Source organism: Vibrio sp. 1CM2L (assembly GCF_023161695.1).
In the GTDB taxonomy this organism is placed as follows: Bacteria; Pseudomonadota; Gammaproteobacteria; order Enterobacterales; family Vibrionaceae; genus Vibrio; species Vibrio coralliirubri.
In genome coordinates this window covers 943,090-1,000,760 of sequence record NZ_JALNTT010000003.1, presented here as the reverse complement: position 1 = coordinate 1,000,760, position 57,671 = coordinate 943,090, and the positions used below count along the sequence as shown (strand labels likewise).

Annotated in this window: 55 protein-coding genes (2 of these 55 only partly in view); 32 read left to right on the top strand and 23 right to left on the bottom strand. The window is 43.8% G+C overall.

The window, feature by feature from the left end; genetic code table 11:
- A protein-coding gene (locus MSG34_RS14695) for a Lon protease family protein (protein ID WP_048615970.1) crosses the window boundary here: on the bottom strand, positions 1-896 show its 5' portion. Its footprint begins 757 nt before the window's first position; only the first 896 of its 1,653 coding nucleotides appear in the window; its start codon is at positions 894-896; the stop codon falls past the left edge of the window.
- Between the two features lie 189 nt (positions 897-1,085).
- Between MSG34_RS14695 and matP the strand changes: the two genes are divergently transcribed.
- The 4 genes from matP to MSG34_RS14675 all read left to right on the top strand — a co-directional run bounded on the left by matP (position 1,086) and on the right by MSG34_RS14675 (position 3,655).
- Positions 1,086-1,541: a macrodomain Ter protein MatP gene (matP, locus tag MSG34_RS14690; RefSeq protein ID WP_248338124.1), complete on the top strand. Its 456-nt coding sequence runs from the start codon at positions 1,086-1,088 to the stop codon at positions 1,539-1,541.
- Between the two features lie 23 nt (positions 1,542-1,564).
- On the top strand, positions 1,565-1,873 hold the full coding sequence (locus tag MSG34_RS14685; protein WP_048612126.1) for a DUF3634 family protein: 309 nt from the start codon (positions 1,565-1,567) through the stop codon (positions 1,871-1,873).
- Between the two features lie 105 nt (positions 1,874-1,978).
- Positions 1,979-2,290 (top strand): hypothetical protein, encoded by a 312-nt coding sequence (locus tag MSG34_RS14680; protein ID WP_052878452.1) that lies wholly within the window; start codon positions 1,979-1,981, stop codon positions 2,288-2,290.
- Between the two features lie 144 nt (positions 2,291-2,434).
- Positions 2,435-3,655, top strand: coding sequence for a hypothetical protein (locus MSG34_RS14675; RefSeq protein ID WP_050647330.1), 1,221 nt, complete (start codon positions 2,435-2,437; stop codon positions 3,653-3,655).
- 100 nt (positions 3,656-3,755) lie between these two features.
- Here MSG34_RS14675 and MSG34_RS14670 read toward each other — a convergent pair whose 3' ends face one another.
- The 5 genes from MSG34_RS14670 to MSG34_RS14650 form a co-directional block, all read right to left on the bottom strand.
- On the bottom strand, positions 3,756-4,358 hold the full coding sequence (locus MSG34_RS14670; RefSeq protein WP_248338120.1) for a DUF2971 domain-containing protein: 603 nt from the start codon (positions 4,356-4,358) through the stop codon (positions 3,756-3,758).
- A 260-nt stretch (positions 4,359-4,618) separates the two neighbouring features.
- Positions 4,619-5,221 carry a porin family protein gene (locus tag MSG34_RS14665; protein ID WP_248338117.1) on the bottom strand — a complete coding sequence of 201 codons (603 nt, stop codon included), beginning with the start codon at positions 5,219-5,221 and terminating at the stop codon, positions 4,619-4,621.
- 926 nt (positions 5,222-6,147) lie between these two features.
- Positions 6,148-7,869: an ATP-binding protein gene (locus MSG34_RS14660; RefSeq protein WP_248338114.1), complete on the bottom strand. Its 1,722-nt coding sequence runs from the start codon at positions 7,867-7,869 to the stop codon at positions 6,148-6,150.
- Positions 7,869-9,053 (bottom strand): FIST N-terminal domain-containing protein, encoded by a 1,185-nt coding sequence (locus MSG34_RS14655; protein WP_248338112.1) that lies wholly within the window; start codon positions 9,051-9,053, stop codon positions 7,869-7,871. The genes MSG34_RS14660 and MSG34_RS14655 overlap by 1 nt, the downstream gene beginning before the upstream one ends.
- A 115-nt stretch (positions 9,054-9,168) precedes the next feature.
- Complete coding sequence (locus MSG34_RS14650) at positions 9,169-9,534, bottom strand: hypothetical protein (protein WP_048610975.1); 366 nt, start codon at positions 9,532-9,534, stop codon at positions 9,169-9,171.
- 252 nt (positions 9,535-9,786) lie between these two features.
- Between MSG34_RS14650 and ccoN the strand changes: the two genes are divergently transcribed.
- From ccoN to uspE, 10 genes are all read left to right on the top strand, one after another.
- Complete coding sequence (gene ccoN / locus MSG34_RS14645; RefSeq protein WP_009846707.1) at positions 9,787-11,220, top strand: cytochrome-c oxidase, cbb3-type subunit I; 1,434 nt, start codon at positions 9,787-9,789, stop codon at positions 11,218-11,220.
- An 11-nt stretch (positions 11,221-11,231) separates the two neighbouring features.
- Complete coding sequence (gene ccoO, locus MSG34_RS14640) at positions 11,232-11,852, top strand: cytochrome-c oxidase, cbb3-type subunit II (RefSeq protein ID WP_017059643.1); 621 nt, start codon at positions 11,232-11,234, stop codon at positions 11,850-11,852.
- 9 nt (positions 11,853-11,861) lie between these two features.
- The gene (locus tag MSG34_RS14635) at positions 11,862-12,035 is read left to right on the top strand and encodes a CcoQ/FixQ family Cbb3-type cytochrome c oxidase assembly chaperone (protein WP_004733679.1); all 174 of its coding nucleotides are present in this window, start codon (positions 11,862-11,864) and stop codon (positions 12,033-12,035) included.
- Positions 12,035-13,009 (top strand): cytochrome-c oxidase, cbb3-type subunit III, encoded by a 975-nt coding sequence (gene ccoP / locus MSG34_RS14630; RefSeq protein WP_017063857.1) that lies wholly within the window; start codon positions 12,035-12,037, stop codon positions 13,007-13,009. The genes MSG34_RS14635 and ccoP overlap by 1 nt, the downstream gene beginning before the upstream one ends.
- A gap of 108 nt (positions 13,010-13,117) precedes the next feature.
- Positions 13,118-13,597, top strand: a complete 480-nt coding sequence (locus MSG34_RS14625) for a FixH family protein (protein ID WP_017059641.1) — start codon at positions 13,118-13,120, stop codon at positions 13,595-13,597.
- Between the two features lie 5 nt (positions 13,598-13,602).
- Entirely contained in the window at positions 13,603-15,975 is a 2,373-nt protein-coding gene (locus MSG34_RS14620) for a heavy metal translocating P-type ATPase metal-binding domain-containing protein (protein WP_248338110.1), read from the top strand.
- The gene (gene ccoS, locus MSG34_RS14615; protein WP_048615953.1) at positions 15,975-16,211 is read left to right on the top strand and encodes a cbb3-type cytochrome oxidase assembly protein CcoS; all 237 of its coding nucleotides are present in this window, start codon (positions 15,975-15,977) and stop codon (positions 16,209-16,211) included. The genes MSG34_RS14620 and ccoS overlap by 1 nt, the downstream gene beginning before the upstream one ends.
- On the top strand, positions 16,201-16,875 hold the full coding sequence (locus tag MSG34_RS14610; protein ID WP_248338108.1) for a sulfite exporter TauE/SafE family protein: 675 nt from the start codon (positions 16,201-16,203) through the stop codon (positions 16,873-16,875). Before ccoS ends, MSG34_RS14610 begins: the two co-directional genes overlap by 11 nt.
- A gap of 86 nt (positions 16,876-16,961) precedes the next feature.
- Positions 16,962-17,708: an FNR family transcription factor gene (locus MSG34_RS14605; protein WP_017059637.1), complete on the top strand. Its 747-nt coding sequence runs from the start codon at positions 16,962-16,964 to the stop codon at positions 17,706-17,708.
- Positions 17,709-17,840: 132 nt separating this feature from the next.
- Complete coding sequence (uspE, locus tag MSG34_RS14600) at positions 17,841-18,791, top strand: universal stress protein UspE (protein WP_017070547.1); 951 nt, start codon at positions 17,841-17,843, stop codon at positions 18,789-18,791.
- Between the two features lie 122 nt (positions 18,792-18,913).
- On the opposite strand, the gene ttcA is transcribed toward uspE, so the two are convergent.
- From ttcA to MSG34_RS14580, 4 genes are all read right to left on the bottom strand, one after another.
- The gene (ttcA, locus tag MSG34_RS14595) at positions 18,914-19,807 is read right to left on the bottom strand and encodes a tRNA 2-thiocytidine(32) synthetase TtcA (protein WP_017059635.1); all 894 of its coding nucleotides are present in this window, start codon (positions 19,805-19,807) and stop codon (positions 18,914-18,916) included.
- A gap of 319 nt (positions 19,808-20,126) precedes the next feature.
- A complete protein-coding gene (locus MSG34_RS14590; RefSeq protein WP_061038987.1) occupies positions 20,127-20,777 on the bottom strand; it encodes a DUF2987 domain-containing protein in 651 nt (216 codons plus the stop codon).
- Between the two features lie 123 nt (positions 20,778-20,900).
- On the bottom strand, positions 20,901-21,749 hold the full coding sequence (locus MSG34_RS14585; protein ID WP_048615949.1) for a glucosaminidase domain-containing protein: 849 nt from the start codon (positions 21,747-21,749) through the stop codon (positions 20,901-20,903).
- A complete protein-coding gene (locus MSG34_RS14580; protein WP_048612081.1) occupies positions 21,742-22,569 on the bottom strand; it encodes a hypothetical protein in 828 nt (275 codons plus the stop codon). Before MSG34_RS14580 ends, MSG34_RS14585 begins: the two co-directional genes overlap by 8 nt.
- 329 nt (positions 22,570-22,898) lie before the next feature.
- Here MSG34_RS14580 and potA point away from each other — a divergent pair, with 329 nt between their 5' ends.
- From potA to MSG34_RS14550, 6 genes are all read left to right on the top strand, one after another.
- Positions 22,899-24,014, top strand: a complete 1,116-nt coding sequence (gene potA / locus MSG34_RS14575; protein ID WP_048615947.1) for a spermidine/putrescine ABC transporter ATP-binding protein PotA — start codon at positions 22,899-22,901, stop codon at positions 24,012-24,014.
- Positions 23,998-24,855: a spermidine/putrescine ABC transporter permease PotB gene (potB, locus tag MSG34_RS14570; protein WP_017059630.1), complete on the top strand. Its 858-nt coding sequence runs from the start codon at positions 23,998-24,000 to the stop codon at positions 24,853-24,855. The genes potA and potB overlap by 17 nt, the downstream gene beginning before the upstream one ends.
- The gene (potC, locus tag MSG34_RS14565; RefSeq protein ID WP_004733706.1) at positions 24,855-25,625 is read left to right on the top strand and encodes a spermidine/putrescine ABC transporter permease PotC; all 771 of its coding nucleotides are present in this window, start codon (positions 24,855-24,857) and stop codon (positions 25,623-25,625) included. Before potB ends, potC begins: the two co-directional genes overlap by 1 nt.
- A gap of 148 nt (positions 25,626-25,773) precedes the next feature.
- Positions 25,774-26,808: an extracellular solute-binding protein gene (locus MSG34_RS14560; RefSeq protein ID WP_048610987.1), complete on the top strand. Its 1,035-nt coding sequence runs from the start codon at positions 25,774-25,776 to the stop codon at positions 26,806-26,808.
- Between the two features lie 211 nt (positions 26,809-27,019).
- Positions 27,020-28,057: an extracellular solute-binding protein gene (locus tag MSG34_RS14555; RefSeq protein ID WP_017059627.1), complete on the top strand. Its 1,038-nt coding sequence runs from the start codon at positions 27,020-27,022 to the stop codon at positions 28,055-28,057.
- 84 nt (positions 28,058-28,141) lie between these two features.
- Positions 28,142-28,927 (top strand): GGDEF domain-containing protein, encoded by a 786-nt coding sequence (locus tag MSG34_RS14550; RefSeq protein ID WP_248338106.1) that lies wholly within the window; start codon positions 28,142-28,144, stop codon positions 28,925-28,927.
- Positions 28,928-29,060: 133 nt separating this feature from the next.
- Here the strand turns inward: MSG34_RS14550 and cobB are convergent, their stop codons facing one another.
- From cobB to MSG34_RS14495, 11 genes are all read right to left on the bottom strand, one after another.
- On the bottom strand, positions 29,061-29,795 hold the full coding sequence (cobB, locus tag MSG34_RS14545; protein ID WP_050645566.1) for a Sir2 family NAD+-dependent deacetylase: 735 nt from the start codon (positions 29,793-29,795) through the stop codon (positions 29,061-29,063).
- A gap of 257 nt (positions 29,796-30,052) precedes the next feature.
- Entirely contained in the window at positions 30,053-31,273 is a 1,221-nt protein-coding gene (locus tag MSG34_RS14540) for an ammonium transporter (protein WP_048610990.1), read from the bottom strand.
- Positions 31,274-31,650: 377 nt separating this feature from the next.
- Positions 31,651-32,067, bottom strand: coding sequence for a hypothetical protein (locus MSG34_RS14535; RefSeq protein WP_017059624.1), 417 nt, complete (start codon positions 32,065-32,067; stop codon positions 31,651-31,653).
- Positions 32,051-33,124, bottom strand: coding sequence for a formate dehydrogenase subunit gamma (locus MSG34_RS14530; protein WP_248338104.1), 1,074 nt, complete (start codon positions 33,122-33,124; stop codon positions 32,051-32,053). Before MSG34_RS14530 ends, MSG34_RS14535 begins: the two co-directional genes overlap by 17 nt.
- Positions 33,125-33,137: 13 nt before the next feature.
- Positions 33,138-33,746 carry a formate dehydrogenase FDH3 subunit beta gene (fdh3B, locus tag MSG34_RS14525; protein ID WP_004742271.1) on the bottom strand — a complete coding sequence of 203 codons (609 nt, stop codon included), beginning with the start codon at positions 33,744-33,746 and terminating at the stop codon, positions 33,138-33,140.
- An 11-nt stretch (positions 33,747-33,757) separates the two neighbouring features.
- Positions 33,758-36,613, bottom strand: coding sequence for a formate dehydrogenase subunit alpha (locus MSG34_RS14520; protein WP_248338102.1), 2,856 nt, complete (start codon positions 36,611-36,613; stop codon positions 33,758-33,760).
- Between the two features lie 10 nt (positions 36,614-36,623).
- Positions 36,624-36,824 (bottom strand): twin-arginine translocation signal domain-containing protein, encoded by a 201-nt coding sequence (locus MSG34_RS14515; RefSeq protein ID WP_048610996.1) that lies wholly within the window; start codon positions 36,822-36,824, stop codon positions 36,624-36,626.
- 76 nt (positions 36,825-36,900) lie between these two features.
- On the bottom strand, positions 36,901-37,551 hold the full coding sequence (locus tag MSG34_RS14510) for a molecular chaperone TorD family protein (protein WP_050653488.1): 651 nt from the start codon (positions 37,549-37,551) through the stop codon (positions 36,901-36,903).
- Positions 37,552-37,560: 9 nt separating this feature from the next.
- Entirely contained in the window at positions 37,561-39,222 is a 1,662-nt protein-coding gene (locus MSG34_RS14505) for a 4Fe-4S dicluster domain-containing protein (RefSeq protein WP_122081571.1), read from the bottom strand.
- 299 nt (positions 39,223-39,521) lie between these two features.
- On the bottom strand, positions 39,522-40,220 hold the full coding sequence (locus MSG34_RS14500) for a DUF3306 domain-containing protein (RefSeq protein WP_248338099.1): 699 nt from the start codon (positions 40,218-40,220) through the stop codon (positions 39,522-39,524).
- Positions 40,210-40,674, bottom strand: a complete 465-nt coding sequence (locus MSG34_RS14495; protein WP_248338096.1) for a DUF3305 domain-containing protein — start codon at positions 40,672-40,674, stop codon at positions 40,210-40,212. Before MSG34_RS14495 ends, MSG34_RS14500 begins: the two co-directional genes overlap by 11 nt.
- Positions 40,675-41,128: 454 nt before the next feature.
- Between MSG34_RS14495 and fdhD the strand changes: the two genes are divergently transcribed.
- From fdhD to MSG34_RS14445, 10 genes are all read left to right on the top strand, one after another.
- Positions 41,129-41,959: a formate dehydrogenase accessory sulfurtransferase FdhD gene (gene fdhD / locus MSG34_RS14490; RefSeq protein WP_050052541.1), complete on the top strand. Its 831-nt coding sequence runs from the start codon at positions 41,129-41,131 to the stop codon at positions 41,957-41,959.
- Positions 41,960-42,371: 412 nt separating this feature from the next.
- Positions 42,372-43,313 carry an MBL fold metallo-hydrolase gene (locus MSG34_RS14485; protein WP_046225231.1) on the top strand — a complete coding sequence of 314 codons (942 nt, stop codon included), beginning with the start codon at positions 42,372-42,374 and terminating at the stop codon, positions 43,311-43,313.
- Position 43,314: 1 nt separating this feature from the next.
- A complete protein-coding gene (locus MSG34_RS14480; protein WP_004733741.1) occupies positions 43,315-43,629 on the top strand; it encodes a hypothetical protein in 315 nt (104 codons plus the stop codon).
- An 83-nt stretch (positions 43,630-43,712) separates the two neighbouring features.
- Complete coding sequence (locus tag MSG34_RS14475) at positions 43,713-44,597, top strand: DUF692 domain-containing protein (protein ID WP_248338198.1); 885 nt, start codon at positions 43,713-43,715, stop codon at positions 44,595-44,597.
- Positions 44,590-45,375, top strand: coding sequence for a putative DNA-binding domain-containing protein (locus tag MSG34_RS14470; RefSeq protein WP_046225232.1), 786 nt, complete (start codon positions 44,590-44,592; stop codon positions 45,373-45,375). Before MSG34_RS14475 ends, MSG34_RS14470 begins: the two co-directional genes overlap by 8 nt.
- Positions 45,372-45,980 (top strand): DoxX family protein, encoded by a 609-nt coding sequence (locus MSG34_RS14465; RefSeq protein ID WP_248338094.1) that lies wholly within the window; start codon positions 45,372-45,374, stop codon positions 45,978-45,980. Before MSG34_RS14470 ends, MSG34_RS14465 begins: the two co-directional genes overlap by 4 nt.
- A gap of 108 nt (positions 45,981-46,088) precedes the next feature.
- Positions 46,089-47,705 carry a cytochrome ubiquinol oxidase subunit I gene (locus MSG34_RS14460; RefSeq protein WP_048611006.1) on the top strand — a complete coding sequence of 539 codons (1,617 nt, stop codon included), beginning with the start codon at positions 46,089-46,091 and terminating at the stop codon, positions 47,703-47,705.
- Between the two features lie 9 nt (positions 47,706-47,714).
- Positions 47,715-48,851: a cytochrome d ubiquinol oxidase subunit II gene (gene cydB / locus MSG34_RS14455; RefSeq protein WP_050621326.1), complete on the top strand. Its 1,137-nt coding sequence runs from the start codon at positions 47,715-47,717 to the stop codon at positions 48,849-48,851.
- A 26-nt stretch (positions 48,852-48,877) separates the two neighbouring features.
- Positions 48,878-48,991 carry a cytochrome bd-I oxidase subunit CydX gene (gene cydX, locus MSG34_RS14450; RefSeq protein WP_004733754.1) on the top strand — a complete coding sequence of 38 codons (114 nt, stop codon included), beginning with the start codon at positions 48,878-48,880 and terminating at the stop codon, positions 48,989-48,991.
- A gap of 361 nt (positions 48,992-49,352) precedes the next feature.
- On the top strand, positions 49,353-51,242 hold the full coding sequence (locus MSG34_RS14445) for a methyl-accepting chemotaxis protein (protein ID WP_050645119.1): 1,890 nt from the start codon (positions 49,353-49,355) through the stop codon (positions 51,240-51,242).
- A gap of 147 nt (positions 51,243-51,389) precedes the next feature.
- Here MSG34_RS14445 and MSG34_RS14440 read toward each other — a convergent pair whose 3' ends face one another.
- A complete protein-coding gene (locus tag MSG34_RS14440) occupies positions 51,390-52,973 on the bottom strand; it encodes an ABC-F family ATPase (protein ID WP_009846736.1) in 1,584 nt (527 codons plus the stop codon).
- 451 nt (positions 52,974-53,424) lie between these two features.
- On the opposite strand from MSG34_RS14440, the gene MSG34_RS14435 reads away from it, so the two are divergent.
- Both MSG34_RS14435 and MSG34_RS14430 read left to right on the top strand, forming a co-directional pair.
- The gene (locus MSG34_RS14435; protein WP_248338092.1) at positions 53,425-55,770 is read left to right on the top strand and encodes an AAA family ATPase; all 2,346 of its coding nucleotides are present in this window, start codon (positions 53,425-53,427) and stop codon (positions 55,768-55,770) included.
- A gap of 1 nt (position 55,771) precedes the next feature.
- A complete protein-coding gene (locus tag MSG34_RS14430) occupies positions 55,772-56,659 on the top strand; it encodes a mechanosensitive ion channel domain-containing protein (RefSeq protein ID WP_248338090.1) in 888 nt (295 codons plus the stop codon).
- A 130-nt stretch (positions 56,660-56,789) separates the two neighbouring features.
- Here the strand turns inward: MSG34_RS14430 and MSG34_RS14425 are convergent, their stop codons facing one another.
- On the bottom strand, positions 56,790-57,671 hold the 3' portion of the coding sequence (locus tag MSG34_RS14425; RefSeq protein WP_248338088.1) for a methyl-accepting chemotaxis protein. 738 nt of this gene lie beyond the right edge of the window; only the last 882 of its 1,620 coding nucleotides appear in the window; the start codon falls outside the window, past its right edge; the stop codon is at positions 56,790-56,792.

Here is a 57,671-nt window from a genome sequence, read left to right as displayed (position 1 = left end):
GCGCGTTCTGGTAGGTAAGATTCGCGGTTATATTTGTGCTGTTGAGCTTGTTGGATATGGTGAATATCAATCTCACCATTGTCGGCTTCAATCAGAGCTTCGTTCAATAATGCATTGTGCCAAATAGGGCATAATGGAATATAGCTTTGATCTTCCGTTTCTCTTGCTCCGGCAGTAAGAATGCCCGTCAACGCTTGTTGCGTGATGGTTGGCAATTCATAGCGTTGTTGAAGCCACTTAAGGTAACCAAGATATTGAGTCAAAGTCTCTTCAGAGAGCTTGATATCTTGTTCAATTTCGCTAAATAGGCAAAAGCCGGTTTGAATATCGCTGTCCAGGTAATCAAGGTCACCTAGTTGAGCTCTGTCTCCAACAACAATCAATTTAATGTTGTAAGTCAAAGGCAAAGTCGGGGATTGGTTCAAGTGCTCTGGATTGCTGCTGATTGGTTCTACGGCTTCACCAAGCAGTGCTGATTTAAGTAGTAACCAGCTTCCAGGGTTTGCCAAGATCAAGTTTGCTGAAACGATCAGATAGCCGTTGTTTGCTCTAGCCAGTAGGCCGGGCTTTGTCGCTACAACCTTACCGTCTTTTGACTGAACTTGGTCAAACAGAGAGACAGCATTTAAAGACTCAGTTTTTATAACCGGTAGAGTGTGATCATCTAATGCAGTGACTAGAGATTCAACAATCATTTGACGATAGATCGAATTGTCTGGAGCGTTTACAAGTAAAACACGCGAAAGGTTAGACAAACGGACAAAGCGGGTTAGCGCATCTTTGAATCTATGTTGAATATCTGAAAATGGGAAAGGCGAGATGTCAGGGAATTGCTCTAATTGAGCGCTATATTCGTCGTACTGAGGCGTAACATGTCGCCAATCTACTTGAGTCATTTAAGTTTCTGATTATGATAATGAGGTAGGGAGTATATAGAAAAACCGATCTCGCTTGTAGCTCTATGTTGTAGTTACTAATCACTAAGCTAATATAAGTATGATCTTGGTCTATTCTTTCAAGACAATAATTGTTAAATAGCCTATTTTGGGTTACGCTGTCACTAGGATTAACTCTCGAGATTAGACATGAAATATCAGCAACTTGAAAACTTGGAATGTGGTTGGAAATGGAACTATCTGGTCAAAAAATGGAAAGAAGGCGAGTCGATCACCTGCCACATTGATTCAAGTGAAGCTGACGTTGCTGTTAAAGCCTTATTGAAGCTTGAACACCAACCTACAGGTGTCCTTGAGTGGATATCTAACAACATGTCTCCTGAGATCGATAACAAGCTTAAACAAGCGATCAGAGCTAAGCGAAAACGCCACTTCAATGCTGAACAAGTTCATACAAAGAAAAAATCAATCGACCTTGATTACCGAGTATGGGAAAAGCTATCTCAACGCGCGAACGAGCTAGGCTGTACGCTCTCAGATGCTATCGAGTATTTGGTTAGCGAAGCGTCCCGTAGTGAACAGGCGAGCAAAACAGTAACCAGTCTCAAAGAAGACTTAAGCAAGCTTCTTTCTGACGATAAATAATCATCAACAGTAGTGGTGACATTATGATGTACGTGATCTTAATCGGTGCGGCGTTGGTCTTTTGGTTAGTTGCTGTTGATCGACCGGTATTAAAAATCAAATTTAGCGATGGGGCGATCGAACAAGTTAAAGGTCATCTTCCACCGAGCTTTAAGCACAACCTTCAAGAAATTGGTCACAACAACGCCTTTAAAGGTGAGTTAAAAGTGTATGCGAAACGCTCTGGCTACAATCTCAAGTTCACTAAAGATGTGCCTAAAAACGTACAACAACGTATTCGTAACGTGTTCCCGCATAATGGGTTTAAGTCTAAAGGCTCAAAGAAAGCGTAATCGTTTAGAGTTACGCGTGAGCTGGTCAATCCTCATACTAAGTTAATCCTTCATATTCTTTAAATCTCCGCATACTGTTCTCACCTTCAACAAAGAGAGAGCAGTATGAGATATCTAGTATTTCTATTGTGTTTTTTATCCCCAGTTACTTTTGCCGACGATGCATTGGTTAATCCCGTAGCTAAAAAAATCAAAGTCACCGTCATGAAAGGGCTCAACAAGAGCAATGTAGATTTCGATGGTTATTGCGATCTTATGATTGAGATGAAGCACTCTAAAGGTTACGCAAGAATCAAAAAGGTGAGAACGTCTGGTGATAGCAACGTTTGCAAGCAGGCCAAAAAGCACTTGCCGAAGACGAAAAGGTTCAAATACAGTTTTCCAGAAAAGTATATCCGGCTACATATCACGTACTAGCCGCTCCCAATGCACTATAACTAAATAGTCTTAATTTTATTGAAACAATTTCGTGAACCAATCTCTAATTTCTATTAATATTAGTTTTGTTATAAAGGCAGGATATGCCGATACAAGAGCATTTAGGGCAAAGGAAAGTCACGGTTGTTGTTAACAAATAAAAGTTACCCCCCTGAAGTGGTTGAGATCTCTAGGAAGGTCTCAATCAACGTTGAAGCTCGCTTTAATCGATGGTTAATCTCACCTGAATATAAGCTTGCACAATCTACAGTAGACACGTTACTAAGTTTAGAAAATAGGTATTGTGATAGCGTCATATTTGATGAGTCTGACCGTATATCTCATAACCAACGTATTCTACTGCGCTGTGAACAAGATAGAGTTAATGCTCATCGTGAGAAAGTCAACGCGAAGCAACAAACCTTACGATACGTTATTGATGATGTTAGCAATGCAGCTTCGGCTCTAATGCTTGAGAAGCTTCAAGGCACCTTAATCAGTTCGTTGTTTTCAGACTTACCCGATTACAATCAGTTCGCTAGTGTTGCGTATTCGCCATCTTTAAACTTTTCTAAACTCCATGAGATATCCGCGAAAAGCAGGCCATTGAGCTCTAGCCTAATCGAGTTTGTTTCCAATCAAGAGTTTGCAGATAAGTATGGAAAGAAATCTAAGGTAGTTCTTGATCCTAAAGTTGCAGCACGACAAATAGGAATAGAAAATTGTCGTTTATTGTTCCCATTGTTAATGAGTCAGCAGCTGATTAAGTGGAATGATGGCAACATTAAACACATCACACCTAAGGTTTGGCAACACTTGGTCGTGACGTCAAATGCGACTCGAATTCGACTTCAAGAAACGTCGGTTAAAGATCCTAACGTAGGCATTTTACTTGGCGTGTTGAGAGTTCTGCCTTTGTTTTTAATTTGTAACCACTTTTCTTCGACGTTTGAAGATGCATTAGTAAAAACGATGCTTGGTTATCGTGAAGCAAGTGACAAACATGACGAATATTATGCTTGTACTGAGGTGATGCCAAACACACAGTTTCTCGAATCCATGGTCGAGCAGCTAGAGCTTAAGCTACTAAAAAATCTCGTTGAATTTATAGATTGGAGCCCTGGAAACCAGTTCATTAAGAGGGCACTTCTAGAGGAAGTGAATGACATTCCAGTACTTGAGCGAACGGTTTATGGTGCAGCTTTGGCTCAAGGTAGAAAATATTCTGTTTTCGAGGCGTTAGATAATAGTGAACTATTTAACGTTAAGCACCGACCTTATTGGTTTTCAACTGTTCAAATGTCTATCGCGACGATTGAGCAGATGCAAGATAAAGTACTGGGAAAGCTTACGGTGAACATGTAATAAAAAGAGAGAGTCGCATTTATGTGGCTCTCTTTTTTGTTGCGCTGTAACTTTATGTGAATATCTGGTTTTGGCGCTAAACAGTAGGATTAGACTCTACTTAACTGACCACTTCGAAGGTAAACGACTCTTGCTTTGCTATTGCGTGTTTAACAGGAATACCAAGGCGCTGGCAAGTCATCAGAACTTTTAACTTCCTATCGGCAGGAGCATGCTCTGAGAGAATCACCGAGCTTAGGCACTCTCTATTAAGGTAGAGTTTATTTCCGATCATCTCGTCATCAGGTAATACCCAACGATATTCCTTTTCATAACGCCAATTAGAATGCTTAATTTTGAATATCTCAGCTCCCAGTCTTGCTGTTTGTAAACCACTTAGCGATTCCGGGCGGAACTTATTCGGTTCGTCTTCATACTGGACTTCAAAACAGTTGAGATTGGCCTCGCCGTTATAGCAGTTGAGATCATACTCGATACACATGCCTTTAAAGTTGTCACCATACTGCGACCATAGTAATGGGTGGTCGCTCGACTGAGAGAAACACATGATCTTAAAGTTTTGTTGAAGCTCTTTGTTGAATACGTGGTTAGATTCAAAAGGGTTATTAAAAGTTTTAGCGTAATCAAACCACAACGAACACTCGGAAATAGATTGTATGTTTCTGTCGTGGAGCGATCTGAACTTATAAAGTTTAGGCAACATATCAAACACCTAGTTTACAAAATTGCCTGATGTTAACACTTTAATTTATTTTTAAGGATTGAATGCATAGCATTTGATTGCTTAATCGCCAAATTTATTCATATAACTGTTTGATAGATCAAAATTTAAACACGAAATAGTAGCCTGTTAAAGTGGTTTATTTTGCATTAAGGCTAAGCTTTCAGGCTGCAGTTTTAAAGAAAGATACAACGTAACTTTACTTATGGTTGAATTGTCTTGAGTCTACGAGTGAATCAAGTTTAGAAGTGGTACCTTGCACCTAGGTAAGCGGTTTGGGGTGACACATCGATGGATTCAATTTCAACGTTTGCATAGCGGTAACCAATATGGATATCGATGTTGTCTGTTACCATCGCACCAAGCTCAGCACCAACTTGGTAGGCTGCTTCAGACTTAGAGTCTGATACTCCAAAAGCTTTCGCTTCTATATCCATAGAGCCAACGCCGGCTAATAAAGATACATACAGATCTAATACGTCACCTTCAACAATAAACTTTGGTTTAATGTTTACGAAGAAAGCATGGCCTTCAATATCCATTAAGTCGTTATAGCTAACTTTTCCGATTTTTCGGTACTCTGCCTCTAGTCCCAGTTTGACGACGTCATGTGTATTGAATTCGTAGCCTCCAACCAAGTTATAGCTAAAGTCAGATAGATCAGATGAATCTTCAATGGCGCTGCCACGATATTCTAATTCAGTTTCATTATAAAAGCCGATATCAACACCAGCATAAAAATGACCATGCTCTCTAGGTGAGTTTTCGTTTTCATTAGCAAGCGCCTGCGAGCTGATGCCAAAAAAAGCGGTGAATAGCGATAGGGCGATTGTACTGATTTTCATGTAAAGCCTTCTAATATAATAAGTTATTCAGTTCCAGAATATGTTAACAAACAAAAGATACTCTAACTAATTGAGAACTAGCCTAAACATCTGATTTTAAAGACTTGTTGGTAATAGAAGTGTCATTATCGCAGTTATGAGACAAGGTAATACAGTCCAAACAGAGGTAAATAGAATTTATGTTGCACTGTAACTTACTATTAGCCAAGTCGTTTAGAGAAGCTCGTTTTGGATGGCAACGTAGTTTGGTAACAATGACCGTTGGGCATCAGAAAATTCAAAGTTAGTGGTTTGAAAACGAGTACGGATGTTACTGATGACGTTGATAGTTGATTCCATTTGGTGAAGAACAAGCCAACATAGATAAACAAGACTAGATGATTCGGGAGTTCGCTTGGTCTTTTGGGACCGTTAAATCTAGCGAACAAGAGTAACCAAGTCTTTTCAGTCTATTGGTAGTACGGACAATAGACCGAGAGTTAGTGAAAGTGTTAATAATCTAGGTTCTTTCGGGAAACAAAATCAGCGTAATAGTTTTTAATACTCAACCAGCAGAGACTCTGGACTAACTTTGGAGAGGCATCCGTAATTAGAAGTCTTAATTAAGTTTGAGCAGACATGTGATAAAGCCATCACGATTTGATTGAATTAACGCGGAGTCAAAGCCATAAAGTAAATAGATTCATGCGGCACTGTACGTAAAATTCGTGAGTAATAAGGCTCGAAATCCCTCAGATTTCACGTATAACCACTGCGTATTATGTATATTATGTTAAATTGTATTTGGTATTTATAAGGGAGGTATCTTTATGTGATGCCCTGCCTCTTGTTTATCTATCAAATCGACGTTCTATTTAACAGTAAGGCTATTTACCATAAAATACCTAATAAACATATTTCCTAATCTTCGATTAAGAATACGTTTATTAGACTTCAAGCATTAATCGATCAATTGCTTCTGTGATCTCTTTGGTTCTTACTGGCTTGGTCACGAAATCATTCATACCAACATCTAAGCACGAGCATTTGTCTTGTACTGATGTGTGTGCTGTTAGCGCGACAATTGGTGTTTTGATGTTCGCGTCTCTCATGTATTTGGTTGTAGTTAATCCATCCATGACCGGCATCGACACATCCATTAAGATAATGTCTATCGAGTCATTGGCTCTTTCCACAAAGCCAATCGCTTCCTCACCGTTGCTTGCGATGAAAACTTCGTGGCCTTGTCGCGTTAGGATTAATTTGATCACCATTTGATTCGTTGGATTGTCTTCGACAACTAACACTGAATAACGGCTTCTTAACTCTCGTGAAGATTCATCTTCGTTGTTAGCCAGATTATTCGTAACTCGAGTAAGCACTGGTAGCTGTACTTCAAATTTGGAACCTTTTCCTGGTTCGCTCTCTACCGATATCCGCCCACGCATCAGCTCAACCAGTCTTTTAGTGATGGCCAAGCCTAAACCTGTGCCACCAAATCTACGTGTGATTGTGCTATCAGCTTGCACAAATGGACTGAACAGCGACGAAAGTTGTTGCGAGCTGATGCCAATCCCTGTGTCTTCCACCATTATATAGAAAGAGCTCTGCTGGTACTTGATAGAAACATGCACATGCCCATGCTCAGTAAACTTAATAGCATTACCAATCAGATTAAATAGGATCTGTGCTAACCGGCTTGGGTCGATGTAATGCAGTTCACCCTCAGGGATATCGCTGGTTACTGTTAGCGCCAAACCTTTATCGTCTGCTGTCTTCTTTTGCTCAGACAATACAAAAGTTACAGTGTCTCTTACGTTGCTCCATTGAGGAGCCAACGAGAAACATCCAGATTCAATCTTAGAAAAATCCAATACGTCACTGATAATTGCCAACAATAGCTCAGATGATGTGCTCATATTAAGCAGTATAGACTGTTGCTCTTCGTTCAGTGATGTGGATTTTAGGGTGTCTATCAAGCCAATAATGGCATTTAGCGGTGTTCTTAGTTCATGGCTCATCATTGCGAGGAATTCAGACTTGGCCTTGTTGGCTCTTTCTGCGTCTTTTCTTGCTGTGACAAGCTCTGCTGTACGCTCTCGAACGGTTGCTTCAAGCTTTTCTTTGTTCTCAATATCGAAAACAGCACGCTCTATCAACGGTCGGAAACGGTTTAGTGTGGCCTTGGTTTCAATACTAAAGTGCTTGGTATTTGAGTGGATAAAGATGATGACGGATTGTGTTAGTCCGCTATCTATACCTGTAATCAGAACGGAGTTAATTTGGTCGAGAACAATGGGATGCAGGGAGTTAAATTCCCCAAGAGACTTGGGTTCGAAAAGGATGGCGCATTCACCATTGATGACTCGCGATAGCTTGCCACAATCGCTCCAATTCATCTGTTCGAAGACTTTGTTATTGCTTAGCAGGGTTTTGAAACTGCCTTCGTTCCCTACCCTTGATACCACGATAAAGTCATCAAACTTAATGTATTTTTTGAGCACGAACTCAAGACTGGAGAATATCTCAGATATGTTACTCGCCTTACTGATCGCAGAGATGGTTGATAAGATCACCCTGTTCTCTTCAGCCAGTTTTCGCTCACGGGCTTTTAGTTTTTGCAGTTCAATACGTGCTTCTTGCAGCGCTTCTTGACCTTCAGAACCCATTACTTTTTCAACCTATAAAACGTTGCAGACGATACCATTAAATTCCCGTGTGCATTCTCACCACCAGAGAGCCTGCCTTGTTCACCAAACGTAAATGGACATATGTACGGAAGCCCATTAAGTGCTTGATTTATCTGGTCACAAACCTCATCCATATCTTGTTTAAGGTTCAACATTGGGCCTGCACAAAAGATATTGATCGCCCCTAGTTTCTCTTCAAGATCCATGTCGTTGTAGTATGAGGAGTGAATGATATTTGCGGCGCGGCTAATCAACTGCTGCTTAGACCCTTGCATCAAGTAGATGGTGTCACCTTCACTGATGTCTGTGAACAGCTCAATCCCATTACACTCTGTCTCTCTGATCGAATGAGACAATTTGAAATATGGGTAATTGTATGAAGAGCCGACTTTCCTGCCTAGTGGATAGACAGAAGATTTTTCGAATATATAGCCATCATCACTGCCACCTAAGTGGAAATTAGTCCATTCGTTGTAAACGGTGACGGCTGGCCTATGGTTTATCTCCAATAATATTCGGTTTCTTACTTTTGTCACGGTGCCTGAATAGCGCGTAGGTGTATGACCGGCGCTGAAAGAGGAATAGATGGACTGAGACGCAAACACTACCGTTAAAGACACACCATTTATAGACAGCGACTCTTCGGTGAAGATACTCCAGTTTCCTGAAACCTGATTGTCTGCAGCACTGCCACCAATAATTGGCACTTCAGTACCAAATTTCTTATCGATAGCCGCCATCACCTTTTCTTCGTTACCCGGTGTGGAATGCAACAAGATAAGATCAGGGATTTCACCTTCTCGGTTGGCGTTCTTGAGTGCTTTGTCTATCGCGTTGAAGGTACTGCGGCCTATGGAGTCGCTGAAATGTTCGATTCCCGTACCATAGGCGTTGATCCCCGAGTCATAAATAATAAGGACGCCAATGACTGGGCCAGAATGAAAACCAGTTTCGGTCATAATGCCGTGACAAGTAGTACAGCCATGTATGGGAGTGTTCGGGAGAGCATCTACGAAATATCTCTGCACAGCGAGTGTCGAATACTCTTCTGTGCAGTAGCAAATAAGACAAGCAATATCGTTAGGGTTTTCCACCCCGCTGAGCAACTCATCTACTGCGATTTTATCGTCTAAGGAGTAAGAGACTTTTGATAGAAATTTCATAGATTCTGGGTAACTTTATTAATGCTCTCTTTATAACACTTTAATGCATTGTGTTTCACTGATTTGGTACATATTTCTATCAAAAGACCCGAGGCGTGCCCCAGTTTTATCTCTGTTACTCTTTGGACAAGTTTACAGAAAACGTGCTCACCTGTTGTGGAAATGTAACCGTTATTGAGGAGGTCTTATCATTAGTTTGTAACAGCCAATTTGATGGCCCTTTTTCTTCCAGAATTCCGCTTTCATTATAGCTAATGATAAATTTGCCAGTTTTAGATGTTTCGATCGAATACCCTAGGTTATCGCCCGAAATTAAAACATTATGATTATCAATACCAAATTCACAAGGTTTTGAAACTATACAGTTTACTGTTTCGTTATTATCGTATGTTACTGTTCTCCAAGTAAATGCAGCTATTAAAATAACCAACATGACGATAATTTGAACAAGCCTGCCTTTTGTTAGCTTTTGTGCCGCCATTATAATCTTTACTCCTTGTTACAAAGTTCAAAGTTTTTAAATAAAAATCCAATTCCAGACCAAGCGTAAGGTTACTACTCTGTCATTGATTTGTTAATTCAAGTATAGTGTCGCGTTGAAAATGCCACTTTTTTTTAAAATCAGCAAGTGGAAATAAAGCCCTGAATAGGCTGAATTTCCTTTTCTAATTTGGGTGGCATTACGACGTGAGTCGTGTTGGAAGTAAAGTGTAGTAAATAAGAAATTGGAAGCATGCAAATGAGCCAAGAAAAGCAGCTTGAACAAAACTACAACTATACGGTCGTCCGTCAATTTACCCTAGTTACAATTTTGTGGGGTATTGTCGGTATGGGCGTTGGTGTTTTGATTGCCGCTCAATTAGTTTGGCCACAGCTAAACTTTGATACGCCGTGGTTGACGTACAGTCGTTTACGTCCCCTGCATACTAATGCGGTTATTTTTGCGTTCGGTACAAGTGCGCTGTTTGCAACATCATATTATGTTGTACAACGTACCTGTCAGACGCGTCTCTTTGGTGGCCCTCTCGTAGCCTTTACCTTTTGGGGTTGGCAAGCGATTATCCTGTCCGCTGCAATTACTTTACCGTTAGGTTTAACCTCTGGTAAAGAATACGCAGAACTTGAATGGCCAATCGATATTGCTATTACTCTTGTGTGGGTAGCTTATGCGGTCGTGTTCTTCGGAACCATGATTAAACGTAAGACATCGCACATTTACGTAGCAAACTGGTTCTTCGGAGCCTTCATCATCACGGTTGCCGTGTTGCACATCGTTAACAGCCTAGCTGTTCCTGTCTCCGCGTTTAAATCGTACTCGATTTATTCCGGTGCGATCGATGCAATGGTGCAATGGTGGTACGGACATAATGCGGTAGGCTTCCTATTGACAGCTGGTTTCCTAGGTATGATGTACTACTTCGTTCCTAAACAAGCTGGTCGCCCTGTTTACTCTTACCGTTTGTCGATTGTTCACTTCTGGGCTCTCGTGTCTCTGTATATCTGGGCTGGTCCTCACCACCTACACTACACTGCACTTCCTGACTGGACTCAATCTCTAGGTATGGTTATGTCTTTGGTTCTGTTTGCTCCATCTTGGGGTGGCATGATCAACGGTATTATGACTCTATCTGGTGCGTGGCATAAGCTTCGCTACGACCCAATCCTACGTTTCCTAATCGTTTCTCTATCATTCTACGGCATGTCGACTTTCGAAGGCCCAATGATGGCAATCAAAACGGTTAACGCACTATCTCACTACACGGACTGGACTATCGGTCACGTTCACTCTGGTGCGTTAGGTTGGGTTGCAATGGTTTCTATCGGTTCGGTTTACCACTTAGTTCCTAAACTATTTGGTCAAGAGCGTATGTACTCTGTATCTCTAATCAATGTTCACTTCTGGTTGGCAACGATTGGTACGGTTTTCTACATTGTTGCAATGTGGATCTCTGGAGTGATGCAAGGTCTGATGTGGCGTGCTGTTAACTCTGACGGTACATTAACTTACAGCTTCGTTGAATCTGTAGAAGCGTCTTACCCGTTCTACTTTGTACGTTTCTTAGGTGGTTTCATCTTCCTATCTGGTATGTTCTTAATGGCATACAACACGTACAAAACTGTTTCTGCACCTAAAGATAGCCTTAAAGCTATCCCTCAACCGGCTTAAGGAGATTTAGAATGAGCTCAAATTCAAATAATCGCCATGAGTTGGTAGAGAAGAACGTTGGCCTACTAGCGATTCTGATCGTTATTGCTATCAGTTTTGGTGCTTTAGTAGAAATTACCCCACTTATTTTCCAAAAGCAGACTACTGAACCTGTAGAAAATCTACGTGTTTACTCTGCTCTGGAAATGGAAGGTCGTGATATCTACATTCGCGAAGGTTGTAACGTATGTCACAGCCAAATGATTCGTCCTTTCCGCTCTGAAACTGAACGTTACGGTCACTACTCTGTAGCTGGCGAAAGTGTTTGGGAACACCCATTCCTATGGGGTTCTAAGCGTACTGGTCCTGATCTAGCGCGTGTTGGTGATCGTTACTCTGATGAGTGGCACCGTGTTCACCTTATCGACCCTCGTGAACTTGTTCCTGAATCAAACATGCCTGGTTTCCCATGGCTTGCTGAGAATGTACTTGATGGCAAATTGACTAAACAGAAGCTTGAAATCTTCCGTAATCAATTTGGTGTTCCTTACACAGACGAACAAATTGCTAACGCTAAACAAGATGTTGAAGGAAAAACAGAGATGGATGCAATCATCGCTTACCTTCAATCGCTTGGCCACGCAATGAAATAAGGAATAATTATGGACATTATTACATTTCAAAGTGTTTGGACTGTTACTGTTTTTGCTTGTTTCATCGGCATCGTTTGGTGGGCTTTCGGTAAAAATCGTAAGTCGCGCTTCGACGAAGATGCAAACCTAGTGTTCGCTGATGAAGCACCTGCGAAAGATAAAAATCAAGGAGTGACGAAGTAATGAGTACATTCTGGAGTATTTGGGTAACAGTAATCACAATCGGCACGTTGATTGGCTGTGCAGCCTTACTTCGTTGGTGTTCCAACGATAAAACAGGTGTAGAAGAAGGTCAGGATATGGGCCATGAATACGATGGTATTCGTGAGCTTAATAACCCGCTACCTAAATGGTGGACATACCTTTTCGTTAGCACAATTGTGTTTGCAGCTGTTTATCTAGCTCTATACCCAGGCCTTGGCAACTTTAAAGGTCTACTAGGTTGGACGAGTTCAAACCAAACAGTTCGTAGCGTAGAAGAGTCTCGCTCTGCAATCGCTGCTGCGCAAGCAAACAAACAGTTAGACGCATACGCAAAAGAGCTTGATGATGCAGACACCTACTTTGGTGAAGCATTCAGAAAGCTAGCTCACGACGAAAATGGTCTACGTTCTGTCCCTGACATTGCATCAGATGCTGATGCAATCAAAGTGGGCCAACGTTTGTTCCTACAAAACTGTTCTCAGTGTCACGGCTCTGATGCACGTGGTCAGAAAGGTTTCCCGAACCTAACTGATGATGCATGGCTATATGGTGGTGAACCACAAGCTATCGTTACTACCATTATGCATGGTCGTGTCGGTCAAATGCCAGGTTGGAAAGACGCTCTTGGCGAAGAAGGCGTAAAAGAAGTAGTTAGCTACACGCTTAGCCTTTCTGGTCGTAGCGTAAACGCACGTGAAGCTGAGGCTGGTAAAGCTCGCTTTGTAGTGTGTGCAGCGTGTCACGGTACTGATGGTAAGGGTAACCCTGCTGTTGGCGCACCTGACTTGACTGACCGTGACTGGCTATTCGGCGATTCTCGCGCTGATGTGACGGAAACAGTCATGTACGGACGTTCTGGTGTAATGCCGGCTTGGAAGGACATCCTCGGTGAGGATAAGGTTCAGCTCGTCTCTGCCTATGTCTGGAGCCTCAGCAACTCAGATAAAGAGTAACATAATAATAACAGCCCCTTCTTAAGGGGCTGTCTTTCTTTTACAGTTATAACCTTAAGTGTTTGTAAAAATTAGTTTTATTTCATTGTATATATTGAGAATAATAATATGGAACAACCTTGGTATAAGCAGTTTTGGCCGTGGTTTTTGATCTTCCTAACCGTTGGCGTTTCTATGCTAACATTGGTTCGAGTCGCGATACTTACCAACCATTCAGTTAACGTTGTCACTGAAGATTACTATAAAAAAGGTAAAGGTATTAATGTCGACATTTCAAAAGTAAATGTTGCTAAAGAGCTTGGCCTATCAGCTTCAGTTAGCGAGAAAGGTAACTCCGTTATCATTACCCTAGACAAAGGCAAGCTAGACCACTTCCCTGCTATTAGCGCAATGTTCGTGCACCGAACGCTGCCTGACCGTGATTTTACTCAGCTACTGACCGCTGATGCGAGAGGCAACTACACGTTGACTCTGGACCATGAAATGCAAGGTCCATGGTTTATCGAGCTTTCTCCGCATGATTCTGAATGGTTAGTGCAAGGTCGCATGAACTTCCCTATTGATACTCCTACTCAACTAACGAACTAAAGCTTATGTGTGAATCCTGTTATCACTGCGGTGAAGATGTACCAGCGGAAACGGATTTTAAAGTAGAAATCTTAGGATCGGTGCGACCTATGTGTTGTCCGGGTTGCGAAACCGTAGCCCAGACAATCGTTGATAGCGGTTTGGTCTCTTACTACCAATATCGTACCGCTCCAGCTGAAAAAGCGGATCTCGTGCCAGAGCAACTTCTGGCACTCAGTCATTACGACAACGAAGATGTTCAATTGGAGTTCGTCCGTAACTCTGAAAATACCTCTGAAGTGACATTGTCACTAGAAGGTGTCTCTTGTGCTGCTTGTGCATGGCTTATTGAGAAGCAAGTCTCTTCAAAGTTAGGGGTTGTTAGTATTCGTGTTAATACCACGACTAACCGCGCCCTGCTTAGTTGGGACAACACTCAGACTAAACTGAGCGAGCTGTTGTCTGCAATCCATACCCTAGGTTACAAAGCCGCACCATTCGAGGCTGATCAACAAGAAGCCGCCTATCATCGTTCGATGAAGAATTATCTCTATCGTCTTGGTATTGCTGGTTTAGCAACCATGCAGGTCATGATGCTGGCTGTGGCGCTTTATCTTGAAGTCTTTGGTAACCTTGAGCCCGAATTCAAAAGCTACTTCCGTTGGGTGAGCTTAATCTTCGCAACACCAGTTCTGCTCTACTCTGCATTGCCTTTCTATATCAATGCGTGGCGTAGCCTCAAAGGTCGAACATTGGGTATGGATGTACCTGTGTCGATTGCTCTGTTGTTTGCCTATGTTGCAAGTTTGGTCGCAACGGTGACAGAGAAAGGTGAAGTATTCTTCGAATCTATTTCGATGTTTACCTTCTTCCTGCTGCTTGGTCGTTTCTTAGAGATGAGAGCGCGTCGTAAAGCGGCGGCAGCGAGTGGTAATCTGCTTAAGCTCGTTCCTGCAATGGCGACAACGTTAGATGGCGACCAAGTTCCAGTGAAAACCCTTAAAGTAGGCGATCAGATTCGCGTACTACCGGGTGAGCATATTCCTGCGGACGGTAAAGTACTTTCTGGTCGAGTTCACATTGATGAATCCATGCTGACTGGCGAATCTATCCATGTAGTCAAAAACGAAGGTGATACCGTCTTTGCTGGCACATTGAATGGTGATGAATCGTTTGAATTGGAAGTGATGACGTCAAAAGCGGATTCGGTGATTTCCAATATCGTTCGCCTGCAAGACGAAGCACAACTGTCTAAACCTCGCATCGCAGAAATTGCTGATGTTGTGGCTCGATACTTTGTTGCGGTGATCTTAATCATTTCGTTCGGTACTTGGTTCTACTGGCACCAAACACGACCAGAAGACGCTTTCTGGATCATGCTTTCGGTATTGGTAGCAACGTGTCCTTGTGCTCTGTCACTTGCAACACCGACGGCGATTACTTGCTCAACGTCTCGCATGGGTAACTTCGGTATTTTGCTGCGCAAAGGCCATGTATTCGAAACCTTGTGCAAAGTAAATCACTTGATCATCGATAAAACAGGTACATTGACTGAGGGTGATATTCGTATCAGCCAAGTTGAAACCTTCGCTGAACTTGATAAAGACACTTGTCTCAAAGTAGCGGCGAGCCTGGAACAACACGCTAACCACCCTATCGCTAAAGCGTTCAAGACTCATCTTTCTGATGAGATCGAAGTAGAGTCTGTCAATAACGTGATTGGTTCAGGCATCACTGGTGAGTGGAATGGGCAAGAAGTTGCGATTGGTAGTAGTGAATTCATTCTAGGTGAAGCTCAACCATCGGAAAGTAACGGCATTTACTTGTCGATGGCGGGTCGTCATATCGCGACATTTACTTATGAAGATCCAATCCGTAAAGAAAGCATTGAGTTTATTAAGCAATTTAAAGAAGCGGGAATCAAAACGACTCTGCTGACTGGCGACTCTTTGATCAATGCGAAGCCTGTTGCTGAAGAGATCGGTATTACTGATATTGTTGCTAACGCGAAACCTGAAGATAAACTTGCTTACCTGAACTCTCGAGATGCAAGTGATATTACCATGATGGTTGGCGATGGTATTAACGATGCGCCTATTCTTGCAGGGGCTCACCTTTCTGTTGCGATGGGCGGTGGTACAGATGTAGCTAAAGCATCGGCTGATATGGTTTTGTTGGGCGACAAGCTTGATAGATTACTTAAGTCGCGTACATTGGCGCTAAAAACGCGTAAGATAATCCGCGAAAACCTAGCATGGTCATTGGGTTACAACCTACTCATCCTTCCATTGGCTGTTGCGGGTTTGGTTGCTCCATACATTGCCGTTGTGGGCATGTCTGCCAGCTCTATTATTGTTGTGTCTAACTCGTTAAGGCTTTTAAAAGAGCAAGGTAAATAATGGAAAGTTTATACATCCTGATCCCCATTGCGATTGTACTGGTGTGCATCGCTGTTGGTATTTTTCTATGGGCGGTGAAGAGCGAACAGTTTGAAGACCTAGAACGTCAAGGTCACAACATTCTGTTTGATGAAGATGAAAAGGCTCACAACCATTCTGATAGTAAACCTGCCAAGAATGAGAAAGCTAACGGCGAAAGCCAAACTAACGTAGACAAAAAGAACGATGACGCCTGATTGGATCGGAGCCTTTGTTGTTGGATTGATCGGCGCAGGCCACTGCATGGGAATGTGTGGTGGTATTGCGTCGCTTCTTTCGATTGGCAACAGTAAACCTTCCCCTGTTATTCCCCTACTTTATAACCTAGGCCGTTTGCTGAGCTATGCCATGATTGGCGGTGTGATTGGCGGTGCAATTTCTTCTATAGGTCAGCTAAGCGATTTTAACGCTCTGCTGGGTTGGCTGCGATTATTGGCTGCTGGCTTTATGATCGTTTTAGGGTTGTATATCGGTAAATGGTGGTTCGGCTTGTTGTTCTTTGAAAAAGTAGGACAGAAGCTATGGCGCTATATCTCTCCTTTAGGTAAATCATTTCTACCATTGAAGCACCCTAGCCACGCTTTGCCGTTTGGCTTTATTTGGGGTTGGCTACCATGTGGCTTAGTTTACTCAATGCTTACGTGGGCGGCCGTATCAGGAAGTTGGTACAACGGAGCCGGTATCATGCTTGCTTTCGGTTTAGGTACGCTACCAGCAATGCTCACAGTGGGTATGGGCGCTAATTTCCTCAAAAAACTGCAACAAGCTGACTTATTTCGCCAATTAGGCGCAATTTTAATCCTCCTTTACGGTTTCTATACCGGATATATGGCATTGCAGCTCATTATTTATACCGTATAGGTAATCTTTAAATCCGGTTTTTTTACTACCCAACTGGATAAAGGAATGCTAAAATATTGACGTATATCAAATAGTGAAAGATTGTTATGATTTCTGAAAAGCCTGTGACGAAACGTGTTCAGTCTGGTGGCTGTGCGATCCATTGCCAGGATTGTAGTATTAGCCAGCTCTGTATTCCGTTTACTTTGAATGAATCTGAACTCGATCAACTTGATCAGATCATTGAGAGAAAAAAGCCTATTCAAAAAGGCCAAGAGTTATTTAAAGCCGGTGACGAGCTTAAATCTCTATATGCTATTCGCTCTGGAACGATCAAGAGCTACACGATTACCGAGCAAGGTGATGAGCAGATTACTGCATTCCACCTAGCGGGCGATCTTGTTGGCTTCGATGCGATTACTGGTGACCAACACCCTAGTTTCGCACAAGCGCTAGAAACTTCTATGGTATGTGAAATCCCATATGAAATTCTTGATGACCTATCAGGAAAAATGCCTAAATTGCGTCAGCAAATTATGCGCCTGATGAGTAACGAGATTAAAGGTGACCAAGAAATGATTCTGCTTCTTTCTAAGAAGAACGCGGAAGAGCGTCTTGCTGCATTCCTTTACAACCTTTCTACTCGCTTCTCTCAACGTGGCTTCAGCCCGCGTGAGTTCCGCCTAACGATGACTCGTGGCGATATTGGTAACTACCTTGGTTTGACTGTTGAAACAATAAGCCGCCTTCTAGGTCGTTTCCAAAAAGCAGACATCTTGAGCGTTAAAGGCAAATATATCACTATCGAAGATCACGATGCGTTGATGGAACTTGCTGGCGTTTCAAAAGAATAGTCTAGATATCAATGATGTAGTTCAATAATGAGCTACATCATGTTTCTCTCTTAAAACCTCTTATATTTCTCTTAATCTCTCCATAACTACGCTACATTATTTATATGTTCGGTCTGAAAAGTAGGCTTAGTTATGAGTATCTATAACAAAATTTTAGTTGTCGCAGACATTAATCACGATGAGCAACCTGCTCTAGTTCGTGCTATCCAACTTGCTAAGAAAAGCACCTCAACAAGCCACATCACTTTCTTTTTGTCGATATACGACTTCTCGTATGAAATGACATCTATGCTCTCTATCGATGAAAGAGACGCAATGCGCAAAGGCGTCATTCATCAACGCGAAATTTGGATGAATAAAGTCGCAGAACCTTACCTAGATGATTCTATTGAATTTAATGTACAAGTGGTTTGGCATAACCGCCCGTACGAAGCGATCATTGCTGAGGTATATAGTGGCGAGCACGATATCTTAATCAAAGGTACGCGTAAGCACGATACTTTGGAATCGGTCATCTTCACTCCAACCGATTGGCATCTTTTGAGAAAGTGCCCTAGCCCAGTGCTATTGGTTAAAAACGATTTCTGGCCAGATCACGCGAAGATTTTTGCTTCCGTTCACGTTGGCTCTGAAACAGAAGCTCATTTAGAGCTTAACGACACGATGGTCGACAGATTATTAGAGATCACGGGGCGTTTGGATGCTGAACCGTTCTTAGTGAATGCCTACCCTGTGACACCTGCGAATATTACCATTGAACTGCCAGAGTTTGATCCAACGTCTTATACCGATGCAGTTCGTGGTCATCACTTAACAGCAATGAAAGCATTGCGCCAGAAGCATGGTATGTGTGAAGAACAAACTGTGGTTGAGCAAGGCTTGCCTGAAGATGTTATTCCTCGCGTCGCTTCTGAAAATAACGCTGCGATGGTGATTCTGGGTACAACAGGTCGTACTGGCTTGTCTGCTGTGTTTATTGGTAATACCGCGGAACATGTTATCGACAAGATTAACTGTGACGTGTTGGCTCTTAAACCGTCTGGTTACGTGAGCCCACTAGACCCTAACCTTTCGAAAGGTTGAGTCGGCGACAAGTTTAACTTATAAAAAAACGCCTCAAGCATTGCTTGAGGCGTTTCTGTTTGTCTAGAGCAATGCCATTCCAAACACAGAATGGCTAGCTGCATCTTTATCCACTCAAATGGCTAAACGTTCGTCACGTCGATGAACATTGACTCATCAATGTTTGAAGATGAAATTTCAGCTTCTTCGAATTCGTAAGCTTTGCGGTCTTCACTACGGTCTAGTGGAAGGTTCACGAAGTCAAACAGTTCGCGGTCAGCCAGTTGGCTTGGGCTTACGTTCTGGATTGACTTGAAGATCTTCTCAACACGACCTGGCGTTTTCTTATCCCAATCAATTAGCATCGCTTTAATGTTCTGACGCTGTAGATTCTCTTGAGAGCCACATAGGTTACAAGGAATGATTGGGAACTCTTTGTGTTCAGCGTATTTGATTAGGTCCGTTTCACGACAGTAAGTCAGTGGACGAATAACAACGTTACGACCATCATCTGAACGAAGCTTTGGTGGCATAGCCTTTAAGCGCGCACCGTGGAACATGTTTAGGAACATGGTCTCAACGATGTCGTCTAAGTGGTGACCTAGTGCGATCTTAGTTGCACCAATCTTCTCTGCGAATGAGTACAAAGTACCACGACGAAGACGAGAACATAGGCCACACGTTGTTTTGCCTTCTGGCACTTTCTCTTTAACCACTGAATACGTGTCTTTATCTACGATGTAGTAAGGAATGTTCAGCGTTTCAAAGTACTCAGGAAGAATGTGTTCAGGGAACCCTGGTTGTTTTTGATCTAGGTTTACTGCCACAACATCAAATTTGATCGGTGCTGCTTCACGTAAACGTAGCAAAATGTCTAGCATCGCAAATGAATCTTTACCGCCACTAATACATGCCATTACTACGTCATTCTCTTCGATCATGTTGTAGTCGATGATGGCATTTCCAACATTTCTTCTCAGACGTTTCTGAAGTTTGTTGAATTCAAGTGTTTCTTTTCTATTATCGTTTTGGTTCATTGCGACTCTCACACCGTCGTATTACCGACTGTAGATTGCTAGTGGGACTGTTTTAGGGCGTGGATTATACGGATTTTTATTTGATGTTGAAATAGTAACGGCAGGATAAACAAGCTGAGTAATAGAAAGATTCTTCTTTTATTGTTCGATAAGCCCCTAAACGGTTTGAGAGACGCGGCTTCACAAGCTCTCGGTTGGTATCGCAGTTAAAGAAAAGCAGCCTGCTCTAATTCGATGAGGCTGCTTTAAGATATGTCTTAAAAGCTTAGGGGAATGATTCCGCTAACAATTACTTCATTAACAATGATTCCGTTAAAAATTATTGCGCGGGAATGTACGGCAATACGCGAACTGTTGGTTCTGGTAACGTGATGCTGTCACTTCCATTCAGTTCTTCTAAGGTGAATTTCGCTCGCCCTTCTTTGATTGGTAGTTGCTTACCATTTGAAAGCTCGATGTTACCTTCCAGCTTATTAGCGAACTCTAGCGTTAGCCCTTGGATATCTGGCGTGAACCAACCAGAGAACATGCCGCTGACGTCTTCAAGCATCGCCTGCATCTGTGGCAATAGGTTTTCTATCTGTGCAACTTCAACCGTGCCAACTAAAGGCTCTTGAGTCATCACAACTAAAGAATACGCACATTCCTGTTCTTGAGTTTGTACAAAGATAAGAGGGTTTGCTGAGCGTAGGTTTTGATCTACCGGTAGAAGCAGTTCATTGGCCGGAGAGACTTTTAGCTCTTCGTAGTGCTCTTCTTTTTCCATCCAAGCTTTGCTGATGTGACAGGTTTGCTGAGCTTGTTGATCAACAAAGAAGACCGCAACTTTGACATCATCATGCCCTTCTTTGGTGTTGTTTTTCAGCTGAGTATAAAGCTTAGAATACGTGAACATGTATTCTTGCGCTGAAGCAGGAAGAGAAACCCCAAGGCTTAATGAGGCTAATAAAGCGAGTGCTGTCTTTTTCATTATTATAATCTTGTCGAAGTTGAGCGTTTATAAATAGAAAGAGCAGCCAATGAGCTGCTCTTTTTGTGATATTAATTGGTACAAGCCGACTATCGAAGGCAACCAAGTTGGTATCAAAATGAGTTACTTTTTCCAGTATACCTCGTTGTGACGGATCATAGCTTGTAAATCAGTCACATAGTCGGAACCTCGCTCAGAATATTTTAACAAGCCATTGGTGAGCTCTGTCGCCGTTGCGGTTGTTAAAAGATCATCACCTTGCGCAGCAAGTTTTGCACGAATCGCTCTTAGATCGGCGTAAGCACGATTACGATTAAGGTTCATGAAGTAACGATGCACGGATTCTTGGCTTGAAGAGAAAGTTGCGACTTCATGCGAGCTACCTTCGTTACGTTGTAGCGGAACAAGGCCACAACCTTTGGTGTAACACCAGTGCCCGAAATAGTTGTTGGCTTTGGTAGCGAAACGCGACGTTCCCCACGCTGACTCATTCGCAGCTTGTGTCAGTACAAGCGCCTCTGGCAGCACATTCACGCGGTTAAGCATCTCTGTCAGCCATGCCTGATCCAAACCTTCACTAGGCACTGGCAGGCTGTATAACTTCCCTAACCTTTTCGCATAAGACGCGTCTTCAGAATCAATATTGCTTAAATCAGATTCAGAGAGCTTAGTTAAAAACGCGCGCTCTTTGGTGATACGCTTGTTTTCAATATTAATGCTTGGGCGTAGGAACGAAAAGAACGTGTCCTTTTTCTCATTCACATCTTCGATGGCCGCAAAGTTCGGTGTGCTCGAAGAAACCGTCAAGTCACCAAACTGGTCAGCTGAATTGGCGCTTTGCTCTGTCGTACGTCGACGCTCTTCTTCTTGGTAAATATAAGGACCAATCAGTGAGATAGACCCAACAAGAGCCAGTGCCGTCACTTTAAGCGCAAGTGATTTACTTGCGCTTGCTTGTGTGTCTTTATGCATCGAACACCTGTGGGTTTTTGTTATTGTCGTCGTTATTACTGTCGTTGTTATCGTCATCGCTCTTTGGACGATCCGAAGCAATCAGTTTCAACTTGATACCAAACATTTCACGGTAAAGGATACCTTTCACGTGGAAGAAGAATGGAAGAACGAAGATTAAGCCAATGCCGTACATCATCGCAGCCACGATGAACATCAACATAACCATTAAGTAGATAGACGCGACTACGAAGATCTTCTTATTTACTGCTCTTAATGAAAGCAGCAGCGATTGCATTGGCGGTACTTTCTTATCACATATCAGCAGAATGGAATGGCTGAACGCAAGTGAGAAGTAGATAGACAAGAACGGCAGAATCATACCTGCGATGCCTTGAAGCATTAGGCTAAACAAAGTCACTAGAATCACCGGAACCGTAAACTGCAAACCTTTACCGATGTGGCGTACTTTGGTTTGTAGACCAGCAGCGTGGCTCATTGCCATTAAACAGATACCGGCATAAATAGGTGCGCTGATCACTTCATAGCTAAAGTTCGCAATAAAAATCGATTCAACGATTTGTGGCGTGAACGACTCTGGGTCGATAACCGCATCCAAGATAACCGCAGGATCACCAAGCTGTAGTTTTAGTGCGATATAAAAGATAGCGAGCTGCACAAACATCAAAGCAATAATCGCAGGGGAAAACGAAAGAAAGTGACTTATCGTATGTTTCCAAGCTTCTTGGAATACAGCCGTTGCTTTGAGCTCATAATCGCCAGAAAGTGCACGGTTGATACTACCGCCCAAATTAAAATCTTTTTCGATGTCGTTGTTCATATTGATACCTAGGTGTGCCGATTAAGCGAAGCCACCTAACTTATTGATAAAAAATTACCTTCATTATACTCATATGTCGGATACAAACTAAAATATGAATCTGTAACAAGGCTTGCTTTTGCGTCTTAATGGTTAATAATTAGACACTTGTTAGGGTGTAAACCCAGTAAATAACAGTATGGTAAAGGATGTTTACTTTTACCTGCGAAATTTTTTATCTTCGAAAGGTAAAAAATGCTTTGAATTCACGTTTTTGGTGATTATGATGCGCGCCTTAAAGGTGTATAGCAACAGGTCTCAAATAGAACCAAGGTGGAGAAAAACAGACGTTGAACGCTAAAAAATCAGTAGGAAAGCCAGTAGTACAGCTAACTGGCATCAGTAAAAGTTTCGATGGTAAGGAAGTCATCGGCAATCTGGATTTAAACGTAAATCATGGTGAGTTTCTCACGATTTTAGGCCCATCAGGTTGTGGTAAAACAACCGTGCTAAGAATGATTGCGGGTTTTGAAACGGCAGATAGTGGTCAAATACTATTAGCTGAACAAAACGTAACCCAAGTTCCTGCTGAACAAAGGCATGTAAACACTGTATTCCAAAGCTATGCCCTATTCCCGCATATGACCGTTTTCGACAATGTGGCATTTGGCTTACGCATGCAGAAAGTTCCAAACATCGAGATTGAACCTCGTGTAATGGATGCTTTGAAAATGGTGCGCCTAGAACAAATGGCACAACGAAAGCCACACCAGCTATCTGGTGGCCAACAGCAACGTATCGCAATCGCTCGTGCTGTCGTTAATAAGCCTAAAGTTCTTTTGTTGGATGAATCTCTATCTGCTCTGGATTACAAACTACGTAAACAGATGCAAATCGAGCTGAAACAATTACAACGCCAACTTGGTATCACGTTCATTTTTGTAACGCATGACCAAGAAGAAGCGCTGTCTATGTCTGATCGTATTATTGTTATGCGTGATGGCGTGATTGAACAAGATGGAACACCAAGAGAGATCTACGAAGAGCCTAAGAACTTATTTGTGGCGCGTTTCATTGGTGAAATTAACGTATTCGAAGCGACAGCGAAATCTCGTCAAGATGAAAAACGCATTGTTGCGACAATCGAAGGTGAAGAGTCCATTATCTATCACGATAAAGACGTAACACCGGGTCAAAAACTGCAAGTATTGCTTCGCCCTGAAGATCTTCGAATCGAAGAAATTAAAGAGTCTGAGCAACGCGGTATTGTTGGCCACATTGTCGAGCGAACCTATAAAGGCATGACATTAGATTCAGTCGTAGAACTTGAATCTGGTATGCGTGTCATGGTTAGCGAATTCTTCAACGAAGATGACCCTGATGTTGATCACTCACTGGGCCAAAAAGTTGCAGTAACTTGGGTTGAGAGCTGGGAAGTGGTATTAGAAGATGAGCAAGAAGTTTAATTTACAAAACGCAATCGTTGCTTTAATCACAGGTTGGTTAGTGCTGTTCGTGATGATTCCAAACATCATGATCATCGGTACTAGCTTCCTTACTCGTGATGAAGCGAACTTGATCGAGATGACCTTCACTCTCGATAACTACGTGCGTTTGGCTGACCCGCTGTATTTTAAAGTGTTGATGCACTCTTTCTATATGGCAATTGTCGCAACCCTACTTTGTTTAATCATTGGTTACCCATTCGCTTACATCGTGGCAAAAATGCCGGCGAAGTGGCGTCCAATCATGTTGTTCCTAGTGATTGTGCCATTCTGGACTAACTCTTTGATTCGTACATACGGATTGAAAATTGTACTGGGTACGCAAGGTGTCTTAAACAAAAGCTTGTTAGCGCTAGATATCATTGATAAACCGCTACGTATCATGTACTCAGAAACCGCAGTAATGATCGGTTTAGTGTACATCCTACTTCCGTTTATGATTCTGCCGCTGTATTCAGCGATTGAAAAACTGGACGATACGTACTTAGAAGCGGCTAAAGATTTAGGTGCGAACAAACTGCAAACGCTATTAAAAGTAGTATTGCCACTAACAATGCCGGGCATTATTGGCGGCTGTTTATTAGTACTACTGCCAGCGTTAGGTATGTTCTATATCTCTGACCTATTGGGCGGAGCTAAGAACCTATTGATTGGTAACGTGATTAAGAGCCAGGTGCTCAACGCTCGAGACTGGCCGTTTGGTGCAGCGACGAGTATCGCCCTGACCATGGCAATGGCTGTGATGCTTTATGCCTACTACCGAGCAGGTAAGCTATTGAACAAGAAAGTGGAGCTAGACTAATGGGTCGCACAGTTAAGTTCAGCTTTATGGCGCTGGTATACGCCTTTCTATACCTACCTATTATCGTATTGATCGCTAACTCGTTTAATGCCAATAAGTTTGGTATGAAATGGGGTGGTTTCACCACTAAATGGTATGACGCGCTTATTAACAACGACAGCCTAATGCAGGCTGCGTGGCACTCGATCAACGTAGCGGTGTTCTCTGCAACAGCCGCAACGATTGTCGGGAGCCTTACAGCAGTAGCCCTATTCCGTTACCAATTCAAAGGTAAAGGCATCGTAAATGGCATGCTGTTCATCGTAATGATGTCTCCAGATATCGTAATGGCGATTTCGCTTCTTGCGCTATTCTTGGTAATGGGTGTTCAACTGGGGTTCTTTACCCTACTTGCTGCTCACATTACCTTCTGTCTACCGTTTGTTGTAGTAACGGTATACAGTCGCTTGAATGGCTTTGATGTGAAGATGCTAGAAGCCGCAAAAGACTTAGGTGCAAGTGAATGGACGATTCTAAAACAGATCATTCTACCTCTTGCTAAGCCAGCGGTTGCTGCGGGTTGGTTATTGAGCTTCACTCTGTCTTTGGACGATGTGATCATCAGCTCTTTCGTAACCGGACCAACGTATGAAATCTTACCACTGAAGATTTACTCAATGGTTAAAGTGGGTATCTCTCCTGAGGTAAACGCCCTAGCAACAGTGATGTTAGTGGTGTCGTTAATACTGGTGATCATTTCTCAGTTATTAGCGAGAGAAAAAATCAAGTAAGTCTCCTACTCTATACAGAGACTGGCTTGATTAAGAAGTTAAGAGACTTCAAGTTCAAAAAAGTGTTAATCATAAACAGAATGGTAAATTGCCATTCTGTTTTTCTATCTACTGCCTTCGGGCAACGTTTAGTTTGGAGCTAACGTCAATGAAAAAATGGGCTACTCTATTAGCTGGTAGTGCATGTGCGCTTTCAATGTTATCTGCACCATCATTTGCAAAAGATAACAAAGAATTGGTATTCATGAACTGGGGACCTTACATCAACAGTGAGATTCTAGAACAGTTCACTGATGAAACTGGTATCAAGGTTATCTACTCGACTTACGAATCGAACGAAACCCTGTACGCAAAGCTAAAAACACACAACAAAGGCTATGACCTAGTTGTGCCGTCGACTTACTTCGTATCTAAGATGCGTGACGAAGGTATGCTACAAAAGATCGACAAAACTAAGCTGAACAACTTCAAGAATCTAGATACTAACTACCTAGATAAGCCGTACGACCCAAGCAACGACTACTCTATTCCCCACGTAGTTGCGATCACAGGTCTTGCTGTTAACACTGACATGTACGATCCAGAAGATTTCCAAAGCTGGGCTGATCTATGGAAGCCTGAGCTTGAAGGTCAACTGATGATGATGGACGACACTCGTGAAGTGTTCCACATCGCATTACGTAAGTTAGGTTACTCTGGTAACACAACAAACGAAAAAGAGATCGACGAAGCGTACGCTGAACTGCGTAAGCTAATGCCGAACGTTCTAGTATTTAACTCAGACAACCCAGGCGCGCCTTACATGTCTGGTGAAGTGGGTCTTGGTATGCTGTGGAACGGTTCTGCTGCTGCAGCGCAAAACGAAGGTCTACCAATCAAACTGGTTTTCCCTAAAGAAGGTGGCATCGGTTGGGTTGATAACTTTGCGATTAGCTCTGGTGCGGTAAACGTAGAAGCGGCTCATAAGATGATCGACTTCCTACTTCGCCCTGAAATTGCTGAGCAAATCTCTCGTGATACTGGCTACCTAACAGCCGTTAAAGCGTCTAACGAGAAGTTCAAAGACAGCCCTGCGCTATTCCCATCGCAAGAAGACCTTGATCGTGTTGAATGGCAAGCTGCGGTTGGCGATAAGACAGTGAAGTACGAAGATTACTTCATGAAACTTAAAGCAGGTCAGTAATTTAGCCTATTATCTCACAGCGACTAAGTAACTGGTTTACTTAACAGCCCGACGTAGAGAATCAATAAGTTAAAAATAAGAATATCAATGAATAGGCAGCTTAGGCTGCCTATTTTATTATATCGCTGCTATAATATAGCGCGATTTTTCGAAATCCTTTTACCTTGGGTTCACTACCCAGCTCCAAATCAAACAAATGAACGGAACAGTAATGAAAAAAACACTGTATACCGGCGCATTGTGTGCTGCTACTTTACTTTCTACACCCTCTTTCGCAGCTGACCAAGAACTGTATTTTTACAACTGGTCTGAATATATTCCAAATGAAGTACTAGAAGACTTCACAGAAGAGACTGGTATCAAAGTCTACTACTCAACTTATGAGTCTAACGAAAGCATGTACGCTAAGTTAAAAACTCAAGGTACGGGTTACGACTTAGTGGTTCCTTCTACTTACTTCGTTTCTAAGATGCGTAAAGAAGGCATGCTTCAAGAGCTTGATAAAACCAAGCTAAGCCACTTTGCAGATTTGGATCCAAATTACTTAGATAAGCCATTTGACCCAAATAATAACTACTCAATCCCATACATCTGGGGTGCGACGGGTATTGGTATCAACTCAGACATGCTAGACAAGTCTTCAGTTAAAAACTGGGGCGATCTGTGGGATACGCAGTGGGAAGGTCAACTGATGATGATGGATGACTCTCGTGAGGTTTTCCATATCGCTCTATCTAAACTGGGCTACTCTCCTAACACGACTAACCCTGAAGAAATCAAAGAAGCCTACGAAGAACTTCGTAAGCTAATGCCAAACGTATTGGTATTTAACTCAGACTTCCCAGCGAACCCTTACCTAGCAGGCGAAGTGTCTCTTGGTATGCTTTGGAATGGCTCTGCTTACATGGCACGCCAAGAAGGCGCAACGATCGACATTATCTGGCCAGAGAAAGGCGCTATCTTCTGGATGGACAGCCTAGCAATTCCAGCAGGTGCTAAGAACACAGAAGCGGCTCATAAGATGATCGACTTCCTTCTTCGCCCTGAGAACGCTGCGAAAATTGCTCTAGAGATCGGTTACCCGACACCAGTTAAAACCGCTTACCCTCTTCTTCCTAAAGAATTTGCTGAAGACAAGAACGTTTTCCCACCACAATCAGTGATGGATAACGGCGTTTGGCAAGATGAAGTTGGTGAAGCGAGTGTCATTTATGACGAGTACTTCCAAAAACTTAAAGTAAACAACTAGACTGTTACTGACAGGTTAATAAAGCGGCGTAAGCCGCTTTATTTTTATCTATACTTTATATAGTATGGCATTAAACGATATGGAGTGCGTTATAATATGCCAGCGAACCCGATATTATTGGTTGTGACTCTGATGCTTCTTGCGTCGTTCTTGATGCTCGGCCTGAGTTCATTCATCCACATAGACTCTAATTACGACCTGTTTTTCGAAACAAACACCCTCGTGATTACCATGTATATCTATTACGTTGCTCGACATGCCATTCGTCCCCACAAGATCCTTCGCTGTGGCGCACGCCTTCTTATTTTCAACCTCTTTTATGATGTAACGACAGAGCTCAAATACCTCGATGAGTGGGCAGATAGAAACGAATTACTCGATACATTTCTTGAAGATGGTTTATTGCAGATCGCCTTCCTACTTATCGCTTACGGTATTACTGAACTGACAACCAAATTGAAAGATCAGGGCAAGCAAGATGAGCTAACAGGCCTATACAATCGCAAGAAGTTCGACGCGATCCAGCTTAAGGAGTTCGAGCTAATCTACTTTGATTTGGATGGATTAAAGCAGGTCAATGACCGCAAAGGGCATCAAGTTGGCGATCTGATGATCGTTCGTTTCTCTCAAGCGCTCAGTCAATCCGCACTCGAAGATGAAATGGTCTTTAGGGTTGGAGGCGATGAGTTTGTTGCGACAGCGCAGCTTGGCCGTGGAGGCGAGTTTGTTACTCAACTTACTAACCTACTGCATGGAGAAAACATCAGCTTCTCTTACGGCATTGAAGTGACCAATCAAGATAACTTTAAACAGGCGCTTATTGAGTCAGATAAGGCAATGTACGAGATGAAGAAAGCCCAACGAACTTAAGCCCGTTCCTATCTTACCTTACGACACTCGCGTTAGCGTTAGCCGTAAGTAGAAACAAAAAAGCAAACATACATGTGACTCTAAGATCTTTAAAGCCGATGTACATTTGCCATTGATAATGGATTAGGAAGTTTTAAGCCGTTAGAGAGCCCTTCTCTGAACATAACAGCTCGCCAACCAGTTTAGGCACCTCGATACTCGCCTTGCCATAACGCTTCTCTTCAAATTCACTTTCAACCGCACTTGGTTCGAGGTTTATCTCAATAGTATGTGCACCATGCATTTTCGCATCATGAACAAAGCCTGCCGCTGGATAAACAACCCCTGAAGTTCCTATAGAGATAAACAGATCCGCTTCTTCGAGTGCTGAATAGATGTCACCCATTCGTAATGGCATCTCGCCAAACCACACAATATGAGGACGCATTTGCGCCGGGATTTGACAGCAATGACAGAGTTCACCGGTTTCGATGTCACCTTTATGTTCGATAACTTGATTCGATTCACTGCAACGTGCTTTTAAAAGTTCACCATGCATGTGAATAATGTTGTCGCTACCGCCTCTCTCGTGCAGGTTGTCGATGTTCTGAGTGATGATTGTTACTTTGCCATCAAGTTTGTCTTCGAGCTCACCTAGCGCCTTATGGGCAGAATTTGGTTGAATGCTCTCACCTTGTAAGCCATGGCGGCGCTTGTTATAGAATGCTTGAACCAAGTCGGGGTCTTTCGCAAAACCTTCTGGGGTCGCGACATCTTCGATTTTATGGTTTTCCCATAGCCCGTCTTGTGCTCGGAATGTTTGTATCCCCGACTCCGCAGAGATGCCAGCGCCAGTAAGAATTACGATATTTCGATATGGGAAATGCATACAACGTCCTTTTCAATATGTCACTTTGTAACAGCTTAGCACTGTTCAAATTCCAACAATAGTTTTAGGGATTAGACCATAGTCTTAGGCAACTGAATTCATTGGCTATTTGTGACATAACTCGCTCGGTGGGTGCTGCCGTTGTTACGCAAACTCTCTGTTTTGCTTTTCACTGAAACAAAAAAGCGACCGAAGCCGCTTAGTTTTGTTTAACTGATGTCTACTTGATGAGCTTAAACCCATCAAAGTGAACGACGTTAGTCTTCGTTGATAGACGAGATCTTATGGATTGAAAGATCCGCGCCGTTGAATTCGTCTTCTTCACTTAAACGTAGGCCTGTTAGTTTGCTCAACACACCATAAACAATCATTGCGCCAATCAAAGCCACAGCAATGCCCGCCAGTGTGCCGACAACTTGAGAAGCAAAGCTCACGCCCCCTAGCCCCCAGAATGTTTGCGAACCGAAGATACCAGCAGCAATGCCACCCCACGCACCACATACGCCGTGCAGAGGCCATACACCCAGCACATCATCGATCTGTGTTTTGTTTTGCATGTAAGTAAATAGGTAAACAAATAGCGCGCCTGCCACGCCGCCCGTCACCAAAGCGCCCAACGGGTGCATTAAATCTGAGCCCGCACAAATAGCGACGAGACCAGCTAAAGGTCCATTGTGAATGAAGCCTGGGTCATTTTTACCTGCAATTAGAGCCGCAAGAATACCGCCAACCATGGCCATGAGTGAGTTCATCGCCACCAAGCCGCTGATACCATTGATCGCTTGAGCTGACATCACGTTAAAGCCAAACCAACCCACACATAAGATCCAAGAGCCTAGCGCTAAGAAAGGGATGTTTGATGGCGCGAAGTTGGTGTGTTTACCCGCACGGATTCGACCTTTACGCATCCCTAAGAAGTAAACTGCGACCAAAGCAATCCAACCACCTACGCCGTGAACCACTACAGAACCTGCGAAGTCATGGAACCCGTAACCAAACTGGCCTTCTAGCCAATCTTGAAATCCAAAGTTGCCGTTCCAAATGATGCCTTCAAAAAATGGATAGATGAAACCAACCGTAAACAGTGTCGCAATCAAAATTGGGTAGAAACGTGCACGCTCTGCGATACCGCCTGAAACGATTGCTGGGATTGCAGCTGCGAATGTCATAAGGAAGAAGAACTTAACCAGCTCATATCCGTTGCCTTGCGACAGTGTTTCTGCGTCTGCAAAAAAGTGTGCACCGTAAGCAACCCAGTAACCGATAAAGAAGTAAGCAATGGCGGAGACACCAAAATCCGACAGGATCTTAACGAGCGCGTTTACTTGGTTCTTCTTTCGAACGGTACCGACTTCTAGAAATGCGAAGCCAGCGTGCATCAAGAAAACCATGATGGCACCGAGTAATAAGAATAAAGTATCTGAACTTTGGGTAAGGGTTTGTACTGCACTATGAACTTGAGTCACCGTTTCACTCATTAAAGCATTCTCCTTCGCTTTATCTGATTTGCACTGATATCGTGCGATTCAATGTTGTAATTAATTAAAGACTCAACAGTAAACGCAAGATGCGTTCCAAGTATGTGGTGTAATTTTCGTGCAACAGTTTTTGCTTTTAACTTGCTGATTAATAGTGCATAAATTTATCAGTGCACTTTCTTGGTTCTTAATAAGTGTGAAAATGGAAACAAGAATTGCACCAATTAAGGGAGTTGCACCATATTGAAGCGGTCAATGAGTGGGTTCTGATACAGGGAGTGGCTGACAACTATTTACAGGTCCATAGGCTTAAAAACAAAAAGCCCAGTGAAATGAATCACTGGGCTTTCTTTAGATATGTCGTCAACGTATTAGCGTTACAGGTTTGGTCCTGTTGTCGGGTTTTGCGGTAGGTTTTGACTTAAACGCTGCATACCTTGATACATACGAATAAACCAAACCACAATCGCAACACCACCAAACAACATGCCTACATACGGGATGTAGTAAGCGATGTCATCGATAATGTGGTTTTGATACCAGTAATCGTTCACACCGATCAACACGCCATTAGAGGTTGCTACCGTCACGATAAGCACAACAAAGAACGTCAGGTTCAAGAAGAACGAGCGAATCAAGCCGTAGTAATGGGTATCCACTACTTCCCCGTCTTCGCCTTTATCTAAACGATAGCCCGCGTAGATGATGGCAACCACACCAGAGAGAAGACAAGTAAATGGCGTAAAGCAGCTTAGGATGTAAGCGACCCAAATACCTTTATGAGGTTTGTTCATTCTTATTCACCTCTTCCGTTTTCTCTGTTGCAGCGTTAGCGCTTTGTTCAACGCCGTTTTTCTCTTGTTCCATCACTTCTTTGTACCAAAGGTCATGATGCTCTTTTGCCCAAGTTTCATCAACTTCGCCTGTTACCATGCCTTCTAGTGCCCCTTCCATACCGAACAAGCCGATGTAGATGTGGAACACAAAGCCACAGATAAGGATCAAAGCAGCCAACATGTGGACTAGGTTTGAAAGCTCCATATCACGACGCGTTTGACCGAAAATTGGGAAGTCTAAAACCAAGCCACTGATCGCAGCCACACTACCCATTACAATCAATAGCCAGAACAGCGCTTTCTCACCCGCGTTCGAAAACTCTGCAGATGGATGAGAACCTTTATGTTTCCCGACCATACCACCTAGTTTCATGAACCACTGGATATCGACCATCTTGAAGATAGACTTACGCCACCACTTGATAAGAACAGCCATCAACAGCACATAGAAAATTGGGCCGATGTAGTTATGGTATTGCTTAGCCAGTAGAACGATGAAGCCCCAAAGGTCCGTTGGAATGTACGGCTTCAAGAAGTGCTTACCGTAAACCAACATCAAACCACTGAATGCCAGTGTTAAGAAGGTAAACGCCATGCTCCAGTGCAATGCACGGTCTAGTCGAGACCAACGTTTGATTTTACGACCAGTTCTTGGCGCGCTCAGCATTAGCGGGCCAATCACAACGTACATCAAAGTCACGAAAGCAATACTGCCAAAGATCGCGACAGCACCGGCTGGTGACATCCACTTCTCTTTCAATATGTACCACGTTTGACCCGGAGTACTGATCAACACACCGTGCTCAGCTGATTGAGATGTGGTGTAACCTTCCTCACCATTTCTTACTTGTCGCCAAAAATCAGCGCCAGCAAGTTGTGTGATTTCTCGTTGAGCAGAGCTCGATTGAGTTTGTGATGAGTTCGTCTCAGATGCATGACTCATAGGAGAAAGCATTGTTAGTGCTGCCAACATCGGCAGCACAACAAGGAAGAGACGCTTAAACATTGTAAGCATATGTCTCTCCTACTTAGCTCTTAGTCGCATCGTAAGAAAGGTCGTTGCCGTCTGTCCAACCTGCACCTTTCGCACCACGTTCAACAACACGCTGACGGAAAACATCAGAAACTTTCTCTGCGTCACCCGCTAGCAGTGCTTTGGTTGAACATAAAGAAGCACACATAGGTAGTTTGCCTTCAGCAATACGGTTCGCTCCGTACTTCTGACGCTCTTCAACAGAACCTGGCTCTGTTTCAGGGCCACCTGCACAGAATGTACATTTGTCCATCTTACCGCGCTCACCAAATGCTTCCTGTTTAGGGAATTGAGGTGCGCCAAACGGACAAGCAAACAAGCAGTAACCACAACCAATACATAGGTCTTTATTGTGAAGTACGATGCCGTCTTCTGTATGTTCAAAACAGTCTGCAGGACAAACTGCCATACAAGGTGCATCAGTACAGTGCATACACGCTACTGAGATAGAGTTTTCACCCGGTTCACCGTCGTTTAGTGTTACAACGCGGCGACGCTGAATACCCCATTCCAGAGCATCATCATTTTCATTCTTACATGCAGTGACACAACCGTTACATTCGATACAACGCTTGGTGTCACAAAGAAATTTCATTCTAGCCATTTTAAGACTCCTTACGCTTTACGAATATTACAAAGGGTTACTTTCGTTTCCTGCATCAACGTGACAGGGTCGTAACCGTATGTGGTTGCTGTGTTAGCAGCTTCACCAATAACGTAAGGATCAGTGCCTTCTGGATACTTAGAACGCAAATCTTCGCCTTCGAACTTACCACCGAAGTGGAATGGGATGAACGCCAGACCCGGTTTCACACGACGTGTTACCATCGCTTTCACCTTAATTCGGCCCTTCTCAGCACCTTCAACCCAAACGTCATCGCCATCTTTAAAGCCAATGTCGTTCGCGTCTTTCGGGTTCACTTCAACGAACATCTCTTGTTGAAGTTCTGCTAGCCAAGGGTTAGAACGTGTCTCTTCACCACCACCTTCGTACTCAACCAGACGACCAGAAGTCAGGATAATCGGGTATTCACCAGATTTGTCTTGCTCTTGGATTGACTTGTACAACGTAGGTACACGGAAAATCGCTTCTTTGTCATCCCATGTTGGGTAGTCAGCAACTAGGTCACGACGTGGTGTGTAAAGTGGTTCACGGTGCAGTGGTACGCGGTCTGGGAATGTCCAAACGATCGCACGCGCTTTCGCGTTACCAAAAGGAATACAACCGTGCTTGATAGCCACACGTTGAATGCCGCCAGAAACGTCAGTCTTCCAGTTTTTACCTTCAGCAGAGGCTTTCTCTTCTGCTGTTAGGTCATCCCACCACCCTAGTTGTTTCAGTAGTTTGTCACTGAACTCTGGGTAGCCATCTTTGATTTCGCTGCCTTTTGAGTAGCTGTCTTCAGCCAATAGGCTTTGACCTTCAAACTCCACACCGAAACGAGTACGGAAGTTACCACCACCTTCAGCGACAGGTTTAGACGTATCGTAAAGGATATGCGTACCTGGGTGTTTCATCTCTGGGTTGCCCCAACATGGCCAAGGAAGACCGTAAGTCTCGCCATTCGCTGGGCCGCCTTCTGCAGCAAGCGTTGTTTTGTGGAACGTGTGCCAGTTTTGTTGGTGCTCTTTCAAGCGCTCTGGGCTTTGACCTGTGTAACCGATCGTCCACATACCTTTGTTGAATTCACGAGTGATGTCTTCAATCAATGGTTGGTTGTTCTCAACACGGATGTTTTTGAACAGCTGATCAGAGAAACCAAGCTTCTTAGAAAGAAGGTACATGATTTCGTGGTCAGGCTTAGATTCGAACAGAGGATCAACCACCTTGTCACGCCACTGTAGAGAACGGTTTGATGCCGTTACACTGCCGTAGGTTTCAAATTGAGTGGTTGCTGGAAGCAAGTAAACGCCGTCAGTACGATCGTTCATTACTGCTGCAACTGTTGGGTATGGGTCAACGATAACCATCATATCCAGCTTCTGCATCGCCTTCTTCATCTCTGGACCACGAGTCTGAGAGTTCACCGCGTGACCCCAGTAGAACATGGCACGGATGTTTTCGCGCTGACGAATCTTGTCTTTGTCTTCAAGTACGCCATCAACCCAACGAGAGACAGGAATACCTGCACTGTTCATTGGTTTTTGACCGCCGTATGCGTTGTCGTCGAAACGACCTTTGATCCAGTCAAAGTCTACGTCCCAAACTTTCGACCAGTGGCGCCAAGAACCTTCAGACAAGCCGTAGTAACCTGGAAGCGTGTCTGACAGTACGCCAAGGTCAGTTGCGCCTTGTACGTTATCGTGACCACGGAAAATGTTTGCACCGCCACCTGACTTACCGATGTTACCTAGCGCAAGCTCAAGTACACAGTAAGCACGTGTGTTGTTGTTACCCGTCGTGTGTTGAGTACCACCCATACACCAAACGATACAACCTGGACGGTTTTCAGAAAGCAGTTTTGCTGTGTGGTAAACGTCTTCTTCGCTTACACCAGTAACGCGCTCAACTTCAGCTGGGCTCCACTTCGCGACTTCTTCACGGATCTCGTCCATGCCGAATACACGTTGGCGGATGAATTCTTGGTCTTCCCATTTGTTAGCAAAGACATGCCATAACACGCCCCAGATAAACGCAACGTCTGAACCTGGGCGAAGAGAAACATAGTGATCAGATTTCGCAGCAGTACGCGTACGACGAGGATCCGCAACAACGATCTTACAGTTGTTCTTCTCTTTCGCGATTAAGATGTGTTGCATCGCTACTGGGTGAGCTTCTGCAGGGTTCGAACCAATGAACAGCATCGACTTACAGTTGTGCATGTCATTGAACGAGTTTGTCATCGCACCGTAACCCCAAGTGTTTGCAACACCGGCAACTGTGGTTGAGTGACAAATACGCGCTTGGTGGTCAACGTTGTTGGTGCCCCAAAGCGACGCCATTTTACGGAATGCGTAAGCTTGTTCGTTACTGTGTTTCGCACTACCTAGGAAGTAAACCGAATCAGGGCCTGACTCTTTACGAAGTTCTAGCGCTTTGTTGCCGATCTCTTCAATCGCTTGTTCCCAAGAAAGCTTCTTCCACTTACCGCCTTCCAATTTCATTGGGTACTTAAGACGACGTTCACCGTGGCCGTGTTCACGCAGAGCTGCACCTTTCGCACAGTGTCCACCAGCGTTGAATGGGTGATCGAATGCAGGCTCTTGACCCGTCCAAACACCGTTTTGAACTTCAGCGTAAATACCACAACCCACAGAACAGTGAGAACAGATAGTACGTTTCACTTCTGTTTTCGCTTCAGGGTCGACTGATTTAGCCTGCGCTTTTTTCATCATGCCCGGAGCGAATAGACTTGCGCCTACTACCGCGCCACCAGCGGCTAATGAAGTGTTTTTCATGAAGGCACGTCTAGACACACCCAGTTGATTGGTTTCTTTGCTCACACTATCGGAGCGTTTGACAAGTTTCATCCGTTATCTCCTAAAGTGTGTCGTAGTAATCGCGAATGTGTTGCGTTTCACGATAGCCCGTCTTCTTCATGTCTTCTTTCGGCATTTCAACCGTTTCTGAAGCAGTTGCCACTTTCGTTGTACCAGCGACAACGGCACCAGCAACGGCTGCAGTCGTTAAGCCTTTGAGTAAGTCCCTACGGCTTGAGTTTATTTCTTTATTATCTTTCATCATTGCTTCCTTACCTTACGGTAGATCTTTTTGGAGGCTTAATGCCCCTCTATCGATATAATCGCGTACTGCTCGATTACTCGTAATCAGTGACGTTTTTCACATCAATCTTTAATTTATGCTTACTGCTTTTTGTATTAACGCTAAAACGCACTTGCTCTAACGTTAGGAATGCTTCACACAGCTGAGCTGCCGATTTGTAGAAGTTCGCACTTTCTGCACTTTCAAGCTGACGCGTAAAAGAGTTGAACCAAGGACCAAGGTGCTTATTAAAAACGGCTTGTTGAAGTGCTTCTTCTTCACCGGTTAGCATGGCCATTACTTCACACAATGCAGCAATATGATCTTCTGGCTCTTTCACTTGATCATCACGCTCAATGCCTAAAAGCTCTAAATCATGACGAATTTCTGCCAGTGGTTTTTCCATCATGGCGCCAGTTCTATGCCAAGAACCAAATGGAACAATCTCTCCACGGCCAATGCCAATGAACAGGTCTTGATATTCGTCTTCTAATGCTTCGCGATTTGATTCCGTTGCCGCTTGTTGAATCGCAATCCAAGCTTTTTGCATTGCACTCTCAGACGCTTCAATGTCTAACGTCTTTAGGAAATCAATGACCTCTTCAGAAGGTGCGTTACGGAACAATGCAGAAAGAACCAAATAAATTTCAGTTCTTAGTGTCTGTTCTTGCTCTAGCTTTTGTACTTGATCTAAATGAGTATCCAATGCCAACTCCTAGTATTTCAGTTGTTTCAATGGGTCTTGAGCCATCGAATCAAACATATCTATCACACGGCAGTCTTCACACATAGCAATACGGTTGATTGCTGATTCGTCTGAAAAATGAGAGTGACCGCGTAACTTGTTTTGTAACATGTCAATCATAGACTGCGGTGCGAATGGCTTATGACAACGAATACATTCCGCTGCTTTCTCTTCATGAATCACAACAGCCTTTTGACGTTCTTCTTTCACCCAGTTCATACGAGGCGTTAGAGTCAGAACATTTTCAGGACACGCTTTTTCACACAGACCACATTGAATACAGTCTTGTTCTACAAACTTAAGTGATGGAGACGCGCCATCGGTATGAAGAGCACGTGTAGGGCAAACCGCCACACAACTCATACACAAAGTACAATCTTTGCTTTCACATGAAACCGTGCCATAAGGCGCATTTGATGGAAGCTCAACAATGTTCTCAACAGGAATGCGAGATGAAGACATAGCATCAAGTGCTGTGAACAGACGTTGACGTTTATTGCCTTGAAGATCACCAAGTGCAAGATCGAATGAATCTACACACAGAGTTGGAGGACCTTCACGTAGAGACTCTAAATACAGGATATCGATGGTTTCTTTTGGAACACCGATTTGGTCGAGTAACTCTTGAGCGATCCCTACTTCGTTATTCAGAACACGAATGATGGTTTCTGGCATAAAACGAGAAGCAGCAAACAGAACTTGAGTTGCGCCATTCACTAACGCTGCAAACCAAGTATCGATACCAATAGAAGGTAGCTCTTCAACAACGATTGGAATCACGTTATCTGGCAGTGCTTTTAGCGCCATCACATTGTAAGTCTCATGACGAGAGCTACAGATAAGTACGATTGGATCCAGACCGCCCGCTTGCTCATAGTTCGCTAGCGTACGTTCAATAAACTTTTGAGTGTCGTCAGGATTTGGAAGCGCATAGGTAATCGCTTCTGTAGGACAGCTAGTTGCACAAGTACCAACGCCTTGACATAGGTAAGGGTTAATCTCGATCTTGTGACCCGTCTTATCGGAGCCTTCACTTGATAGTGCGCCAGCAGGACAAGCATCGACACAACGCTCACAGCCTTTTACGCCGCGAGAACTGTGTGCACAAAGGTCAGTGTCTAGACGGAAGAACTTAGGCTTATCAAAGGTGCCCATAAGCGTTGGAATCTCTTCCAGTGCTTCAGCCAGTTTTGGATAGCCACGGCCTACTGGGTAATAACCCGGTACAGGTACTTCTTCTGTCATGCAGCTATTCAGACATAGGTCTAGAACAACATCGAAACAATCGTGATTAATCGCGACTTTCGCTAGGTTGCTTGATGTGCCTTTGTTTTCGATCACAACTTCAAACGTGCCAAGGAAACCGGATACTTGAACCGAATTCGCGAAGTACAGTTCTGGGTTTGTGCCCTTTTCGCCATCTGTTGACAATAAGGTTAGGCTCGTCAATTGAGGTAATTGAGCCGCAGCACTTTCAATGATCGCAGTTGGACCAATAACAAGAGTATTACCGCCGCTTTCGTAGCTAACAGTAGGTGGAATCAGATTTGTTAACTCAACTGTATTTTCAAATGCATACAGTCTTGCTTTAGCGTTATTTGAATTTGCTTGTTCTAATAATTGTTTAAGCATTGCTCAGTTCCATCTTTGGACATGGATAATCTGTTCAACCTTCATTGTAGTAAGCGATAGAGAACTTGCTGAGTAATCCGTTAACAACTAACCCTTTAGCCAGTGTGCCGTTCGTCAGACCGTGAACTCGTCTATCTACAAAAAAGTTGATAATGAACGTTATTTAGCAAATGCCATGCCAATTTAATATGCCTTATATTTCAGTGATTTAATTATTTATAACGTTTATTGTGCGTATAAAAAAACCGCTTGGGACATTTTGTCGCAAGCGGTTCATTGAGTGTTTAGTCAAAATGTACCTATTCTTTGTGTGGTATATTTTGTCCCATCTCTTTCAGGTCAGCTTCGTCTGAAATTGTAGCGTTATTATCTGGTACTGTGTTTTTATACAGTTCTTTTTCTTGTTCGGTTATTTCGGCACTTTCTGACGTTTCAAATCCATTATCAGATACCTCAAGATCGCCTTCAGAATTTTCTAAAACCTCACCTTCGTCTTTATTATCAATATCTTGCTCTTCTTCTGGCGCAGTTTCTTCTTCCGTTTTGTCTTTAACCCAATCACGCAAGGTTTCCGCTACCCCTTCAGAAAGAGACTTAAGATTGCTGTAATCGTCATCGTAATCATCTAAACCATCACGAACGTTGAACTCTTCTGAGAGGAATAATTTACGCAATGCCGCTTTTTTTACGCTCTCTGAGGCTTCTGACACCAATAATTGAGCAACAGACAAGTCTTCAGTCGTTCCTGATGCTATCTCCTGAGAGTCAATAGCTTGAGAATCGACAGCGTGAGCGTCTTCATTGTGTTCTGGAGACTCATTTTCTAAAGTCCCACGTTCTTGTGACTCCGATGCTTCTGCGTCTACAGATGAAGCAGCAGACGAAGCTTCAGTGGAAGTAAGCTCAGTTTCCTCTAGCGTTTGTTGCGCTTCTAATGGTTGGTCGGTGGATTCATCAAGCTTTCGTTGAGACCAACGGCTAAAAAAGTTAGTTGCCATTTGATCGACCCGCGCCTTTACGTTTCTTACGTCTTGCTTCTAATAACTCGCCATGACGACCGATGAATGCTTCCATCCAAGCTTGTACAGGCAATGGAATGTCGTATGAAAGGACTTGGTTGTCACCGTCCATGTATTGCCCTGCAACGGTTTGTGATGCTGTAAGTAACTGAATGACGGGCTTAACACCAGAATCAACATTATCCATCACTAAGAAAAGCTTAGGTTGCTGCGAGCTGAGGTTGAAACGATAGTCTGTACGCTCGTCTTTATGTAGTTGGAGCAAACAAACGTCTTGGGCATCGTCTTTTGGCGACAGTTCAAACCCCGTCAATTCCCATTGCGTCGTTACCCAAATACCTGTTTTGATCTCTTTTTCTATTCTTTGGACACCGATTGGCCAAGCTGCTTCTGTTTTTTCATATTGTTCTTTGAATTCTTTTATCTCAGACATACTTCACCCAATTGATTTTCTTTGGTCTGAATACAGTTAGGACATTTTGTACTGTGCGCATTCATATACACCCCATAAAGCAATAAACACGCCAATACGGATTGACTGTGAGAGCGTATCTATAGCGTTCGTTATCAAGTTGTCACTATAACGTTAGTCGATACTGGTTATTTCAGACAACTCCACCGGGTGAACTCTCATATTTTGCGCTATTTTAATCTAATGCTTCATGTTTCCATCAATCCCCGTTATTTTGGAATAAGATTTGCTTTAGCTAATTCGCTAATGTTATTCACAGAGCTATGTATTCACAGATTTATGGCATGTTCGGAACGATAATCGAAACCTAGGCCATAGCGAACCAACAAACTAGCGCATTGATGAATGAGAGCCTTATTGCTCTTGTTGACTTCTTATCTCATAAAATCGCTATCTCATTAAGTAGGAAATGACTGTGGTAAAACCAAACATAATAAAAACCAGTGAGAACCCACTTCAGACAATCGAAGTTGAAGTGTTTGATGAATATGGCGAAAAGCTAACAAAACAGATCGCGTGTGAGCGCCCTCTTACCGTAATGTTGAACTGGAAAGAGATCGTAACCTTAATGACATTGGGCTCTCGTCCTGAGTCATTAGTATTAGGCTATTTGAAAAACCAAAGCTTCCTTTCCGATCCCGAAGCGGTTGAATCTATTATCATCGATTGGGAAACCAGCTCTGCTGCGGTTATCACCAAAGAAGATACAAGCCAACTTGAGCAAGCGCTTAAGAAGAAGACAGTAACCTCTGGCTGCGGTCAAGGCACCATGTATGGCAACGTAATGAAGCAGTTGGAAGATTACCAAGTGCCTCAAAACAAGATTAAGCAATCTGAAATATATACAGCGCTTGAAGCGTTGACTCATTATAACGATACCTACAAGAAAGCAGGCGCGGTGCACGGTTGTGCGGTTTGCAAAGACGACAAGGTACTATCGTTTGTTGAAGATGTTGGCCGACACAATGCCGTTGATACATTGGCTGGTGAGATGTGGCTTAACAAAGAGTCAGGTGAAGACAAGATCTTCTATACCACAGGCCGTTTAACGTCTGAGATGGTGATTAAGGTTGCTCAGATGGGTATCCCTGTTTTGCTATCACGTTCTGGCGTGACGCAAATGGGCTTAGACTTGGCTCAGAAGTTCGGCATCACAACAATTGCTCGCGCTAAAGGTTTACGCTTCCAAGTGTTCACGGGCGCAGACAAGATCGACTTTGATGTAAAAGGCGAACAATCAGCGTAAGTTCTTTAAAGGCAAACTTCTATAAAAGGAAAATGCCATCTAACGCTAGTTTTCTGGTGAACTTATATAAGGTGTAGGCGAAGGCTTACACCTTTTTCTTTTATTCCATTTACTCTCCTTAGTATTTCCTCTCCTTGCTCCATCATTCTATTCGCATAATTTTAACAGCCAGTTCGCTGTTACCCCCCCTTTCTGCACATTATTTCAGCAACAGAACGCGCTTAATATTCCCGTTTAGTTTTACTTAACGTTGATTTCAAAATTACTAGATATACCAAACGTTAACAATTCTTTATCTTATGCTTCGTGAACAGAACGAAGCGCGCACTTACCGTGCTGCTTGGCGAAAGTTTCACTTCTTTGAATGCTCACTTCGAAGAAAACACATAAGAAAAAAGAATTGGATAACAATATGAAACAGCCTTTAAAAGCTTTAGCAATAGCTCTTGGATTGACCTTGGGCGCTAACTGTCACGCAATTGAACTTAAGCCGGTCGATACCGACTTTACATTACAAATACTGGGGTCAGGTGGTCCTATCTCGGATGACCTACGTGCATCATCAGGTGAAATCGTATGGTGGAAAGGCAAATCACGAATCATGATTGATGCCGGTGGCGGTGTTTACCTACGTTTCGGTCAAGCGGGTGCAAAACTTGAAGACCTAGATTTCATGGGTATCACTCACTTCCATACCGATCACGTCAATGACATGCCCGCTCTTCTTAAAGGCGGCTACTTCTTTGAGCGTGAAAAGGCGTTGGAGATTTCAGGTCCAGCCGCAGGTTCAGCGTTCCCTAGCCTCAACGGTTACTTCGCAGCGAACTTTGACCCAGACCATGGCGCATACGCTTACCTTGCTGGCTTATACGATGGAACCGATGGTCTATTCCCAGTCAATCTTACCGATGTTGACTATCAATCCACAGTGCCAACCGTTGTTTATGAAAAAGATGGTTTGAAGATCACTGCTCTGGGTATTCCTCATGGTGATGTGCCTTGTCTCGCTTACCGAATTGAAAGTGAAGAAGGCGTGATGGTGATTTCAGCTGACCAAAACGGTAGCAACCCTGCGTTCTTAGACTTCGCTCGTGGCGCCGACATCATGATGATGCCAATGGCGATTCATGAACAAGCCGATGGTGTCTCTACATTCATGCACGCTAAGCCTTCTGTCATTGGTGAAATTGCGAAAGAGATCAATCCAAAAATGTTGGTACTTAACCACTGGATGGGTCTAGGCCTTAAGCGCAAATCTGAATCAATCAAAATTGTACGCGAATACTACGACGGACCAATCATGTCTGGTCGTGATTTAGCGAGCTTCCCTATGTCTGCTGTAAAGGAGAAATAATATGAACAACAAAATCGCCCTATCAATCGCGATCACGTCTGTGATTAGTCTTAACTCTGCAATGGCATTTGCTGATGCACCTGCCGAAGCCCCTGTTGAAGCTAAACAATCTTCAGGACACGGTGGTAAATGTGCTGCGGGTAAATGTGGTACAGAAAAACGCTTCGAAAAAGCGGAACTAACCAGCAACCCTCAAGACCGTTTAGTACGTGCTCGTGACGGGAAATGTGGCTTAACGGCTGAAGGTATCTCGCCAAGCAAAGAGCGCATCCTAACGGCCAATAGCAAGGTGACAGGTGGAGTATGTGGCCAGTAGAAACGCATAAAACCAAAGCTTCAAAAACTAAGGCTTTAGCATCAAATGACCAAGCCCCCAAAAGCAGCGAGTTAAACCATAAAGTGCGAACCATTCAGAATACAGACAAAGGCATTGGGCTACGCAGTGAGCATATTGAACTGCTCGCTCATTCCCCAAAGCACCCTGATATTGATTTTCTGGAACTGGCTCCCGAGAACTGGATGAGCTTAGGTGGTCTTAAGCGCGAACAACTACAGGATATAGCGAAGCAATACCCTTTGATCGCACACGGTTTAAGCTTATCCATTGGAGATTGTCAGCCGCTTAACACGAAGTTTGTACGTCAGGTTGGTCAATTTCTCGATGAACTGAATATCCAGGTATACAGCGAGCATTTGAGCTTCTCTCGAGACAGCCAAGGGTATCTGTATGAACTGTTACCCGTGCCACGTCACGTAGAAAACATCGGCTATTTAGCGGACAGAATCAAGCAAGCCCAAGACATCATTCAACGTCCTTTGGTAATGGAGAACATCTCTTATTACCACAACTACGGAGACGAGATGCCTGAGGGTGAGTTTATCGCTGAAATAGCAAAGCGCAGTGGCTGTGAGTTGTTGGTCGACATCAACAATCTCTACGTGAACAGTCAGAACCACCACTTTGATGCGGCTGAAATGCTTAAGGCTTTACCGAACGATGCTATTCGCTATTACCACATTGCTGGGCATTTAGTTGAAAGTGATGGCTCAGGTGGAAGCAACAAATCGCTGATTGATACCCACGGTATGCCGGTACAGCAAGCGGTTATTGACTTGGCGCGTTACACCTTCTCTATTCATGGCAGTAAACCGTTATTGCTCGAAAGAGACAACAACGTACCGCCTTTGGTCGTGTTGACTGAGGAATTACGAACGATGCACAGTCAGGTTCTAGATGCTGGTGTTGCTCATCGCCCAATGAATCAGGAGTTGGTTTATGCATAACCCTCCTAGCATGATGATCACTCAAACACACGCACTAACCGCACTGATACGTTCGCCACTTGAAGACAACGCAGTGTGTCGATACAGCGAGTTCATTAGAGATAACGTATTTGGTGTATTGAACAACACATTCCCGCTGTTTTGCCAGCAAGTCGACCAAGACCAACTACTGATATTGGTTGATGAGTTTGTTGTCGTGCATTACGCCTCAGAGCCGGAGTTTCATCATATTGCCACTGAGTTTGTCAGCTTTATCCAGCGTCGCACTCAGCCAATGGGTATGTCTAATCTAAGTGATTTGTCTACTTTGAGTGCGAGTCATGACCTTACAGCCGACCAGCTTGCGGTGTTGGAGTACGAATGGTGTGCCTTTTGCGTTGAAATTGACGCTTCAAAGCAAGTATTGCCGATGTCATGGACGGGTGATCTTCGTGTTGATGAACAACAGCTTCAATTGGGTTTGTTAGTCAACAGTACGATGAAGCTCGTACAGGTACCTTTCCTTGTTCATGGTGAGTCACTGACGTTTCTAACACAAAGGCGACACCCCATTTATTACGCGATTTATCGCGACCGTGACCAACGCGTCAACACGATAAAACTAAGAGAAATTGATGTTGCGATTATTCAAATAATTCAACAACAACCAAATCGTTCTTTAGCCGATATAAAACAAATAATTGCTCAACAATTGGCGAGATTCGAGTTTATTAATTGGGTCGAACATTTCAGTGAAGTTGAACTGATTGGCGTTCACTCTTTAGGAGAAAAATTATGATTAAGTCAGCCCTCAGCTGGTACGACGCTATTGTCGCAAAATGCAAACAATACGATTACTTAGTACTGCTTTCAGTACGTCTTTATTTGATTCCGGTGATTTATGTCGGTGCACGCTCTAAAGTGCTGGGCTTCTCGGGAACAGTGGCATGGTTTGGTGCTTCAGCAGCCGACGGTGGTCTTAACCTTCCCTTCCCTGAGCTACTGGCATTCCTAGCGGCAGTGACCGAAGTATTAGGTTGTATCTGTATCGCGTTAGGTCTGTTTACTCGCTTTATCTCGATTCCAATGATTTTCATGATGAGCGTAGCGAGTGCAATGGTTCACTGGAAACACGGTTGGGATGCGATTGCGACTGGTGGTATGGAAGCAACCGTTCGACTTAACGGCTTCATCGAATGGCTCGCGGTTAACTTCCCAGGTCGTTACAACTACATCACAGAACTTGGCGACCCGGTAATGCTGAACAACGGTATGGAGTTCGCAGGCACCTACTTCGTGATGTTGTTAGTACTGCTTGTTTACGGTGGTGGCCGTTACGTGAGTGCAGATTACTGGCTACGTAAACAGTTCTCTAAAAAACAAAACAAAGCACTTCGTTGGTAATAGATTCTTTTCACACAGCTACATGTAAAACCCTTAATTAGTTCTCTCTAATTATCATCTTATTTTCCATTATCTTACCCGTCACACTCGTGGCGGGAAGGAGTTTTTATGCTTACAGATGTCGTTGATCTGTCGCGGTTTCAATTCGCAAGTACCGCTCTTTATCACTTTATATTCGTCCCCCTAACTATAGGCCTCTCCTTCTTACTCGCAGTGATGGAATCGCTGTATGTCATGACCAACAAAACCATCTACAAGGACATGACCAAGTTCTGGGGTAAGTTGTTTGGTATTAACTTTGCTGTCGGTGTTGCTACCGGCTTAACCATGGAATTCCAGTTCGGTACTAACTGGGCTTATTACTCGCATTACGTAGGCGATATCTTTGGCGCTCCGCTGGCCATTGAAGCCTTAATTGCGTTTTTCTTGGAATCAACCTTAGTCGGTATGTTCTTCTTCGGTTGGGACAAGCTCTCCAAGCGTCAGCACTTATCGGTAACGTGGTTGACGGCGTTGGGTTCGAACTTCTCTGGTCTGTGGATTCTGATGGCCAATGGCTGGATGCAAAACCCAGTGGGCGCAGAGTTTAACTTCGAAACCATGCGTATGGAGATGACAGACTTCGTCGAAGTTATCTTCAACCCAGTGACTCAAGTGAAGTTCGTGCATACCGTTGCGGCAGGTTACACAACCGGCGCGCTATTTATCATGGGTATCAGTGCTTACTATATGCTTAAAGGGCGTGATTTACCTTTCGCTCGTCGTTCATTTGCAGTAGCAAGTGCTTTTGGTATGGCTGCGATTGTGTCGACAGTGATGCTAGGCGATGAATCTGGTTATGAATTGGGTGATGTTCAACAGGTGAAGCTAGCGGCTATCGAAGCTGAATGGCACACAGAAGAAGCCCCTGCCTCATTCACACTGTTCGGCTTCCCGAATCAAGAAACCATGGAAACGGACTACGCGATTAAGATCCCTTACGTGATGGGTATTATCGCAACGCGATCTCTGGATACACCAGTTGTCGGCATTCATGATCTATTGGCAAAGAATGAAGAACGTGTTCGCAGCGGCATCTTAGCTTACGGTCTATTAGAAAAACTGCGCTCTGGTGATAAATCACAACAAAATATCGATGATTTTGAATCGGTTAAACATGACTTAGGTTATGGATTACTGGTTAAGAAATACAGCGATAACGTGGTGGATGCAACAGAGCAACAGATCAAACAAGCAGCCAAAGACACAATCCCAACGGTTGCCCCTCTGTTCTGGAGCTTCCGCATCATGGTGGTGTGTGGCGTCTTGATGTTTGCCATCATTGGTCTTTCATTCGTACAAATTTGTCGTCGTAAGATTGGTACCAATCGTTGGTTACTGAAAGCAACAATATGCGCGATTCCACTTCCTTGGATTGCTTGTGAAGCCGGTTGGTTTGTTGCGGAATACGGTCGTCAGCCTTGGGCTATTGGTGAAATTCTGCCAGTAAACATGGCGGCTTCTAATCTACCCGCTTCAAGTTTATGGATCTCTATCGGATTGGTTTACTTGTTCTACACCGCATTCCTGATTGTAGAAATGTTCCTGATGGTTAAGTTTGCAAAAATGGGTCCGAGCGCACTGAAGACTGGTCGCTATCACCATGAGCAATCAAACCAAGATCTAGCCCTTACAGGTGAGCAAAGCGCACCGCGTCAGCTAGATAAAACTATCGACCTTCATTAAGGAATTCAGATGTTTGATTACGAAAATCTTCGCCTGTTTACATGGGCAGTTATTGGCGTGTTGTTGATCGGTTTTATCATTACCGATGGCTTCGACATGGGCGTTGCGGCGTTGCTCCCTGTTCTAGGCAAGTCAGAAGTTGATCGACGAATCATGATTAACTCGATTGCCCCTCACTGGGATGGCAACCAAGTATGGTTGGTTACCGCGGGTGGCGCTATCTTTGCGATATGGCCTGCAATCTACGCGGCTGCGTTCTCCGGGTTCTATTTAGCCATGATTATCGTGTTGGCGACCTTGTGGTTAAGACCGCTCGGTATGGATTACCGCGCTAAAATCGACAACCCACAATGGAAGAAAGCGTGTGATATTGCACTTATCGTCAGTGGTTTCATTCCTCCGGTTATCTTTGGTGTTGGTTTCGGTAACTTGATGATTGGCGTTCCGTTTGAATTTAACGAATTGCTAATGATGTCATACCAAGGGGGTTTCTGGGATCTACTCACGCCCTTCCCACTGCTATGTGGCTTGGTGAGCTTGGCGATGGTTGTCACGCAAGGCGCGGCATTCCTACAGATGAAAACGACGGGTGATTTAAAACAACGTGCGCAGAAAGTGATCGTATGTATGGCGCTTGTCACTGTCGGACTGTTTATTGTTGGTGGGATATACGCGTATACACTTCCGGGTTACCTGATTACTAGCCCAGTTGTGACTGATGGTGTTTCAAACCCGTTGCTAAAACATGTTATGAAGTTTGATGACTTACTGCTACATAACTACGAAAACTATCCGGTACTTTGGGGAATTCCTGCGCTAGGCATCATCGGAATGCTGAGCTGTGTAGTGATGACTCGACTTAACCGCGCTGGTTTGGCCTTCGCTTCGTCGAGCTTATCGATAGCAAGCATCATAACGACAGCGGGCGTTGCCCTATTCCCAATGATCATGCCATCTAGCTTGATGCCATCGCACAGCTTAACGCTGTGGGACGGAACATCGAGTGAGTTAACACTGAGCATTATCTCGGTTGTCGCAGTTATCGTGGTGCCAATTATTTTGGGTTACACAATCTGGTGTTACTACAAAATGTTCGGTCGACTAGACAGCCAATACATTCACGATAACAGCTCGTCACTGTATTAATTAAAGATGAAATAGGAGGATAACCTATGTGGTATTTATGTTGGGTACTGGGCGTATTACTCGCCTGCGCGTTTGGAATCATTAATGCGCTGTGGTTAGAGCACACCGACTTTCTCGATGAACAAAACGAACAAAATTGATCGGTAAAGTTACTAACAACTGTTAACTCGATAGTAAGCTAACTACTTAAAATAACTGAAAGTCCTCATTTAATGCGATGCATGCGATTTCAAGATTGCCGACATGAGTGTTAATGAGGACTTTTTCTTTTCGCATCTAGTCTCATGTGCTCAACCTCATCTTATCCAGCAAACTAGACTCTTCAAATTACTAAGTTAATTGTCAAGTTGGTGCATACCATCGATTAAGTTGCTTTCCCCACCAACCGACCTTGCTTTAACAACCCTATAGGCTATTAGTTACATATCCATCATTTAAATGTATCTAATAACTATTAAGCATAGATGGACATGAAACGTCATCGGCTAAAGGGAGTTAACCATGAACAATCCATCAGAACCTCAGCATCGTTTGCTGTCTCTTTCTATTCGCAGTAAGTTTATTTTAATCAACCTCACCCTGTTTATTTCTGTTTTTATCTATGCCATCTACGAGCAGTTCAGCTTAGACAAATTGGAATCATTGGAGATCGCTGCAACCGAAAATCTCAGAAGCTCAGTCGATTTATTAACGCTTAGGCGACATGAGAAAGACTTCTTGTCTCGCCACGATCAAAAATACGCAGAGCGTTTCGATAAAACCGCCGCCACATTGAATCAAAGATTGGTGACGTTGAACCAAACTCTAACCTCGCACGAGCTTCACCTGACCGATCAAATGACCAAGATCTCCGATACCCTTCATCAGTACCAGAAACAGTTCCACCAGATCGTCAATCAAGTGAACGACATCGAACGCACAACCCCACCTTTGGGCTTTGTCGCAACTCTCGATGGAAAAAGAACAGCGCTGAAATCAGCAATCGAATCAGAATCAAGTTTGGCACTGGAACTTGCGTTGTTAGAGCTGATCGAAAAAGACTTCCATTACCTCGCACATATTAATAGCCAAACGAATGCAGCGTTAACTAATGCGCTTGTTGAGTTTGAACCCTACTCCCAAACTTCGATTGCGACTGAACAAGCCTATTCCGAATATAAGGCTGCGGTTGAAACTCTGTTGGTTGCTAACAGCAATCTAGGTTTGTCTGCCGAGTTGGGGCTTAGAGGCGCCTTACGTAGCAATGTTCATCAAACGGAACAAGCTATTGAAGAAGTGCAGAATGAGATAAGCCAAGCGATTACAGCGGCAGTTAGAAACACACAAAACATGTTACATCTGTTTGGTGCAGCTATCGTCGCTCTGCTTTCTCTGTTATTGGTGTTCATCGGTCGCAACATCCTGGGTCGTATCAAAGCGATAAACGTGATGATGGAGTCTATTGCAAATGGAGATGGAGACTTAACCGTCAGAATGAACGCCAAAGGTAACGACGAGCTCTCTCAACTTGCCCACTCGTTCGATACCTTCATCGATAAACTGCACGGTAACATCAAAGAGCTATCCGGCGTGATGACGGTGCTGACAGACAGTTCATGCAGCTCTGAAGAAGCGGCAGTTAAAAGCATGAGCAATGCAGAGAAACAAAAGCAGCAATCTGAATCGGTAGCGACGGCAGTTAACGAGTTAGTGATGACCAGTAATGAGGTGACGGCGAACATCGAAAATGCCGCAACCAATGCCGAGAAGATCAAAGAAAATGCCCATCAAGCGCTACAAAAAACACAATCAACCAACGACAGCATTAATGTCTTGGTAGAAAACATCGCAGAGTCTCAGGATCTCATCGTTCAGCTTGAAGAACAGAGCCGAGAAATCAATCAGGTGGTCACGACTATTCAAGGTATTGCTGAGCAAACTAACCTATTGGCACTTAATGCTGCGATTGAAGCAGCGCGTGCTGGCGATCATGGACGAGGTTTCGCTGTGGTTGCCTCGGAAGTGCGAGAGCTTTCCCTCATGACCAACGATTCAACTCATCAAATCGAATCCACGATTCATGGTTTAACCACTGGGATAGACAAGACTGTCGCTAAGATGACAGCGAGCTTAGAACAAACTGAGCTGGTAAAAAGCCAAACCAAAGACGTAGTGAATGCGATAGAAGGAATACACTTCCAAGTTGGCGAGATGTTCGACTTAAACAGTCAGATCTCAACAGCGTCCGAAGAGCAATCGATGGTTTCGGTTGAGATTGACCGAAACATTACGGATATCGCACACCTTGCCAGTGATACCTATACCGTGGTTTCTGGATCAGTGCGTTGCAGTGAACAAGTCTCGAGCGTGAGTGTGAAGCTAGAGAAGATTGTCGCGCAGTTTAAATATTAGTGATTAGTGATTAGTGATTAACGCAAGCTAGTTGATTTATGTGGTATGGAAAAACAAAAGGCCTCTATCTGATTGCTAAGATAGAGGCCTTTTTAATTTTGCATACGTACTAACGTGTTATTACGTATTAGCTCTTGCTACACGGTATTAGCCGCGTGCTTTCAAGAACTCAGCGTAAGTACCGCGGAAATCGTTGATCTTGCCATCTTTGATTTCAAGGATACGAGTTGCAAGCGAGTCTACGAATACACGGTCGTGAGATACGAAGAACAATGTGCCTTTGTAGTTCTCAAGAGCCAAGTTAAGCGCTTCGATAGATTCCATATCCATGTGGTTTGTTGGCTCATCCATTAGCAGGATGTTTGGTTTATGCATCATGATCTTACCAAGAAGCATACGACCTTGCTCACCACCAGAGATAACCTTTACAGATTTCTTAATGTCGTCTTGACCAAATAGCATACGACCTAGGAAGCCACGAACAACTTGCTCGTCTTCGCCTTCTTGGCGCCATTGGCTCATCCAATCAAACAGGTTCATGTCTGTCTCGAAATCGTGTGCGTGATCTTGAGCGTAGTAACCGATGTTTGAGTTTTCAGACCACTTGTATTCACCTGTGCGAGGCTCAAGAGCGCCAGCTAGTGTGTTAAGTAGTGTTGTTTTACCCACACCGTTCTCACCGATGATAGCAACACGCTCACCTACTTCGAAGATACCGTCGAACTTGTTGTATAGGTCCTCTTCAAAACCTTGAGATAGGTTTTCAACCACAAGTGCGTTACGGAATAGCTCTTTAGACTGTTCAAAACGGATGAATGGGTTTTGACGGCTAGACGCTTTAACTTCGTCTAGTTGGATCTTATCGATCTGCTTAGCACGAGACGTTGCTTGCTTCGCTTTAGATGCGTTAGCTGAGAAACGAGATACGAACGTTTGAAGTTCAGCAATTTGTGCTTTCTTCTTAGCGTTGTCAGACAGTAGACGCTCACGAGCTTGAGTCGCAGCAGTCATGTACTCATCGTAGTTACCTGGGAATAGACGAAGTTCGCCGTAATCAAGGTCAGCCATGTGTGTACAAACAGAGTTTAGGAAGTGACGGTCGTGCGAAATGATGATCATTGTGCAGTTACGTTGGTTTAGCGTATCTTCCAACCACTTGATGGTATCCATGTCCAGGTTGTTCGTTGGTTCGTCAAGAAGCATGATATGCGGGTCTGCAAACAGTACTTGAGACAATAGAACACGAAGTTTCCAACCCGGTGCTACTTCGCTCATCAGACCGAAGTGCATTGATTCTTCAATACCTACCGCTAGAAGAAGCTCACCCGCTTTAGCTTCTGCCATGTAGCCGTCCATTTCAGCGAACTGAACTTCAAGGTCAGCCACTTTCATGCCGTCTTCTTCGCTCATTTCTGGCAAAGAGTAAATGCGGTCACGCTCTTGCTTAATAGCCCAAAGCTCTTTGTGACCCATGATAACCGTGTCGATTACCGTGAATTCTTCGTAAGCAAATTGGTCTTGGTTTAGCTTAGCAACGCGCTCGTTTGGATCGTAGCTTACGTTACCAGCACTTGGCTCAAGTTCACCAGATAGAATCTTCATGAACGTCGATTTACCACAGCCATTCGCGCCGATTAAACCGTAGCGGTTGCCTTCGCCGAACTTAACTGAAATATTTTCGAAAAGTGGCTTAGCGCCGAATTGTTGGGTGATATTTGCTGTGGAGATCAATGCCATTACCTTTTTAATGTGAAAAACGCCGCAACGTTACTTGTTCAGGGCTTTAACTGCAAGTATTGATTGCAATTACTGGCCATTAAGTGAGTGATAACCTAGCCAAATCATAGTTTGAGCTGACTCACATTTTTGATTTTCTATTTATCGCCGAAAAGTCGCCGATTTTAAGGAAAAACAAAATATCGAACAGCGCCCCATAATGGGCGGTATATAACGTCCCAAATCATGCTAACCATTGAATATATCGTATGCTGATTGGTCACAGTAAAACTAACCCGATCAAAGCAACAACATACATAGGCAAGACTAGCCTAATCCCTGACAATTTTATGACAAAATCAGCCGAAACGGGAATAAAGTACTCGCCCCCGACACGGGGTTGGATTTCACAAAGTCAGATTATCTAACTATAGTAATCCTAACCTCATAATTCTAAGAGACTTTTATGCGTTCACTATCGCGCTTCTTAATCCTCACTTTGGCCATTCTCTCTTGGCCTAGTCATGCCAACTTGGAATATGACTTACAATCTCAGCCGCAGGTATCCGATTCTGCTGTTGATCTCGATGACCGAATTGATTCGTTACCCGATCCCCTCTTTATGGAGCCGTCGGACAGACGCCAAGTCAATATATTGCTCGCTGAAGTGTTACAAGTTCAAAAGCAGGAAATCAAAACCTTCGAGCAACAGTTAAAAGCCTACAGAGCGAACAACGACGCCGAACAATGGTTTGCCGTTCAAACCAGCTACGTCACTTTGAATAGCTTGAATGTAAGCAAGCAACACCTGTTAGAGCAGACGAACTCCGCTAATAAAGAGCGTCTAACCGGTTTTGGCCCTTACGGCGTAACTCAATTTAAACAAGAGTGGGAATTAACCAAGCTCAACATTGAGTATCTTGTCTACTTCCAGATTCGTAGCTTTAAAGCGCTCGTTAAAGACATCTTTATTTCGCCAGTGCCTGTGATTGGTGCATCGTTAAAAGTGTTGTTCATCTACTTTGGTTTAGCGTGGTGGCTTGCCAACAGCACTCGTTTGATTGAGTTGTTCAGAATTAATTTTCTTGAAGCGAAAACGAACCCTCCATTTTTAGTACGTGTGATCTGGTACATCAGCCGCGCTGATCGTGCGATTGCTTGGTTAATCGCGATTACGCTTTCATTAAGAGTGCTTTCCAGCATTCCTAGCCTACAACACCTGATTTTCCTTGAGATCTTCACCTGGTGGATTCTAGGTGGTTCGATTGCCATCAGCTTTATTTTGGAATTTGCGTATCGTTTGGGTCGCACATCCAATCAAGAAGTGATTGCGCTGCGCCTATCGACTATTCGCCGATATGTATGGAGCTTCATTGTTGCGGGTGTGACTCTGCAAATCTCGAGCATCACGCTAGGCAAAGGTACTATCTATAGCTGGATCTACAGCGCCCTATTTTTCTGGTTTGTACTGGTTACCATTTCAGTGCTTAGATTATGGCGCGCGAAAGTCTTCGATACGTTGCAACACATCTCCGATCGTCCTGTGTGGGTGAATTGGGCGGTAAACCGTAAGGAAACTTTCCTACTTAATATATTAGCAACGGCAATCGGCATCGTATGGTTGAGCGTGTACAACTTCCAACACCGCATCATGGCCTTGCTATCTAATTACACGCTGTTTAGCCAAGCTTTGGCTTATCTATTTCGAATCGAAGTGGCTAAGCAGTCTGACCTTGATAAAAACCAACAAAACTTGGTTCGAATCAAAGGCGATCAAACCTATGAGTACATCCTACCAGGTAATATCGACAGCACGCTGATTGATTACGCCGGTGATGAGGTTAAGCAACTGTCTCGCTACTTGATGTCGGACAGCCCTGCTATCTGTATTGTTTCAGGTGAACGTGGTGTGGGCGCAACAACGCTGCTTTATACCCTGCTGCACAAAGTATCTAACGCTGAACCTGTCTACGTAAGTTGCCCTTACGCGGGTTATCAAGAGCTGTTAGCGCATCTAGCGGTGAGCATAGGCTTGGAAGAAAAAGCGACTGAGATTCAGATCTTGGCGCACCTTCGTAAAAGCAAGACCACGTACTTGATTGCGATCGATAATGCACAACGTCTAGTTAAGCCAATGGTTGGCGGCTTGTCTGATTTGATTCGTTTAACCAACCTATTGCGCCGTTCTAAAAAGAACCACCGTATCGTGATTTCGATTGCTAAGTCGAGCTGGCGATTTGTCGATCGTGCGCGTGGTGAACGTCTGCTGTTTGATTTGGTGTGTTTTCTACCACGTTGGACAGAGAAACAAGTTGGTGAGCTTCTAAATAGCCGTATCAATACAGAGCTTGAGAAGCCGCTGTCGTTTGATGGTTTGGTGGTGCCTAAACAGTGGGACCAAGATGACATGAGTGAGGAAGATCGCGCACGCCAAGGCTTCTACCGAATCTTGTGGCATTACTCTGATGGTAACCCTACCGTTGCTCTGCGCTTCTTCCGACTCTCTTTGAATCGGAACAAAGATACCGATCAAGCCGTGGTGCGCTTGTTCCATGTTCCTGAAGCTCAGGAGCTAGAAAACATGCCAAAACCTATGTTGGCTGTACTTCGCTCTATCGTGCAGTTAGAAATCGCTTCTCCGGAAGTATTGTCTGATTGTACGCAGCTAAGCACGGCAGAGATAACCGGCATTCTGCGTTACTTTGAAAGCCGTGGTTATATTGGTTGGCATGAAGAAAAGGCTCGAATTTCCGAGCACTGGTTCCGCCACATTACTAACGTTCTCGACCGTCAACATCTACTGGTGAAGTAAAATGAAGAAGTTATTTATCCTACTATTTGTTGGCTTGGCAAGTGCTGTCAGTTTCCCGACCTTTGCGACGGAAGAGTTAGCCAATGTAGAAAACATCTCAAAGATAGCGAGCCTAGTGCGATGGAGCGGCGTGTTCTTCTCCATGATCGTTATCGCTGCAATGTGGTTGCTGCTTAAATTTATCAACTCAATGGTGACCAGTTTTGGTAGCCAATTCGTGCAATATCGAATGCTGTTACAGAAACTGCAGTCGTTTACTCAATTCTTTATCTATGTGAGCACAGGTCTTATCGTGTTCATGATGAGCTTTCGAATCAACGACCAAATACTGGCTTTGATTGGTGGTACCCTCGCAGTGTCAGTCGGCTTTGCGCTTAAAGATTTGGCGGCATCATTCATCGCGGGCATCACAGTAATGATTGATAGACCCTTTCAAGTTGGTGACCGTGTCACGTTCGAAGGCAACTACGGCGATATCATTACCATCGGTTTACGTTCAGTGCGAATGAGAACCCTGAACGATGACATTATTACCATTCCGAACAACAAGTTCTTAAATGAAGTGACTACCAGTGGTAACTATGGCGCATTGGACATGCAGGTGGTGATTCCGTTTTACGTTGGTATGGATGAAGACATCACCCTAGCCCGCGACCTGATTCAAGAAGCGGCGTCTTCAAGTCGTTATATCCACTTGCCGAAACCTGTAACGGTTTTGGTTAAACAGACGATTACCGATAACTACCTAGCGATACAGCTAACTTGTAAGGCTTACGTTGTGGATACCGCGTATGAAAAGCTATTTGAAACCGACATTACCTTGCGTGTGATGAAAGAGTTTAAGAAGCACAACATTAACCCACCGAAGATTTCAGTGACAGCGCATTAAGCTTGATGCTTTTGACGTTTGTTTCTTATAGCAAATGACTAGCCATAAATAAAAACACCTCCGAACTTATCTCAGTGCGGAGGAGTTTTTTTATGAACGTTTTATCTTCAAGCTAATAGTCTTATTGATGCTAAACCTTAAAGTATTTCAATTGCTCAGTAAGGTGTTCTGTAGTGTTGGCCATTTTCTGACTGTCTTCTGCGAGCGATTGTGAGGCCTGCAGCACTTCATTTGCTGCAAGATGAATCCCAGTGACACTTTCACTCATTTCAGTGGCTACCGTGCTTTGCTGCTCTGAGGCTGCGGCGATCTGCGCGACCATGTCGTTAGCGTTATGCAGTTCATTCACAATCACATCGAGTTGCTGGCGAGTTTCGTTAGACGCGATAACGCTGTGATCAACCTTCTCGTTGCTGCTTTGCATTGCCTTGAAGGTGCGCTCTGCTTGTTGAGTCAGTTTCTCAATCGTGGATTGCACTTCGTTAGTTGAATTCTGAGTGCGGCTAGCAAGATTTCGAACTTCATCAGCAACCACTGCGAATCCTCTGCCTTGCTCTCCTGCACGTGCTGCTTCTATTGCTGCGTTGAGTGCTAACAAGTTCGTTTGTTCTGATACATCACGAATCACACCAACAACTTGGCTAATTTCAGTCACGCCTGATTGCAGATCTCTGACTAAGTTATTCGCGGTCGAAATGTTCTCTGAAACCTGAGATATAGTCTCAGACGTTACCTGCATGTTTTGGTCGTTCTGGTTTGCGTGGTCGACAACCTTATTGGTGCTAGCCGCGGTATTTTCGGCATTCACAGCGACATCAGAGATGGTCGCGCTCATCTCTGTCATTGCAGTCGATAATAATTCAAGCTGTGCATGTTGCGAGTTAACACTGGTTGCAGCTTCTTCACTGGCTTGAGCAATGTGGCTCGCCATGTTGCTGGATAAGTCCGCAGATTCATTGGCTGTGCGAAGCGTGCTTTGCAGTTTGTCGAGCATGGTATCAATTTGTTGGCT

Bases quoted from the DNA above. Each gene is read 5' to 3' on its own strand.
- matP (WP_248338124.1), top strand. From the start codon at position 1,086: ATGAAATATCAGCAACTTGAAAACTTGGAATGTGGTTGGAAATGGAAC.
- MSG34_RS14685 (WP_048612126.1), top strand. From the start codon at position 1,565: ATGATGTACGTGATCTTAATCGGTGCGGCGTTGGTCTTTTGGTTAGTT.
- MSG34_RS14680 (WP_052878452.1), top strand. From the start codon at position 1,979: ATGAGATATCTAGTATTTCTATTGTGTTTTTTATCCCCAGTTACTTTT.
- MSG34_RS14670 (WP_248338120.1), bottom strand. From the start codon at position 4,358: ATGTTGCCTAAACTTTATAAGTTCAGATCGCTCCACGACAGAAACATA.
- MSG34_RS14665 (WP_248338117.1), bottom strand. From the start codon at position 5,221: ATGAAAATCAGTACAATCGCCCTATCGCTATTCACCGCTTTTTTTGGC.
- MSG34_RS14660 (WP_248338114.1), bottom strand. From the start codon at position 7,869: ATGGGTTCTGAAGGTCAAGAAGCGCTGCAAGAAGCACGTATTGAACTG.
- MSG34_RS14655 (WP_248338112.1), bottom strand. From the start codon at position 9,053: ATGAAATTTCTATCAAAAGTCTCTTACTCCTTAGACGATAAAATCGCA.
- MSG34_RS14650 (WP_048610975.1), bottom strand. From the start codon at position 9,534: ATGGCGGCACAAAAGCTAACAAAAGGCAGGCTTGTTCAAATTATCGTC.
- ccoN (WP_009846707.1), top strand. From the start codon at position 9,787: ATGCAAATGAGCCAAGAAAAGCAGCTTGAACAAAACTACAACTATACG.
- ccoO (WP_017059643.1), top strand. From the start codon at position 11,232: ATGAGCTCAAATTCAAATAATCGCCATGAGTTGGTAGAGAAGAACGTT.
- MSG34_RS14635 (WP_004733679.1), top strand. From the start codon at position 11,862: ATGGACATTATTACATTTCAAAGTGTTTGGACTGTTACTGTTTTTGCT.
- ccoP (WP_017063857.1), top strand. From the start codon at position 12,035: ATGAGTACATTCTGGAGTATTTGGGTAACAGTAATCACAATCGGCACG.
- MSG34_RS14625 (WP_017059641.1), top strand. From the start codon at position 13,118: ATGGAACAACCTTGGTATAAGCAGTTTTGGCCGTGGTTTTTGATCTTC.
- MSG34_RS14620 (WP_248338110.1), top strand. From the start codon at position 13,603: ATGTGTGAATCCTGTTATCACTGCGGTGAAGATGTACCAGCGGAAACG.
- ccoS (WP_048615953.1), top strand. From the start codon at position 15,975: ATGGAAAGTTTATACATCCTGATCCCCATTGCGATTGTACTGGTGTGC.
- MSG34_RS14610 (WP_248338108.1), top strand. From the start codon at position 16,201: ATGACGCCTGATTGGATCGGAGCCTTTGTTGTTGGATTGATCGGCGCA.
- MSG34_RS14605 (WP_017059637.1), top strand. From the start codon at position 16,962: ATGATTTCTGAAAAGCCTGTGACGAAACGTGTTCAGTCTGGTGGCTGT.
- uspE (WP_017070547.1), top strand. From the start codon at position 17,841: ATGAGTATCTATAACAAAATTTTAGTTGTCGCAGACATTAATCACGAT.
- ttcA (WP_017059635.1), bottom strand. From the start codon at position 19,807: ATGAACCAAAACGATAATAGAAAAGAAACACTTGAATTCAACAAACTT.
- MSG34_RS14590 (WP_061038987.1), bottom strand. From the start codon at position 20,777: ATGAAAAAGACAGCACTCGCTTTATTAGCCTCATTAAGCCTTGGGGTT.
- MSG34_RS14585 (WP_048615949.1), bottom strand. From the start codon at position 21,749: ATGCATAAAGACACACAAGCAAGCGCAAGTAAATCACTTGCGCTTAAA.
- MSG34_RS14580 (WP_048612081.1), bottom strand. From the start codon at position 22,569: ATGAACAACGACATCGAAAAAGATTTTAATTTGGGCGGTAGTATCAAC.
- potB (WP_017059630.1), top strand. From the start codon at position 23,998: ATGAGCAAGAAGTTTAATTTACAAAACGCAATCGTTGCTTTAATCACA.
- potC (WP_004733706.1), top strand. From the start codon at position 24,855: ATGGGTCGCACAGTTAAGTTCAGCTTTATGGCGCTGGTATACGCCTTT.
- MSG34_RS14560 (WP_048610987.1), top strand. From the start codon at position 25,774: ATGAAAAAATGGGCTACTCTATTAGCTGGTAGTGCATGTGCGCTTTCA.
- MSG34_RS14555 (WP_017059627.1), top strand. From the start codon at position 27,020: ATGAAAAAAACACTGTATACCGGCGCATTGTGTGCTGCTACTTTACTT.
- cobB (WP_050645566.1), bottom strand. From the start codon at position 29,795: ATGCATTTCCCATATCGAAATATCGTAATTCTTACTGGCGCTGGCATC.
- MSG34_RS14540 (WP_048610990.1), bottom strand. From the start codon at position 31,273: ATGAGTGAAACGGTGACTCAAGTTCATAGTGCAGTACAAACCCTTACC.
- MSG34_RS14535 (WP_017059624.1), bottom strand. From the start codon at position 32,067: ATGAACAAACCTCATAAAGGTATTTGGGTCGCTTACATCCTAAGCTGC.
- MSG34_RS14530 (WP_248338104.1), bottom strand. From the start codon at position 33,124: ATGCTTACAATGTTTAAGCGTCTCTTCCTTGTTGTGCTGCCGATGTTG.
- fdh3B (WP_004742271.1), bottom strand. From the start codon at position 33,746: ATGGCTAGAATGAAATTTCTTTGTGACACCAAGCGTTGTATCGAATGT.
- MSG34_RS14520 (WP_248338102.1), bottom strand. From the start codon at position 36,613: ATGAAACTTGTCAAACGCTCCGATAGTGTGAGCAAAGAAACCAATCAA.
- MSG34_RS14515 (WP_048610996.1), bottom strand. From the start codon at position 36,824: ATGAAAGATAATAAAGAAATAAACTCAAGCCGTAGGGACTTACTCAAA.
- MSG34_RS14505 (WP_122081571.1), bottom strand. From the start codon at position 39,222: ATGCTTAAACAATTATTAGAACAAGCAAATTCAAATAACGCTAAAGCA.
- MSG34_RS14500 (WP_248338099.1), bottom strand. From the start codon at position 40,220: ATGGCAACTAACTTTTTTAGCCGTTGGTCTCAACGAAAGCTTGATGAA.
- MSG34_RS14495 (WP_248338096.1), bottom strand. From the start codon at position 40,674: ATGTCTGAGATAAAAGAATTCAAAGAACAATATGAAAAAACAGAAGCA.
- MSG34_RS14485 (WP_046225231.1), top strand. From the start codon at position 42,372: ATGAAACAGCCTTTAAAAGCTTTAGCAATAGCTCTTGGATTGACCTTG.
- MSG34_RS14480 (WP_004733741.1), top strand. From the start codon at position 43,315: ATGAACAACAAAATCGCCCTATCAATCGCGATCACGTCTGTGATTAGT.
- MSG34_RS14470 (WP_046225232.1), top strand. From the start codon at position 44,590: ATGCATAACCCTCCTAGCATGATGATCACTCAAACACACGCACTAACC.
- MSG34_RS14465 (WP_248338094.1), top strand. From the start codon at position 45,372: ATGATTAAGTCAGCCCTCAGCTGGTACGACGCTATTGTCGCAAAATGC.
- MSG34_RS14460 (WP_048611006.1), top strand. From the start codon at position 46,089: ATGCTTACAGATGTCGTTGATCTGTCGCGGTTTCAATTCGCAAGTACC.
- cydB (WP_050621326.1), top strand. From the start codon at position 47,715: ATGTTTGATTACGAAAATCTTCGCCTGTTTACATGGGCAGTTATTGGC.
- cydX (WP_004733754.1), top strand. From the start codon at position 48,878: ATGTGGTATTTATGTTGGGTACTGGGCGTATTACTCGCCTGCGCGTTT.
- MSG34_RS14445 (WP_050645119.1), top strand. From the start codon at position 49,353: ATGAACAATCCATCAGAACCTCAGCATCGTTTGCTGTCTCTTTCTATT.
- MSG34_RS14435 (WP_248338092.1), top strand. From the start codon at position 53,425: ATGCGTTCACTATCGCGCTTCTTAATCCTCACTTTGGCCATTCTCTCT.
- MSG34_RS14430 (WP_248338090.1), top strand. From the start codon at position 55,772: ATGAAGAAGTTATTTATCCTACTATTTGTTGGCTTGGCAAGTGCTGTC.